Genomic DNA, 57671 nt, shown 5'->3' on the forward strand with positions numbered 1-57671 from the left:
CGAAGTCCGGGCCGGCGGTTCTCGGGCGTGCGGACGCGGTCAGGGGGCGGTGGTGATGACGGTGACGCCTTCGAGGCGGGCGGTCGTGCCGCTGCCCCCGCCCCCGTAGCCGACGACCTTGGGGCCGTCGCCGTTGTCGCTGCCCAAGGCATAGGTGACCGAGGCGGTGGCCGACTGGGTGTACAGATCGGCGTCGTTGGCGGGATTGTGGAACGTGACCGAGTGGTGGTTCCCGCTGTCGCCACGAACCCCCACGACGGTGAGCGCATGGCCGCCGACCCGGTCGCCCTCCGCGTCGTAGAACCCGACGGAGGCGTTCATGACGTCCCGTCCGCCCCGGGTGAGTTCGACCATGAGCCGGCTCACGTTGTCCTCGTCGTCGAGCTCGATGTAGTCCGCCTCGAGCTGGTCTTCGTAGCCCTTCGACTCGATCAGGTCATTGATGCCGTCGACCGTGTGCTGGTGGCTGGTCCCACCGGAAGGGTCGGTCTCGGCGAGGTTCCCCATGCGGCTCAGCTTGGCCGTCACCTCGTTGTAGTTCACCGGGTCGTTCGCCGTCGGGTCGAAGTCCCCCGCCAGCAGGTTGGGGTAGCCGTGCTTGTCCAGGTAGAACATCTGATTCAGCGCGGCCGTGGGCGCACAGTAGTTCGCCCCGTTCTCCGGCAGCCCGGCCCGGCGCTGGTCGATGTCCGGCATGCCGCACACGTTGTACGACCAGGAACTTCCGTTGTCGCTGGCACCGGATATGCACAACGGGGTTCCGACGGCCTGGGCCGGAGCCGCCGTGAGCACCGCCCCGGTGGCGGCGATGGCCAGCAACGCCAGATGGGTGGCGGCCTTGCGCGCCGATATGCCACGCATTGTCATGAGTTCCCTCCCTGGTGAGACACCGGCGCTTCCGGAACCGTGCGCTTCGGTGAGGGCTCGATTCTGGCGGGAAAGAGTCTGGCGCACGTGAGTAGGCAGTGCTCCGACTTTCCCTTTCTGTAGGGCAAGTTGTCCGAACTGATAGTTAAAGCGGCATACGCTCGTGTACAAAGATGGGCGCGTGCCTGTCGCGCGGTGCTACCGGGTTCAGCGGCGGGGCGTCTCGGCGGGTCGGATGTCGGCCGCCAACCGAGTGACCATCGCCCGGGGATCCTCACCCACAACAGGGGTGAGCCGTGCGGCGGCCGCCGGGCGCCCCCGCGCGGGCGGCTCCTCGGCGAACAGGGCTACTCCGAGAGCGAGTTCGTCCGCCCAGCTGGTCGACCAGGCCGTGCGGTCACCGGCACCGCCGGTGTGCGTCGCGACGGGGCCGTCGACGGGCGCTTCCCCACCGCCGGACTCCCTCGCCGGGGCCGGACGTGCCTGGTAGAGGGTCTTTCCACCCCGCGTGATCCTGGCGATCGTGTACGGAGTGGTGTACCGGCCGCCGGCGGCCTCAGCGGCGTAGGCGGCGGTCACCTCGACGGGGGTGGCTGTCGGCTTGCGGCGCAGGGCGTCCAGCGGTGGTCGCGACAGGCCGACGGAGAGGGCGTCGAGGACCGTACCGGTCTCAACGGCGCCGCTGAGCGCGTCGTTGAAGGGCTGGCGGGCGTAGTCGGAGCCGCCGTACAGCGCACGGATCGCCCCGTCACCCGGGACGACCCCGACGACCGACGTGTGGAGCCGGGCCTTGACCGGCGCCCGCCGCGCGGGGCCGGAGTCGATGCTCCTGGCCTGGACGGCCTGGGTCGCGCGGTCCTGCAGCGCGAGGTCGAAAGTGGTGTGCACCCGGTAGCCGCCGCGGGCGAGTTCCTCCGGACTGATGTGTAACCGGTCGGCGGCTTCGGCCGCCGCCACGTCCAGCAGGTACTGTCGCTGGCCCTCCGTCTTGCCCGACGGGTAGAAGCGGAACGCCGGGAACACCGCCCCGGCCCGCTCCGCAGCCGTCAGGGTGCCGTTGAGCACCATGCCGTCCAGTACCCAGGCCCATCGTCGCCGGAGCGTGGTGGTGACGTCCCTGTCGCCTCCGGCCCGCTCGTAGTACGAGGGGAGATTGATGATGGCGGCGAGGGCCGCTCCTTCTTCGAGACTGAGCCGGTCGGCGCTCACTCCGAAATAGTTACGGGCGGCGGACTCGATTCCGGCCGCACCGCGGCCGAAGTACACGGTGTTCAGATAGCCCTCGAGGATCTCGTCCTTGGAGCGGGTCCGGTCCATCTTGACGGCGATCATCGCCTCCCGGGCCTTCCGGGAGAAGGACTGCTCGGGGGTGAGCAGGGCGTTCTTGACGTACTGCTGGGTGATGGTGGAGCCCCCCTGCCGAGCGCCGCCGCTCACCCCTGCCCACGCCGCGCGGGCGATGGAGCTGGGTGCGATGCCCGAATCGGTGCGGAACGAGCGGTTCTCCGCGGCGATCACGGCTTCCTGTACATGCCGGGGCACGCGTGACAACGGCACTTCCTGCCGGTCCACCGGGCCCCGGCGTCCCACGTAGTCCCCGCGGTCGTCGAGGAAGACCGTGCTCTGCACCACCGCTTCCGGGTGCGGGGCCGGGATGTCCACCATGGCGTACGCGCCCGAGACCGCCCCGCACACGCCCGTGGTTAGTGTCACCAGGAGCCAGGCCGTCCGACGCAGCCATCGCCGCTTGCGCCTGCCCGGAGGAACCGCTTGCGCGCGCGCACGACGATGACTTCGCCGGCGATGTGGTCGTAGCGGGAACGGGAGGGGGAACTTCGGCATCGGGACTCTCGGTGGAAGGGAGAGCGGGGACCGGGCGCCCCGCCCGGGACGGCGGGCACCGCTACCCGGAGACGGGCGGTGCCGGGGGCTGCCCGTCTCCGGCAGGGCGGGTCCCCGCACCGGGTGTGGTCAGGGGAGGGTGAGGGTGGCGATGGTGTGGCCGGCGGCGTCGAGGACGGTGACGCTCTTGACGAAGTTGTGCTTGCCGTCGTTGTTTTTGGTGCCGGTGGGGAGGGGGCTGGTGGCGTACCAGGCGCCCCAGCCGGGGTGGCCGGCGAGGCTGACGACGTTGCCGTGGACGGTTCTCTTGTCGGTGACGATGCGGACGGTGGTGGCGTCGCCCTTGCCGTGGAAGACGCCGGAGAGGAAGTAGGTGTCGTCGGCGGGCTCGGTCTGGAGGTTGACTCCGGGGCGGCTCATGTCGAGGTTGCCGTCGGTGACGCTGCGGAACTGGTCGGCCTGGGTGGGGGTGGACCAGTGCTTGCCGTCCTTGGTGAGCCAGAGCGACACCTTGGGGGCTGCCTGCACCCGCTCACCCGGCGCCACCACCCGCGCCGAAGCCGCCGGTGAGGCGGGCTGCCCGATCGTCTCCGGTACCGGGGAGGCGAAGCGGACGGCGGTCGCCGCACAGGTGACCAGCAGCAGTCCACAGACGGAGGAGAGCACGGTAGTGCGGCGTCTCCGCCGTCGTCGGCCCGCCTTCTCGATTGCGGCCAGCGGTACGGGAGAGGGTGTGATGTGTCTGGCGGCCTCGGTGAAGATCCGGCGGAGCTGCACGCTGTCGGGCTGGGGACTCATCTGCGGGCTCCGGTGGGGAGGACGTCGGAAGCGAGGGCGGGATGGTCGCGCAGGGCCGCGAGCCCCCGGCGGGCGTGGGTCTTGACCGTGCCCAGCGAGCAGTTCAACGCCGTGGCGATCTCCTGGTCGCTCATGTCCTCGAAGTAGCGCAGCACCATCACGGTGCGCTGGCGGTCCGGCAGCGCACCGAGTGCTGTGGTGAGGGCCGCCCGTTCCTCCATGGCCTCGGCGTGGCCGCCGTGCGTACGGTGCACCATCTCGGGGAGGAAGGGCATGAGCAGGTGGGCCACGCGCTTCCTGCGGACACGGTTGATGTTGTTGTTTATCAGCGCTCTGCGGAAGTAGGCGAACGCCTCGTCGGCGGGGATGCGCGACCAGCGGGCGTACGCCTTGGCCAGGGTGGTCTGCACCAGATCCTCGGCCTCGTGGAAGTCGCCGGTCAGCATGTGCGCCGTGCGCACCAGACGGGGCCAGGCCGCCGCGGCAAACTCGGCGAACGCGACACGGCTGTCGTCCGTCACTGCGGGTCGTTCCCCCGGAAGATGGATGTGGTCGTCGAGGCGGGACGGGGTCCGGACGTGCGGACCCCGTCCCGGGGCGGTGCGGGGTTCAGGGCGGGTCCCCGCACCGGGTGTGGTCAGGGGAGGGTGAGGGTGGCGATGGTGTGGCCGGCGGCGTCGAGGACGGTGACGCTCTTGACGAGGTTGTGCTTGCCGTCGTTGTTTTTGGTGCCGGTGGGGAGGGGGCTGGTGGCGTACCAGGCGCCCCAGCCGGGGTGGCCGGCGAGGCTGACGACGTTGCCGTGGACGGTTCCGTTGTCGGTGACGATGCGGACGGTGGTGGCGTCGCCCTTGCCGTGGAAGACGCCGGAGAGAAGGTACGCGTCGTCGACGGGTTCGGTCTGGAGGCTGACTCCGGGGCGGCTCATGTCGAGGTTGCCGTCGGTGACGCTGCGGAACTGGTCGGCCTGGGTGGGGGTGGACCAGTGCTTGCCGTCCTTGGTGAGCCAGAGCGACACCTTGGGGGCTGCCTGCACCCGCTCACCCGGCGCCACCACCCGCGCCGAAGCCTTGGAAGCCTCCGGCGACACCGACGCCGCCTGGTCGGCGGACACGGTCGCCTGGCCGGCCGAAACGAAAGCGTGCGCCATCGTCGGCACCCCCACCACCGCGGCCGCGAGGGCGATGGCCGCCGTGTACTTCTTGATCCGGGTCATGGACGAAACTCCTTGCGGATGGGATCGATCAGGGTGAAGGGCGCCTCTTCATCCACCTAAACCCGCTTTACCCAGCATCTGGATGACACGGATCCCGATCTTTTCCGCGGCGGCGCGGACGGGCTGTCGGGCGGTGACCCGTGATCGTGGCCCGTCCGTCCGCCCGCCCGCCTCCGGCCGTTCGGCACACTCCTGTCACAGGCGCGCGGGATCGGCGCAGGTCGGCGAGGGGGCCACCGCCGTGCTCTCCGAGTGCCGAGACAGGAGCAGGATGCCCCGTGTGACCACGGCACCGGCGACGAGTGCGCACAGGAGCCCCAGGAGACGGCCGCGGAAGTGCTCTCCCAGCAGCAGCAGACCGACGGCGGCGGCGACCGTGGGGTTGGTGATCGTCTGAACGGCCAGCGGAACCCCCAGCCCGCCGCTGCGATAGGCGGCCTGGATGAGCACGAGGCCCGCCACGGAGAGGAGGGCGGTGGCGGCGATGCTCACCAAGATGTAGAACCCGGGGAGGTTCTGCCGGTCCGTGAGGTCGACGGCCAGCGTCTGACTGAGGACGGACGCCCCCGCGAAGGCGATTCCCGAAGCCGCGGCGTAACGGAAGGCGCCCCCCTTCCGGGAGGGTGCCGCCAGGGTCAGCGCCACGATCGAGAACAGGCAGAGGCCGATGACCAGACGGAGTTCGGGCCGGGTCAGCGTCTCGACGACAGGGGCGGGTTCCGTGGTGAGGAACAGCCCGACGAGGCCGATCGACGTCAGGGCCGCGCCCCGCCGTTCGGCGGGCCGGATCGCTTCGCCGCCCAGCAGGGCACGCAGGGGGAGGACGAGGACCAACGTCAGGGTGCCGATGAGCTGCACCATGGTCAGTGAGCCGAACCGCAGGGCGACGACGTGGAGCACGCCCCCCAGAGAGTTCAGCGCCACACCACGCCACAGCGATCCGGCCCTGACGGCGCGGCGGAGGGCGCTGAGTTGTTCCTCCGTCGCGTCCGTGCGGGCCGCTGCTTTTTCCTGGCTGATCGCCGCGAGGGCGTAGCAGAGGGTCGAGGCCACGGCGGAGGTGACGGAGACGAGAGTGTCGCTCATGGCGGAACTCCGCAGGGGAGAAGTACGGGACGGTGGGGCCGGGGCGTTCGGGAGAAGGAGGAACGGCGGCAGGTGTCATGGTGACGCGAGTTCTTCGCGGGAAGGTAGGCAATTGCTACTTAGCCGTGACTTCCGGAGGGCAGGACGGGGGAGTGACGCCCTTTTCCTGAGCCGTTCGCGGAATCGTCCGGAAGGCCGGAGAACACCATCCGGCGGAAGCCTCGTGAGGAAATGGGATTCCTCACAGAGACACCACGGTGAGCGCCTGTCAGCCCTGTCGCACACTGTCGAGGAACAGCCCGACGTAGCGCTCCGCGTCGACCTTCAGGGCCACGTCCACGAGGGGGTGGCTCTCCGCGTTCCGCGCGGCGCCGTACGAGCGCGGGGCCCTACGGCGGTCGACGATCGTCTGACCACGGGTGCGGCCCGGCGCCAGGGCCACGCTGACGGGGAGCGCACGGGTGACGAGTCCGGCCGGATCGGCGACGGCACAGACCGCTCCGGCGTCGCCCAGTCCGCCGGCGGCCGGACCGTCGGCCTCCGGGCCGTCGAACGGCAGACGCGACAGCAACTCGCCCGCCAGCCACGTCCCGGGCTCCCAGCTCGTCCGCAGACGCCGCACCTCGTCACCCGGAACGAGGACACGCATGAACACGTCCAGGCTGTACATCGTGATGGGCACTCCGGCCGTGAGGAGGACCGCAGCCGCCTCGGGGTCGTGCCACACATTGAACTCGGCAACGGGGGTCGCGTTTCCGGTGGACACCGCACCACCCATGAAGACGATCCGCTCGATGTTCCGGGTCACCTCGGGGTGTGTGCGCAGCAGCAGGGCGATATTGGTCAGGGGTGCGGTGGGGACCAGGGTGACGGGGCGCGGGGAGGAGAGGATCTCGCGGCGCAGGACCGCCACCGCGTTCTCCGCTGCCGCGCGACGCCGGGGTGCGGGCAACCCCAGTTCGCCCATTCCGTCGGCGCCGTGCACGTGCAGGGCCGGACGGGCCGGTTCGATCAGCGGCCGAACGGCGCCCCGCGCGACGGGGATGGCGGGCGCGCCTGCAGCGTCCAGGACCTGCAGGGTATTGCGGACCACGTCGTCGACGTCCGCGTTGCCCGCCACGCACGTGACCGCTCTGAGATCCAGACCCGGATGCCGCACGGCGAACAACAGACCAAGGCGTCGTCGAGACCCGTGTCGCAATCCATGATGATGGGGATGGGGGTCATCCCGCTGGCCACCAGAAGTCTCCTTCGTTTCCGCACGGGATTCGCATATCCCGCACCGACGATAGAGGCCGACGGAGACAGGGACGGCACGTCCTCGGATTCTTGAGTAGCCAATACTCGTGATGCGCCACCCATGCGTGACTTTCAATGTTTCCGGACACACGAGTGAGTGTCCCGGGGCGCGATGGGTTTCTCGTTCTTCCCCCCCAGAGCCGGGAAACCCACCGCCACCGTTGTGTTCGTGCGGCTCGCGTTCAGGGGGTGCACGAGAGCGGCACGGCGCTTCCCCGGTCCGCTCACGGTGAGCCGCCGCCCAGGTCGGTCCCGCCCTGACCCGAGACGTTCTTCCACAGGACGGGCTCAGGAGCGGAATCCGGTACGGGGACCCGTCGGGCGTCGCATCCCCACGGTGCGCCGCACCTTCCCGAGGTCACGTCGTGCGCCGGGCGCGGCTTGACACATCGTTCCCGTAGGACGGGACCCGACGGAAGACATACACGGTGCAGCACAATCCCCCCACCACCCCGGCGAGCCCTGGGACCGCTGACGGCGAGCCCTTCTCCTCCGCTTCCCGACCCCCGGAAGCCGTGACGGATCCCAAACCCGCCCCCCGACGGCGGATGCCGCCGAGGCGCGCCGCAAGGCTGCGGCGCCGGGCGGGCGGGATGACCCTCCTACTCCTCGGCGCGCTCGTCACGGTCCAGGCGGTCCGCCCGCTGCCGCAGAACGAGTTCATCCCCACGTACGACACCGGGCACACCTTCGCCGGCGGTGCACCTGAACTCCCCTGGCCGGGCGAAGGACAAGCGGCCGTCGACGTGGAAGGCATCGGGGTCATGGGAGTCCGGGGCGAGGGACGACCCCGGCCGATCGCCAGCGTGGCGAAGACCATGACCGCCTACGTGATCCTCCGGGAGCACCCCGTCGAGGGCGACGAGGAGGGTGCGCGCATCGAGGTGGACCGACGGGCCGAGGAGCAGTCCCACGCGGCGGACGAGTCGACGGTGCCCCTGACGGCGGGGCAGACCTTCACCGAGAAGCAGCTGTTGCAGCTTCTCATGATCCCGTCGGGCAACAACGTCGCCCGACTGCTGGCGCGTTGGGATGCCGGGTCCGAGGACGCGTTCGTGCGGAAGATGAACGACGCGGCCCGGGAACTGGGCATGACGGAGAGCACGTACACCGATCCCAGCGGACTGGATCCGGCGACCGTCTCCACCTCGCTCGACCAGCTGAAGCTGGCGAAGGCTGCCCTTCGGAGCCCCGTGCTCCAGGAGATCGTCGACACGCCGCAGATCGAAGTCCCAGGTGTGACGGGAACGATCTACAACAACAACCGTGCCCTGCTCGAACCTGGTGTGGACGGTGTCAAGACGGGATCCTCCACCCCGGCGGGGGGCAACCTGCTCTGGTCGGCGCGCACCGTGGTCGACGGAAGAAGCCACCGCATCGTCGGGGCGGTCTTCGGAATCCGCTCGGGAGGCACCCTCCACCAGAAGCTTCAGAAGGCGATCGACGACAGCGCGACGCTCATCCGGGCGGCGCGGAGCGCCATCCGCTCCGAGACCGTGATCGAGGAAGGGGAGGTCGTGGGATACGTGCACGACGGGTTGGGCGGCCGTGCCCCGGTCGTCGCGGTCGACGAGCTGAAGGGATCGGGTTGGGCGGGTCTGCGGACCCGGATCGGACTGACGGGCGCCGTCGCGCTGCCCCGCTCCGCGCCCGACGGAACCCTGGTGGGAAAGGCCGTCGCCGGTGAGGGAACGGGCAGCACCTCTGTGCCCTTGGCGCTGCGCGGGACCATGGAAGAGCCCGGTCTGCTGAAGCGGCTGCTGCGCCTGTGGTGAGCGCGGTCCAGTGACCCGCAGGTGGACCTGTGACAGATGGACCCGGGATCCGGGGGGCGGGCCCCCGGATCCCGGTGCGGCGTCACCGGACGGAGAAGGCCGGCGAGGTGCCGTCGAAAGGCGTGACGGTGCCGGTCACACTCTTGGAATCGCCGTGATAGACGATGCGGTAGAGCCCTGGGGCGATGCCCCGCCAGATGTCCCAGGTGATCGTGACCCGGGAAGCGGCGAGGCCCTCGCGCTCCCAGTGGAAGCGCGTGGCCCAGTCGCCGTCGTCGGCGACGGTCCGCCAGGTGCCGGTAGCCTCCCGACGCTGCACTTCCAGATAGGTGCGGCCCCGACGGAGGTCGTTGCTCGGGTGGGCGCCGGCGAAGACGACCTCGACCCGCTCCCCGGCCCGGTAGCTCTCACGGGGGCGCACCAGGATGTCCCCGAACGACGTGAAGAACTGCGGAACGTCGACCACCACGCCCAGCTGCATCGACAGGACCTCGCCCGAGAGATCCGGTGACGGCGGGCCCATGGGCAGGGGGGTGCCGTCCCGCAGTGACACGGCCAGCTCGTGTGCGGTCTGCTGGAGGGCCGGGAGCTGCCAGCGCCCGAAGAGCGTGCTGCCGCCTTCATAATGCTGGGCGTCGTACTCCTCGGGTGTGGTCAGGTAGTGGAAGTAGGCGTTGGCGTACCCGGCGACCAGGACGTCCTCCACCTCCGCGCCCACGACGGAAGCCACCGTGCGCCGCAACCGCAGCCCTGCGCAGACGGTCACCTCGCCCGGGATGCCGATCAGGTAGAGCCGCCCGATGCGGACCAGCATCACCGGCACCCGTTCCTGGACCCAGGGGTAGAGGCGGTTCGCCTCGCCGATGGGGGCGAGGATGTCCTTCGGGGACTGGGCGGCTTCGAGGTCGGGTGACGCTTCGTAGATCAGGGAATCCGAGACCGTGTCCCAGAAGGAGTTCTCGCCCTCCTCCAGCCCGGGGAAGGCGGGACCGTCCTCGACGCTGCCCGCAGCCATGGAGGCGCCGATGCACGGCTTGGAGGTCCGGTGCACCCGCCCGTCACCGGTGAACTCGGGCCGCACGGTCATCCTGGAGAGATCGATGTAGACCAGACGGCTGTCCACGACTCCCGTCAGCCGGGTGCCCGGCCGGTGCAGCTGAGCCGCAGCCGCCTCGTACTGGCGGAGGCCGGAAGCCTGAGTGTTCGCGAAGTCCTGGGGCGTGGTGGGGGGCTTCAGGTCGAGGTTCGGTGACATGTCACCGCTGTTCGTCTGGGCGAACGCCGCCACGAAGTCAGGAGTGTCGGGGGAGCGGTAGGCGACGTCGTGCACCTCGTGCTCCCAGTGGTACGCCGCGAACCCCTTGTTGTCGCCGCTGATCAGCCGGTTCTCTCCCGACATGCTCGTGCCGTGCACCGGGAACCAGTTGACCGCGCCCACCGGTCGCCCGTGCCGCTCGATCCGCAGCAGGGTGGACTGCGGATCGACGGCGTTCGGAAAGTGCCGGCGGTCGGCCTCGGGGTTGCGGTCGAAGGCGGCCCGCGACCGGTTGATGCTGGCGCCCGTCAGGCGGCCGTGGCTGAGCACCAGGTCGGAGGGAGCGGTGTCGTCATGCGCCTGCCGCACGGCTTCCACGATTCCCTCGACCATGGCGTCGAAGGTCTTCCGATGGAACCCGAGCGTCGTCAGGTTGTAGAGCAGGTGGTGCGCGTACCCACCGGGTCCCGAGTGGCTGTGCGTGGCGGTGATCAGCACGTTGCCGTCGTGGTAGAGCCTCCCGTACTTCTGGACGAGGCGCTTCACGACCTTCTGCCGGACGCTCTCGAAGATCATGGCGCAGTCCACGACGACGAGCAGGACCCTGCGGTCGCTCCTTGGGGCGACCACGACGAAGGCGCGGGCCCGGAGCCTCGTGTGGAGTCCGGCGGCCTGTTGGTCGATCCGGCCGTACCCCATCATGCCGACTTCCGCGACTTCGCCGGTGGCGTCGGCGATGCCCCGGCCCACCAGATAGCCGTCGGCGGCGGCCGTGGCCGGAGAGCCCTCCAACGCCACGGCGCCTGCCAGACCGAGAGCGCCGACGGCTCCCGCCTTCATGACCGTCCGGCGGCTTTGCGTGCTCCTTCGTGCGGACATCCACAGCTCCTTCGGCGCGGTACGGGGGACCGACCGCGGTCGACGTATTCGGGAAATCGTCCTTGCCCAGGTGTCCGGCACACCTCCGGCTCCGGCCGTGCTGCCCGCGTGGACGGAATCCTGGCCCTCGACCACGGACTGCGGTGGGCGGAAACAAATGAAGCTGTGGCACGGGACCGCCTGCATCCTCTTGGAATGTTTCCCCGGGACGTGCTGGCTATTGCTACCGGCGCTTCACGGGCGGCGCAAGGGCCGACTCGCACCCACGGCCCGCGTCACCTGAAGCGATTCCCTGTGAAAGGGCTCCGCGCTGTGTTGATGTCACCTGGTATGTCCGAAGCTATACCTCAATTCGTACCCGGGATGCTGCCGTCCTGTGGTGAAACAGGCAGCTCGTGCGCAGAACGTGAAGAAAATCAGGTCGGTAGGAATTACTCAGTCTTCTTCTATTTCGCAGGGCTAGGGTCGCGGGATCCGTGAACGGTAATTGCCAGATCGAGGAGGCCCGTCTTGCGACTGTGGAGTGACCTGTCCTGCAGGTGCACTGTGCCGCTTCTGCTCACCTCAGTGGCTCTGACCTGCGTCTCCGTGGGCATGGACGTCGACAGACGCGGAGGGGAGCCACGTCGGCCGGACCCGGTGACAGACGGCATGGAGGCATCGTCCGGCCCGGGGGGCGCGGCCGGACCCGGGGGCGGGGTGACCCTTGCGGACGGCACGGCCCCCTGTGGGACCGGCCAGATCCGTTTCGAGATGCGGACGGTGGCCGAGGCGCTCCGGCGCGTGATCCTGGTCGCGGTCAACACCGGCGAGCGCCCCTGCCGTCTTCCCGCGACCCATCCGACCGTGCGGTTCGACGAGGTGGCCGAGGCCGCTATCCCGTCAGGTGTCCAGGGAGAGGCCGTCGTGCTCGCCCCCTCGCAGCGCGCCTTCGCGGGCATCGTCTTCCCTGCGGTCGCCTCGCCCGGGCGGCGTGGACAGAGCACGAGGGTCTCGGTCGCTCTCGCCCCTGACGACCAGCCGACATGGGTGACCGTTCGCCCGGGGCTCACCGTCCGCTCGGCCGAGGTCTCCGGATGGTTCGCCGCTTCGTGGTGAGGATCAGAAAGCGGGCCGCCGGCCCCCGGACCAGGCCGTTCACCGAGCCATCGGCAATCTAGGGGGTGTTTCTTGGGGTTTGTTCACCCATGTCTGGTATGGGCGATTGCTCTTGGGTGGAAGGAGCCAGCCCACCGGGTCGTCACACATGGGAAGGGACCGCGATGTACGTCATCCCCCAGGAGGCCACGACCACGAAATTCGGCTCCGGCCCCGACTCTCCCGGAACGGCGTCCGCGCCGCCAGCCCCTGGCGGTCCGGAAGCTCTGGCCGACGGTGACGGATACTCCCGCCCGGAGCGCGGTGACTGGGCCCGCAAGCCCCTCTCTCACACCCCGGAGGCGCCTGCCGTGGCCCGCCACATCGCTGAGATGGTGCTGAACGAATGGCACGTGGACGCGGCGACGGCCGACGCGGTGCTGCTGGTGACCTCGGAACTTGTCACCAATGCCGTGACACACGCCGAGCCTCCCGTGGTCCTCAGTCTGTGCCTCCAGCACCACGGGTGGTCGGTCTGGGTCGGTGTCACCGACGGAGGCCCCGCTAGGGAAGGCGGCTCCGATTCTCGGACGGAGGCCCGGGCCGAGGACGAGCACGGGCGTGGCCTGTACATCGTCGAAGCGCTGGCCGATGCCCGGGGCACCTTGAGCCATGTCGTCGCCGTCACCCACTGGGCACGTCTCACGGTCGGCCCGGACGCGTGCTAGCAGCGGTCGCGCGGCGGGGCCGAAGGTCTCGCCGGGATCCGACCGGAGGGGCCCTGTGGGAACGGTGGACGACTGCCATGTCCCGCCCCGCCAAGGCGCAGAATCCTTTCCGGAAACGGTTTTCGGCGTTTTGAATATGCCACCCGGGATACGCTCTGTGTCGCGTGAGAAGTGAACCTCCTCCGAGCGTGCCCGTCGCGCCTATTCATGAGCCGAGAGAGTAGGAATCGCTCATGCCTGGAGGTGTCGGGTGATCGAATCTGGACAGAGAAATATCTCACCTCTCTGGAGTCGTGATGGACACCTCTCAATCGGTCTCTTCAGCTGAATCTCAGGCATCCGGCAGGTTTGGCTGGTGCGCATGGCATCAGGGATACATGCACAATGTCCGCCTCATCGACGTCATCGAGCAGGGGAGCGGTGCCTTAGCGGCCGGAAGCTTCTACGCTTGCCATTCCTGTCGCCTGGCCTACGACCTGACGCCGTTGTCCGCCGTCGGGTGAAGGCGGACGACGAGGACCGGTCGGGCTCCCGGATCCGGGAGCCCGACCGGTCCTCCGTGCTGTCCGAGGGGTCGGGCAGGGACGCGTCGGGCCCCCGGCGCGGCCGGTGCCCGGACGACAGCCCTACAGGGGGGAGGCGTAGGCGACCGTGACGGTGTCACGTCCGATGGTCATCTTGCTCTGCGGCAGATTGCTCGCGTAGCAGGCGTACTGGGCGAAGCACAGGTTGACCCCGCGCGCCATGTGCGAGTAGTGCGGCGACAGGTAGCCGTTCGTGTTCATCCCGATGAAGCCTCCCACCGGTGCCGAGACGGCGTCGGTCACCATGCCCTGGGGGTAGACGACGGAGGTCTTGTCGGTGAAGTAGTCGTAGCGGTCGTAGGGCGAGACCGAGATCTGCCGGGTCCACTCGGCCCCGGACTGCGTGTTCGCCGTGCACCACGAGAACTTGTGGTGCCAGGTGTAGATCTTCTCGCCCAGGTAACTGATGTTGGTGAGCGGGTAATCGACCGCCTTGCACACCTGGTTGTACGTCGCCGCGAGGGACGTCTTCTTCGCGGGCTGGGTCGTGAGCGTCGTGACGGTCGGCTTTCCGGCGACGGTCTCGACCGGCACGGACGCCGCCAGATACGCGTTGCCGCCGATGATCTTCAGATCGGCGGCGTCGGCCTTCCCGGCCACCGCGTGCTGGATGGCGAGGCGGGTCCTCGCGTCGCCGGCGTCCTGGGTCTGCGCGGCCGCGAGATCGGCGGAGCCGATGAGGCTCAGTCCGGCCAGCGCGGACATGCACGCGAGAGCGAGCGGGTTCTTCTTCATGGGCCCTCATATCCATAGACGTTCCGCGAGCGCTTGACGTGCGGCAGTGCGGCATCCTCACCCGTCGATCTCTGCTCCGGTGGTTCTCTCTTCGACGAACACCGAGAAAGCCCTCGCGCGTCAGCGAAGGACATTCACAGACGTTGTACGCGTAGGCGGGGACGGCAATGCGCAGGAGGCGGCATCGCGGATGGTGGAGAAGGGAGTCGACATGACTCCGGTCTCCCTGCGGTGTACGGCAACGGCCGGAGACCTGATTCCGAGTGCAATCCTGGGTGCGGTCGAGCGGTGGTCCATCAGTAGCCGCTACTCACTCCGCTCTCTTCAACTCCCTTGATTAAAGGCAAGGTTGATGCATGCGAGAAGAACCGACCAGAATGCGGTCGGCTGCCGAGCGCTGGATTCGACGTCCACGTGCGCGGAGGCGTTCTTGAGCTCCAGCACCAGTTGAGTAGCCCCTACTGAAGCTGGTGCGTTGCCGTTCCGTGAGGATGCGACGCACAGCGGTTGGGAGATCTCCAGTGGATCTGGAGACGGACCCGGTCGGATTCTCAGGGAGGGACCGAGATGAAGAACTTCGCGCGCGGGACGTCCGCCGTGGCCGCGGCACTGATCGGCGGCATTGCGCTGTTTCCCGGGAGTGCGCATGCGGCGCAGCCCACGGAGTTCGTGGTGAAGGTGGTCTACGACACCGTCGAATTCGACAGCGACGAGTGCGGCATCAGCGAGTACAACTGCGTCGAGGTGTACGGCAAGCTGACCGCCGACAACAGCGCGTCGACCACGGTCAGGCCGGGGCTCGAGATCGGTACTGCGGACGCGGACGGCTGCCCCTCGGGCAACGCCATGGTCTGGAACGACGACGCGGTCGCCGGCATGTGTCATCGGTACGTGGACGACGTCAGGCTGTTCGACTTCACCAAGACGGCGACGCGCTCCTGCACGAAGACCGCCTGCGACGGCACCTGGAAGAAGAACAACCGCGAGATCGAGATCCGGGTGAAGCCCGGTCAGTCGATCAACACGGCCGCCAAGTTCTACGACTACGACAGCCTGTCCGACGACGACCTCATGTGCAATGCCGCGTTCCAGCACACCTACGCGGCGGAGGAGATGAAGACGCTCAACGGCGCGTACACCGTGGCGAACTCGGCTGACGCCGGCTGGTGCAAAGTGAACTTCCGCATGTACACCAGCCGGGTGGTGTACTGACCGCCGAGGACGCATGCGCCAGCGCGGAAACTTTCGCCTCAGTGTGCCCTCGCGCCGCCCCGGCGCGAGGGCTCCCTGCCACGAGAAGTCCCGTCAGACCCCAGCCCTCCTACAGCACCGCCGGGCGGAGCGTGGGCCAGACGGTTTCTTCCTCCAAGGCGAAGGCGACTTCCAGAAGGGTACGTTCGTCGCCGTGTGCGGCGGCGAGCTGGACGCCGATCGGCACGCCCTCGTCCGCCATGCCCATGGGGAGCGAGAGGGCCGGTGTCCCCGCGACGTTCTGCAGCGGGGTGAAGGCGGCGTATCGCTGGAGCCGGTGGAGGAGCTCGTCGTACGCGACTTCGGGGCCCAGGTGACCGAGTGGTGGTGGCACGTGTGCCAGGACGGGGGAGAGGAGCAGTTCGTGGTGGTCGAACACCTTGGCATAGGTGTGGGCGGCGCGACGCAACCGCCGTAGCGCCCCCGGGGCCTTGATCCACCCTCCGCGGAGGAACTGCCAGCGGAGCCCGCTGGTCAAACCGTCGAGCAGCGTGGTGTCGAAGGAGCGGTCGAACATGATCTTCCCCATTCCCCCGACCACCCCGGCGAGCATCGTCCAGTAGGTGACGAAGTCCGTGCCGAAGTCGTGGGCCGCCGGCATCGCGATGGGCTCGACGGTGTGGCCCTGAGCCTCCAGGAGGCGCGCGGTCCGCTCCACGGCGGCCCGGGTCTGCGCGTCGACGGGCGCGTCGGCCACCGACTCCATGAGGAGACCTACGCGCAGCCGCCTTCGTGCCGGTCCTTCGACCAGGCCGATGGGAGCGAGTCGAGGATTGCGCCAGTACAGCTCGGCCGCGGCCACGTACGCCGCGGTGTCGCGGACCGTCCGTGTCAGGACACCTTCCGAGACGATGTTGATGGGCATGGTGCGCGCGAGCTCGCCGTCGCGGTGCCGGCCCCGGCTGGGTTTGAGGCCGATCAGTCCGGCCGCGGCGGCGGGGATGCGGATGGAGCCGCCGCCGTCGTTGGCGTGAGCGATCGGCAAGGCGCCCGTGGCCACCAGCGCCGCCGCCCCGCCGGACGAGGCGCCGATGGAACGTGTCGTGTTCCAGGGGTTGCGGATCGGGGGCGCGCTGCGGAACTCGCTCGTGGCGTTGAACCCGAACTCCGGTGTGCGGCTCTTGCCCAGCACGGTCAGGCCGGTGCCCATGAGTTGCTGGGCGTACCGGCCGGTCCGGTGGACGGGTGCGGCGTGGAAGGCGTCGGTGCCGTAGTTGGTCGGCATCCCGTCGACGTCGGTGTTGTCCTTCACCATCGTCGGCACGCCGTGGAGCGGGGCTTCGGAGCGGCCGGAACGGAGAGGCCGTTCGAATGCCGTGTACGCGGTGGTGGCCAGCAGCGGGTCGACACGACGGATGCGTTCGATAGCCGCGGTCTCGACTTCTCGCAGGCCGAGTTCTCCGCTGCGGATCAGGGCGGCGAGAGCGACGGCATCGTGGTCGGCAAGGGCGTCGTCGGTGAAGGCATGAACGCGGGTCGGCTTGCTCATGGCCTCACGCTAGGAGCCGGGTGAGCAGAAGTCTAGAACTTCTTACAGACTTTAGGATGGCTCCATGAAGCGACGCCATGGGGAGAACGCGCAGCGGCGGCGTGCCGCCCTGATGCAGGCCGCCGTCGAGGTGACCGCCGAGAAGGGGATGGCAGGCGTGACGCACCGCGCGGTGACGGAACGGGCCGGGCTGCCCCTGGCGACCGTCGGCTACTTCTTCGACTCCATCGACGAGCTGGCCGTGGAGGCGCTGCGGACGCGGATCGCGGCCGACGCGGAAACCATGGGAGGGCTTGCCGAGCACCTCAAGCAGCAGGACAGCGGCCCCGACGAGGTCGCCGCCGCCTTCGCCGCAGCGGCGGGCTCGCTGCCCCGCGTCGAGGCCATGGCCCTCGTCGAGGCCATGCTGCACGCTGCCCGGGCTCCGGAACTGCGGCATGTCGTCGTCGAGGCCCTCGACATGGGCCGGGGCGTCGTGGCCGCGGCCGCGGCCACGGCAGGTCTCAGCGACGAGGAAGCGGACACCGGGGCCTTCCTGGCCCTGATCCACGGGTACATGCTGCACAGCCTCGCGGCGCCCGACCTGGTGGACTCGGAGGCGCTGCTGCGCGGCGTCCGCGCGCTCTTCCTCGGAGGGCTGCTGGAAGCCGGACATGTCGATCTCGCCCTAGAACTCGCAGGCCGGGACCCCGGTTCCTGATCCGACACCGGCCGTTCGGCTCGTCGGTCCGTCAGCTTCCGGATCCTGATGCCCCGGCGGGCCCGCCGACGCTCCGGCCTCTGGCGGAGCGGGGCTGTCCGGCGAACGCCGCGAGGAAGCGGTCGCGCAGGGCGGTGGAGGACAGGGCCGTGGCGGCGAGCAGCGCCCGGTTCGAGAGCCCGACGGGGTAGCGGGCCTTGGGCCGTCTGGCGACGAGCGCCCGTTCGACGGTGCTCACGACGGCGGAGACGGGTGCGGTGTACCGCTGCATCGTGGTCACGGACCGTCGGATTCCCGCAATGTGGCCCTCGTACAACTCCCGTAGGTGCGGGGCCATGGAGTGAACGGTGTCGTCGACCATCGCCCCGGCACCTCTCCACATGTCGGTGGTCGTCGGCCCCGGCTCGACCAGGACGACGGGGACGCGCCAGGGACGAAGTTCGACGCGCAGCGTGTCCGCGATTCCTTCCAGTGCGAATTTCGAGGCGCCGTAGACCCCTGTCCAAGGAGTGTTCACGCGGCCGCTCACCGAGGAGACGAAGACCACGCGCCCTCCTGACCTGCGCAGTCGGTCGAGCACGACCTGGGTGGTGCGGGTCGCGCCTATCACGTTGACCTCGAACACCTGGCGAATGGCTTCCGGGGTGACGGCTTCCACCGGTCCGTCGGCCACGATTCCGGCGTTGTTGACGAGGGCGTCGAGGCGTTCCGGGAGCACGTCCGTGAGCGCGTCGAGATGGGTGGAACGGGTGACGTCCAGCAGGACCGGGACGATCCTGTCCGGGTACAAGCGGGTCAGATCCTCCAGATCCGCCGGGCGCCGGGCGCCCGCGTAGACCCGCCAGCCTTCCTCGGCCAGGTGGGCCGCGCAGGCCCTACCTATGCCGCGAGCGGCGCCGGTGATCAGAACCGTGCGGGGCCCGGGAGGGGAGGCCGGGGAAGGCGCGGCCTTCCGCCGGCGCGGTGTGCCGGTGCTCATGAACGGCTCCGAAAAGGTAGGGGCGCCGGTGAGGGGGGCGGCGCACGGACTGGCCTGGCGCGGTGCGGTGCGGTGGCAGTCGGATCCCGCCGTGGCCCGCCGACAACCGTACCCAGAAGTGTAGAAAGATTTCCAGACTCTGAGGTTCGCTCTGGCGACTCGGCTGTCCGGCGCCTCCGGAGTCGCCGCCTGGCCGTCGCGCGGGGCTGAGCGCCGAGAGGAGCGGGCTGGAATTCTGGGTAGCGATTACTCATCCCATATGCCCTTTTATCTCGAATCGTCATGGATAGGGAGCCTGAGTCCCTGCCGGCTCTCGGTCACGATGAGAGGGAGAACCATGACGCAGATGCAGCAGAGCACGCCGACACCACCGCTGCGCGCGCTCACGCCCGCCCAGGTCGCCGCCCTTCCCGTCGACGCTCTCGCCCGGAGCGTCGTTCTCGACATGACGAGGTCCGGCAGGGCCACGGTGAGTCTGAAGAGGTGGGCCAGCGGGATCCGCCAGGCGTACCGGGGGCACCCGCAGGCTCTGAGGGCGATCAGCGAATCCGTGGCGTGGCTCCGTCACCACATGGCGCTGGTCGACGACCTCGGCGTCGGACTGCAGGGCGACTGGATCACCCTGAGCCGCCACGGAGCCCAGTGGCTGCAGCACGGCGGCGCGCCCGGAACGCCGTGAACCTGCGCAGGGTCACGGACGGAGCGCCGTGACCCTGCGCGAGATCACGATCCGTGCCTCGGCCCCACGTGAGCAGGAAATGCTCATGCGCCTTCGTGATCGTCGGCGTACACAGCTTTGACGATCAAATTCTCCGGAAGGCTTGGAATGAGAATCAGTGGGAGCCGCGCCGCCGCGATGCTCTGCATCACCGCGGTCATGAGCGTGCCGACCGTCGCGCACGCCGCGCCGGGGGCCGGCGCTGACGCTCCGGTGGTGACGTACGAGCGGGGCCATGTGATGTCGTGCTCCGGGAAGGCGGGGGAGCGGTCGGTCACGGTCGACCTGTACGACAACTCCCTGCACGGGTCCTTCGCCGAGGTGCACGTCGAGGGCCCCGACGGCGAGTTCGGAGGAGGCACGACGCCGGACAGGCTCTTCCGTGGCGGTGCCGTGCGCACCGAGGTACCCGTACGACGGCTCGGGGGCGAGGAGTCACCCGCCGGCGTCGCGAGGGTGGTGGGCATGTACGCCCCGAGCGGCCCGTCCACCCCGGTGCACGACGTGTACGAGGACAACGGATGGACCATCGTCGCCGATGGAACGCACCAGCCGCTCAGGACGCGCATGGTGATCAGCGTGCTCGATCACACCACACGGCTGACGTGCGGCGAGGCATTCGCCTACGACCTCAAGGTCACCAAGACGCCTCTCTGACCCCGGCTGTCCCCCGGACTTGTCGGCGTCGGGCGGACAACCGCCCGACGCCGACGAGCGGCAGCGCGGGCGAAGGCTTCGAAGGACGTCACCTTCCTACGGGCGGCGGAGCAGGACGACCCCGGCCTCCTCCGCCACGACCTCGTACCCCTTCTCCCGGAAGCGCGCCACCTCGGCCACTTCCTGGTCCCTCCCGATGGGCCAGCCCTGCGGCTCGGCGGTGTCGGCGACGACCCACTCCGGTGCGTCCTGGTTCTGGGGCAGCCCGAGGACCATGACCGTGCACCGATGTGTCAGCTGAGGGACGAACCGGTTGGACGCGGAGACTGTTTTCCCGTCAGGAATCAGCTCCAGCACTCGTTCGGCGACGGCGACACGTGCGCCCGGGGTCCACGTGGCGGTGCCCGCGAGCTGGGCGAACGGGTGCAGCGGCAGGGCGAGGACGGTGAAGAGAGCACTCGCCACGAGGCCGGTGCACACCGTATCCGGCCACCTGGCGGCGCGTTTCTGTCCGCGCACCTTCATCAGCGCGTGGACGAAGGCGCCGAAGGCCACGGGCATCAGGACCGCGCTGTAGTGGAACTTGGTCCCCCAGTAAGCCTCGTTGGCGGAGGCGAACCGCCACGCGAGGGTGGGTACGGCGATGAGGACCAGCGGCGAGCGAAGCGCCAGGAAGGCCGTCGGCGCGAGGAGCATCAGCATCGTGAGCTGCTTCACCGCGGGCGTCACCAGTCCCAGCGTGTAGTGGGCGAGGAGACCGGGCGCGCCCGAGGCCGAGCCGTCGGGGACCTTGTCGAAGTAGGCGAACACGCCGTCCGGGTTGAACGCGGGTACGACGACGAGCATGGTGAGCGCGGTGCCGGCGAGGCCGGCGACCGCGGTGACGATGCCCAGCCGTGCACGCCCGCGCAAGGCGATGTAGGTCCCGACCGCGGCCACGGTCAGGCCCAGGTCCTCCTTGACCAGGAGGAGCGGCAGACTCCAGGCGACGGCCGCACGCCATCGCTCGTTGCCAAGTGCTTCGACGGCGAAGGCGAGCAGCGGTACCGCGAAGCACACCTCGTGGAAGTCGAAGCCGACGGTCTGCGCGATTCCCCAGGAGAGGCCGAAGCCCAGCCCGACGACGGCGGCTCCGGCCGTTCCCACCACCCGGCAGGCCCACCGGGTCAGCGGGACGACTGCCAGGGCGAGCAGGAACGCCTGGGTCACGAGCAGGGTGTACGGCGAGGGCCACAGCCGGTAGAAGGGGGCGATGGTCGCGGTGACCGGGGAGAAGTGGTCGCCGAGCAGGGGATAGTCGTGCCCTTTGAGCTCCGACACCGGAAGCCGGCCGTGCGCGTAGGAACGCACAGCCTGCTCGAAGATTCCCAGGTCGTATCCGGTCGTCAGCATGAGCCGGTGACGGGAGACCGATAGCACCGTGTAGAGGACGAAGCAGAAGCCGGCCAGGCCCAGCGCCAGCAGGTTCGCCCGAGAAGCGCCGGCACCGGCTCCTGATCGGGCCCTGGCGAGGAGAGCGGAGAACTTCTGGGCCGCGGACAGTTCCGAGTGAAGATCCTTCATCGGTTCTCCTGCGGGTCGGTGCCGACACCGTTCGGGTTCCACTGACGGACGAGTCCGTTCATGAGCCGGGCCGACTGGCGATCACACGTCGTTCACCAGCCAATGGCACCGCAGGGGAAACCTCATGAGTAGCTCCTGCTCAAGCAGGAGCAGGCAGGTCCCGTCGCGGGATCTCGGTCGCACCGGGACAGACACGGGAGTGAGTAACTCCTACTCAAGTCCTGGGCGACGGAGCCGACTACCTTCGGGACGGTCCCACGCCCCGCTCCGGACGTGGGCGTGACGCTTTGAAGGGCACTCGCTTGACCGGGATCTACTTCCACATGCGGCTCGAGTTCCGCACGGCGGCCGACCGGGACCGCTGGACGGACGCCGGATTGGCCACACAGCGTGATTCCCTCGCGGACGCGCCGGGATTCGCCTCGCTGGACCTGGGCGACGACGACCTCCTGGGCGGTGAGCTGAGCGTGGCCGGGCAGACGCACCTGGACGGGGCGCTCGCCTACCTGGACGAGATCGACTTCTCCCTGGACGAGGAGCTGATCACAGGGTGCTCCGCGTACTTCACCATCGACGGACAACCGGCCGTACGGATCCTGACGGCAGGCGTACTTCCGCGCGGCGCCACGGTCGGCGACCTCCTCGACCACCTGAGCTCCTCGGGCGTCGCCGGTGGCATCGTCGAGTACCTCGCGCAGGACGAGGACACGGCACTGACGGTGCACGGATTCCTGCCGGACTACGACACGTACCGGGACTACCGACTCCCGATGATCTACGCGGGGTCGGCCGCGAGTAGATGGGGAGCCCGGGGCGGCGTCACCTTCGTCGGACCGGCGGACGGAGAGTACGTCGTGACGTTCGCCGACTTCAGCGGTGGATCGGCCGAGATCAGCGAGCCGGATCCGCAGGACGTGACCGAGCGGGACCTCTCCCGGCGGTTCCGGGGGATCGACCGGGAGACCCTCTACAACACGTGGCGGTCGTCCGGCGCGCGATGAGCGCCACCCGTGCCGCTCGGCAGCGTGCCCGACCGCCGGAGACTCCGCTGCACGTCATGACCGTGGTTCCCCGGGCCGCGACCGGGGAACCACGCCTTCCTAGCCCTGCCCGTCGATGATGGTCATCTTCTCCTCCAGTGTGGCCGGGACCTCCAGCACGTCGGCGGTGAGGCCGCTCGCTTCGAGGGCGGACCGGACGACGGCGGGTGAGGTGTCGGCCAGCCGCACGCGGGTGCCGTTCAGGGTGACGGGGAGTTCGGCCGCGTCGAGTGCGGCGAACGCGTCGGCCCATCGCGGTGTGTCCACTTCGCAGGCGGTGGTGGAGCCGATGATCTCGGCTTCGGTGCCGGCGGCGACGACCCGGCCGCGCGCCATGAGGACGAGCCGGTCGCACTGCTGCGCTTCCTGCATGTAGTGCGTGGTGACCAGGACGCCCGTCCCGCCCTCGGCCTGTGCGTGGACGGCATCCCACAGACGGGCGCGGGAGAGGGGGTCGACACCGGAGGTGGGTTCGTCCAGGACCAGGAGTTCGGGCCCGTGCGCCAGGGCGAGGGCGAACGCCAGCTGTCGCTGCAGGCCGAGGCCGATCTCCCCCACGAGGCGGTGCTCCACCGCCGCCAGGGAGGGATCGAGGACGAGCGGCGGAGCGCCAAAGGCAGCGCGGACGAAGGAGATGTTCTCCGCGACCGTGAGGGTCTGCCACAGACCGAGTCCCTGGGGGACGTATCCGAGCCGGCCGCGCGTCGTGCGGTCCGGAGTGCGCCCGAAGGCCGTGACGGCGCCGCCGGTCGGGACCTCCAGGCCCAGCAGCATGCGGATGAGAGTGGTCTTGCCCGCGCCGTTGGCGCCCAGCAGCCCGACGATCTCGCCGGGCCGGACGGCCATGCGCACGGTGTCCACGGCGGTGAACGAACCGAAGCGCTTGGTGACGTCGTCGGCGCTGATGAGGACGTCGGTCATGTCAGTTCTTCTTCCGCGCGGCGAGGGTGAGGGCGATGACGGCGTCCTCCATGTCCGGCGTGACCGGGGTCTCGCCCTGCCGGGCGGGCCCGGGATGCCAGGACCGAGTGGCGCGTCCGCGGCGCCAGGACGATGCGCGGGGGCCGGAGGGGGCGTTCCCGCTGGTGATGGTGCCGGGAGTCAGGGCGAGCACCTCGGACGGCGGTCCGGAGGCGAGAGTCCTGCCGTTGTCGAGGACCAGGCAGGTGGATGCCCGTTCGGCCTCGTCGAGGTAGGTGGTGGCCATGACGACTGCGGTGCCGTCGGCGGCCGCGCGGGAGACGAGGCGCCACAGGTCGACCCGGGAGACCGGGTCGACACCCGTGCTCGGCTCGTCCAGGACGAGCAGCCTCGGGGTGTGCAGGACGGCCAGGCAGAAGGCCAGCTTCTGCCGCATGCCGCCCGAGAGCGCGCCGGCCTGCCGGTTCCAGGCCCGGTCGAGGGCGGCGGCCTTCAGGAGCTGGTCGCGGCGCTGTGCCAGCTTCGGACCGGACATGCGATGGGCGGCGGCGACGAAGGAGATGTTCTCCTCGACGGTGAGGTCCTGCCAGACTCCGGAAGCGCCGGTGGGCATGAATCCGCAGGTGGCGGCGGCGGGCGCGTCGACGTGCCCGGCAGTGAGGGCGACCCTGTGCACCAGCGTGCGCAACAGGGTGGTCTTTCCCGCGCCGTCCCCGCCGACCACGGCTGCGACCTGTCCGGGCACCACGGTCAGGGTGACGTCGTCGAGAGCGGTGGTGCCGTCGAAGACGACGGAGGCGCCGAAGGCTCCCCAGCCGTCGGCCGGCACGTCGGCGGAGGCCCGGGTGGTGGGAGTCATCGTCCGCTCCCCGTGGGTGCGGGGCTGCGTACGGCCTTCGGGGCGGCGGGTGCCAGGTCACGGCGGAAACGCAGGACGGCTGCCGTGAACACGAGGATCGCCATGCCCGCCAGAACACCGAGGGGCATCGCGAGGGAGTCCAGCGGTGCGTCGCGGAGCATCACGCCGTTGGAGATCATGTTGAAGTAGGTCAGCGGGAACAGATAGCCGATCCACTTCACACCTGCGGCCATCGCGTCGAGCGGGAAGATCATGCCCGACAGAAGGATCTGCGGCATGAGGGTCAGCAGCGCCATCTGCATGGCCTGTCCCTGATTCTGTGACACCGAGGAGATCAGCACCCCGATTCCGAGCACGGTGAAGAGGAACAGGCCCGCGCCCAGGGCGAGTACGGCCACATTCCCGGTGAAGGGAACGTCGAAAAGGAAGCTTCCCAGCACCGTCACCAGCACCATGTCGACAGAGGCCAGCACGAAGTAGGGCGCGATCTTGCCACCGATCACGTCGGACGCCTTGAACGGCATCACCGCCAGCTGCTCCAGGGTGCCGGCCTGGCGCTCACGGACCAGACCGATCGCGGTGATGATCGTTCCGATGAACGCCATGATCATGCCGACCAGGCCGGGCACCATCACCCACGAGGTCTGCAGGTCGGGATTGAACAGTACGTCCGGTGTGAGCAGACCGCCCGAGGCCGCAGCGGCGGCAGCTGCGGACTGCGCCGCGAACAGGTCGGAGCCGTCGATCAGGACCGTGGACTCCGTGCCCGTCCCGGTGGCCATCACCACCGCGCCGGCCTCCCGGCCGCGCAGCGCCTCCTCGGCCTGGGCGGCAGTGCCGGCGGGATCGACACCGTCCACGACGAACGGGGCGTGCAGCTGCGCCGCGACCGCGTCCGCATGCGGTCCGTAGACGAAGGTGGACACGTCGTCGACGTGGAAGTTCGCCGCGTATCCGAAGACCACGAGCAGCACGAGGGGCAGGACGACGATCATCGCCATCGTCCGCTTGTCACGCCGCAGTTCCAGGAACTCTTTGAGGATCATCGCCCACACGGGGCACCACCGCCTTCAAGGAGACGCCGTACAAGGAGCGTCATGTCCGGAGAACCCCCGCCGGGACGCCGGACACGGGGGGGGAGAGAGGAGCAGCGTAGAAACGCCGATGACAGAAATGCAACAAGCGTTTAATTAACGCTAGGCTCGGGGCCATGAGCACTCCATCCGGCCGCCGCCCCGGCCGTCCGGCAGGCAGCCGAACCGGTCAGAGCCCGGCCCGTGACCGGATCCTCGAAGCGGCCCGTCGGCTCTTCGCCGAAGGCACCTACGCGTCGACCACCATCCGCGCCGTCGCTGCCGAGGCCGGCGTCAACGTCGCGTTGGTCAACCACTACTTCGGCGGCAAGCGGTACCTCTTCGCCGCCGCTTTGCGCCTTCCCCTGCACGTACGTGAGCGAATCGCCTCGCTCGTCCGCGACGACCCGTCGGATCTGGGTGAACGTCTCACCCGGCTGTACCTCCAGCTATGGACGGATCCCGCGTTCCGGACACCCGCCACGGCCATGATCCGCTCGATCTTCACCGATCAGGACGCCGCCGCCGCCCTGGGCCGATTCCTCACGGACGAGATGGTCGGCCCCGTCGTCGTCGCTCTGAGGCGGGACCAACCCGAACTGCGGATCTCCCTCGCCGTCACTCAGCTCGTCGGCCTCGCGGGTGGCCGGTACATCCTCGGCGCCGCACCTCTCGTGGCCGCCGACACCGAGCACCTGGTCGCCTGCGTCGGACCCACCATCCAGCACTACCTCACCGGAGAGCTTCCCCGACCGCCCGCTCCGTGAACGCCCTGTCCGCCGCACTGTCCGGCACGCATCCGGCCGGCGCCGGCAGGGGATCCCGAGAAGGAGACCGGACGGCGTCAGGCTGCGGACGCGTCCTGGCCGACGTCCACGGCCCTCAGCGGCGACAGCGCGTTCCTGAGCCACAGGTAGTAGACCGGCTGGCGGGTGTTCCACTGGGCTGCGAGCCGGGACTCCACAGGCACGAAACCGGCGCTCAGCCAGCACTTGAGCGCCCGGTCGTTGTCCGGGTGAACCCTGAGGAAGACGCTGTCCGCTCCGTCCCCGACGGCCTGGGCGAGCAGCCGTCGGGCAAGTTCGCGGCCCATCCCCCTGCCCCGGTGTTCCGGCGCCACGATGAGCCGCGCCAGCTCGACCTCGGATTCCTCCTCGTCGAACCACAGCTCGCCGTATGCCAGTGGTTTCTCCTCCTCGACGAGGAGGAAGGCGCTCACGTCACTGTGCCGCTGCCATCCGATGACGGTCAGTTCGGCCACCGGAGATTCGCGTCGCCCGCACCACAGGGCGCTCTCCTCCGCTGAGAGGGGCCAGTCGGCCACCTCGCGGGCGTGCTCCGGAGTGAAGAGGCGAAGCTCCATGACGCAGTCCATCCTGTGCAGTGTTCCGAGCCGGTCGGGTGCAGGCCGTCGGGCCAGGCGCCGCGTCTGTGACGCTAGGGGGAACCCTTGGGGAGGTCTACGGCAACGCATACTCAATCTCCCCGGGCAAACCGCCTGTATTGCTCAGGCGGGAAGTTTCGGACCGCCCTTCTGAGGGAGCGGCCGCTCGGATCCGAAGAAGGCCGCTCCGAGGGAGTCCTGCAGCCGCCAGCTCGCGCCGCTGACGCCGTCTTGGGAAGAACGGGCGAGCGACTGGATCGCCCGCACGGCCTCGGGCGGGTGCCCGGCGATCAGCCGAGCCAGGGACAGCGCCTCCTCCAGGGCCTCGCCATCGGGAACGACCCTGTTGACGAGGCCGTGGCGGCCGGCGAGACCGGCGGCCAGGGGAGCTCCGGTGAGGAGCATCTCCATCGCCAGGTGATACGGCAGGCGGTGGGGCAGCCGCACGGCACCCCCCTCTGCGGGGATGAGTCCGCGCGTCACCTCGGGGAGTGCGAGGACGGCACCGGAGCCGGCGACGATGAGGTCGCACGCCAGCGCCAGTTCGAGCCCGCCACCCACCGCTGCGCCCTCCACGGCGGCGATGAGCGGTTTGGTCGGCTCGGCGCGGGTGAGGCCGCCGAGCCCGCGGTCCGCCACCACGGGAACCCCGTCGACGGGGAACTTCTTGAGATCCATGCCGGCGCAGAAGTGTCCTCCCGCCCCGGTCACCACACCGACGCGCAGCGCGGGGTCCTCGTAGAGTTCCGACAGGGCGCCGTCCAGCGCCCGGGCCGTGTCGATGTCGAGGGCGTTGCGGGCCCGGGGCCGGTTGAGCGTGATGACCAGGACGTTGTCGAGGCGTTCGACCAGGAGCGAAGCCTGGGCGGGGGTGGTCATGCCGAGTACCTCCGAGGAGAGCGGATCAGATCCGGACAAGGGGAAGACGGGCCAGTCCTCGCATCACACGCGACTCCTTCCACTCCAGCTCTCCGGCCGGCACCGCGAGCCGGGCCGAGCCGAGCCTTTCGAGGAGCAGGGGAAAGGCGATCGCGCTCTCCAGCCGTGCCAGCGCAGCACCCACGCAGAAGTGGGGGCCGTGCCCGAAGGCGAGGTGGGGGTTGGGATGGCGTGTGATGTCCAGGCGGTCGGGGTCGGCGAAGGCGGCGCCGTCCCGGTGTGCGGAGCCGAGCAGGAGACAGACGGTGTCGCCGGCCCGGATCAGGTGGCCATGGAGTTCGAAGGTCTCGGCGGCGGTCCGGAACGTCGAGGTGCGGGCCGGACAGTCGTACCGCAGGAACTCCTCGACGGCGGTGGACACCAGCTCGGGCGAGTCCGCCAGGAGCTTCTTCTGGGCGGGGTGTTCGAGAAGGGCGAGCATGCCGTTGCCGATGAGGTTCATAGTCGTGTCGTGACCGACCAGCAGCAGGAGGTACGCGGTGGAGAGCAGCTCCTCCTCGCTCATCGTCCCCGCCTCGTCGCAGGCGGCGACCAGGGCGCCGAGCAGGTCCTGTTCGCCCTCCGCTCCCGCCACACGCTTGTGCGCTATCAGGGAGCGCAGGAACTCGGCGAGGCCGCGTTCGTCCCGCTGCCGTTCCGCAGAGGAGATCCCGGCGGAGGGAAGGAGTACCGTCGCGGCGACGACGGCGCGGGCGGCAGGCGTGGACAGGTGGCCGGGAACGCCCATAATCCGGCAGATCATCCGGAAGGTGAGCGGAGCGGCGAAGTCGGCGATGAGGTCGATCTCCGTGTGCTGCTCCACGGCGTCCAGCAGGGCTTCCGCGTCACGGCGGATGTCGTCGCCCAGGCCGGCGATCCGCCGAGGAGTGAAGGCGGAGTTGATGAGGCCGCGCAGTTTCCGGTGCTCCGCACCGTCTGCGTGGAGGACATGGCTGTTGAGACCCGCAGGTCCCGGCACGTAGCCGGGCACCCGGCCCGGCTCCTTGCTGAGCCGCGCATCGCTCAGCAGCGGCTGGATGTCCTCGTAGCGGGAGATCTGCCAGACGGTGCGCCCGCCTGATCCGACTTCGGCGTGAACCGGGGAATGTTCCCTGAGCCAGGCGTAGTAGGGGTACGGGTCCCTCATGCGATTCCGCGCGAGTTCATCCGGAACACGGAGGTGGGTCAGGGCATGGCTCCGCATGTCGGCCGCCTAAGGGAAGAAGGGCCCCGATCACGGGAACCCGCCGGGAGGGGCCCTTTCAGAGGCCCGCGCGTCTGGAGGCCACGCTAGGTCGCGTACCTGTCGATTTCCGGCTCAATGGTGAGTATTCGCTACTTGAGAGGGACAGCTCATGCGCCGTCGGCGGGGAGCAGCGCCGACGGCCGCCCGAGCGTCACCAAGGGACGTGCCGGTAGTCCTTGAGGAGGACGCCGTGGAGGGGCGTGCCTGCCTGCCCCTGAACGATGGGGTGGTAGATGCGGGCGGCGCCGTCGACGATGTCGAGCGGAGGCCGCCAGCCGGTCGCGGCATGCCGTGCCCGTGCGGCGAGGGGCTTCTTGTCGGTGCCCCATCCCGTGTGCACGCTGCACACGTGTATCCCGCACGTGGCCAGGTCGACGGCGCTCGTACGGGTGAGCATGTTCAGAGCTGCCTTGGCCATGTTGGTGTGCGGGTGGTCACCGGTCTTGTTGCGCACCTCGAACTGGCCTTCTACGGCGCTGACGTTGATCAGGTAGCGGGACGGATGGGGTGAGGCCTGCAGGAGCGGCAGCAGACGGTCGGCCAGCAGGAAGGGCGCGACCGCGTTGACCAGGTGGACCTCCAGGAGTTCCACCGGGTCGATCTGTCCCAGTCGCCGCGTCCAGGAGTTGGTGCTCGCCGTCTCAAACAGGAGCCCGGCCTCGTCGAGGACCGCCCGGGGCGGCGGCGCGGTGGCGGGAACCTCCGTGCCGGGCACGGAGGGCGGGGGACCGGAGGCGAGTTCCGCCGTCCACGAGGGAGGCGCGGTACGCGGCCCGGGCGTGCGGAAGCCCGGTGCAGTCCATATCTGATCCGACGGGAGAGCCGCGGGCGTGGCCTCCGAGGCGGCCAGCGCGCTGTACGCCCGAGGGGAGCGCCGCAGGGTCTGGGCAGCGTTGTTGATGAGGATGTCCAGATGCGTGCCCTCGGCGAGCAGTCGGTCGGTGAAGGCGAGAACCTGCCGGGGATCGCACAGGTCCAGCGCGGCGATGTGCAGCCGGTGCCACCAGTCGGCGGCCCCGGGTGCCGCTGCGAAGCGTCGCACCGCGTCCTGGGGGAACCGGGTCGTCACGGTGAGGTCGGCACCGTCGCGCAGAAGCATCAGGGCGGCCTGGAAACCGATCTTGACCCGTCCGCCCGTGAGGAGCGCCTGCCTGCCAGGTCGGTACGGGCGGTGCGGCGGGCGAACCCCTCGTCGGCACAGCGCGGGCACAGGAGGTGGTAGAAGTGGTGAACCTGTCGGTAGTGGTCCTTGCAGACGTAGCAGCGCTGGGGGCGATGGAGCAGCCGGGGTGTTTCGCCGGTGGATGTGACGTCCGCCGACGGCTGTTGCTTCGCGCCCTTCTCGTGCCGGGCCTCGATGTAGTCGCCGACGCCCAGCCCGGGCCGGGCGGGAACGACCGTGGGCAGCGCCGTGTCCATCACCCGATCCACGGCGCCGGTCGCCGTGGTGGCCTGCAGCTTGGCATCCGCCTTCGCACGGCTGCCGCGGGCCTCCAGGCGACGTTGCCGCCGTCCGTCACGCAGCAGCCGGGCGGCCGCCACCTCCAGCAGACGCCGGTCCGCGTCCTCGGCCGGTCCGAGCCGAGCCTGTTCCAGAACCTCCAGACAGACCCTGACGAGTTCGCTGTCCAAGTAGGGCTCTCTTTGTGTCTTGTCACCGACGATGCGCGGTCGCGGGGCGCTCCGGCGGATTCCGGAGGGCAGCCCCGGCACAGGTGCGCGGACCTGCGTGGAGGGGGACGTCTCGGCAGGAGCTGCGGTTGTGAGTAGGCGCCACTCAACTGTCCCGGCGCGGTGGCTCGGAGAGCACCGACAGATCGAGCACCTGCCGGCGGTGGTCGCCGGATCCGGTCTCACGGTCCCCCAGGCCGGGGCGCGGTGCTAGCGCCGACGATGCGCAGCGCGAGTTCGCCGTACTCCCACACGACCGCGTCCTCGGTGAGTTCGCCGTCGTCACGGAACCAGACGGCGACGCCCATGCCGAGGTCGAGGATGGCGTAGGAGGCCAGGCGGGCCGACGTCACGTCGAAGCGGCGAGCGGTGATGCCCGCGCTGATCAGGTTCCGGAAGCCGGATTCGTATGCGGCACGCTTCTTCAGCACCTCGCTTCTGTGCGGCTGTTCGAGGCTGCGGATCTCGCGGTTGCCGACGAAGGCCTCCGCGTGGTGCCGGGCGTGGTACCGCACGTGGGCTTCGGTGGCCCGGCGCAGGCGTTCCGCGGGGTCGATCGTGGTGGCGATCGCGGCGTGGTGCAGGTCGAGCAGGTTCTCCATGGTGGAGGCCATGATCTGTGCGAGCAGCGCCTGCTTGGAGACGACGTGTTTGTAGAGGCTCGGACCGCGGATGCCGACGGCCGCGCCGATGTCGGCCATGGTCGTCGCCCGGTACCCGCGGTCCGTGAAGAGTTCGAGCGCGGCGGCCCTGATGTCATCGGCTCGTGACACGAGGCGCTCCCTTCTGGCCCGACTGGTGGAACGGGTGGCTACTCAAGGATAGCCAGAACCCTTGAACGGCTCAGTCGAGGCTCTCTACAGTTGGCTAACAATCATTAGCCGACCCTGGTGGGAACCGATGGCCGTTGATCTGACCCCCGATGCCGTGACCGCCGACCTGGCGCAGCGAACCTCGCGCTTCGTCCGCGAGGTCGTCCTCGGGGTCGAGGAGGAACACCGAGGCGTCGTCCGCACCGAAGCGGTGCGGACACGACTGCAGGACGCCGCCAAGGAGGCGGGTGTCTTCGCCCCTCACGCGGCGCGGGAGTTTGGCGGGCACGGGCTGGACATGCGGGGACGCGTACTCGTCTTCGAGGAGGCGGGGTACTCGCTGCTCGGACCGCTGGCGTTGAACATCGCCGCTCCCGACGAAGGCAACATGCACCTGCTTGAGGCCGTCGCGACATCCGCACAGAAGGAGCGATACCTGCGTCCGCTGATCTCGGGATCCCTCCGTTCGTGCTTCGCCATGACCGAGCCGGCACCTGGAGCCGGGTCCGACCCGGACGCCTTGACCACCCGGGCGGAGCGCGTCCCGGGCGGTTGGCGCATCCACGGCCGCAAGTGGTTCATCACAGGGGCCGACGGTGCGGGTTTCGCCATCGTGATGGCGCGCACGTCGGGAGCTCCGGGGGACCGGGGCGGCGCCACGATGTTCCTGGTCGATGCCGATAATCCGGGGATGAAGACGGTCCGGCACATCGAGACGCTGGACGAGAGCCTGTTCGGCGGCCACGCCGAGCTGGCGTTCGACGACTGCCTCGTGTCCGACGAGGCGGTTCTCGGTGAGGTGGACGAGGGTTTCAGGTACGCGCAGGCCCGGCTGGGTCCGGCCCGCATGACGCACTGCATGCGCTGGCTGGGCATCGCCCGTCGGGCGCAGGACATCGCCGTGGCGCGCGCCATCGACCGCCGGCTGTTCGGCTCCCGACTGGCCGATCTCGGCATGGCCCAGCAGATGATCGCGGACAACGAGATCGACATCGCCGCCGCCCGGGGGCTGATCACACAGGCCTGCTGGGAGCTCGACCGCGGCGGTTCCGGAGCGCAGTCCACCTCGATCGCCAAGACCTTCTGCGCCGAGGCGATTTGCCGCGTGGTGGACCGCTCACTACAGATCTGCGGAGCGCTGGGCGTTTCGGGTGACGTACTCCTCGGGCGGTTCCTGCGTGAAGTGCGACCGTTCCGCATCTATGACGGATCGTCCGAGACGCACCGTTGGGCCATCGCCCGCCGAGCGGTCAAGCGACACGAGCAGGCGGTAGGCCGATGAATGTGGTCGACGGGCTCGATCCGGACGCCGTCGCGCGGTTCTTCTTCGAGCACGTGCCCGGCTTCGACGGGAAACTGCGCGCCGAGCTGGTGCAAGGCGGGCGCTCCAACCTGACGTACAAGGTGACGGACGGCCGTACCTGCTGGGTGCTGCGCCGACCGCCGTTGGGCGACCTGACACCGTCGGCGCACGACGTGGGCAGGGAGTTCCGGGTCCTCTCCGCACTCGCCGACAGCGGCGTTCCCGTGGCCCGCGCCGTGGCCCTCGGTGACACATCGGTCATGGGGGTGCCCTTCTCCGTCGTCGAATACGTGGACGGCGTCGTCATGCGCACCGAAGAGGATCTGAACGCGCTCTCCGACCGGACGGCCGTCCGATGCGCCCACGCCTTGGTGGATGTACTGACCCGCCTGCACGACGTCGAGCCCGCAGCGGTCGGACTGTCGGGCCTCGGGCGGCCCGAGGGCTACCTGGCCCGCCAGGTCGGGCGCTGGTACGGCCAGTGGCTGCGCGTTCGGACCCGTGACCTCACTGACATCGAGGTCCTCCACGAGCGGTTGGCGGCGGCCCACCCGACCGAGAGTGGCGCGTCGGTCGTCCACGGCGACTTCCGGATCGACAACGCCATCCTCGCTCGTGACGACCCGTCGCAGGTCCGCGCCCTCGTAGACTGGGAGATGGCCACGATCGGCGATCCGCTCGCCGACCTCGGCCTGCACCTGGTCTACACGGACCCGGCGTTCTCGCCGGTTCTCGCCGGAGGGGCCGCTTCGACCAGCTCACGCCTGCCGTCGCCCGAGGACCTGGCCCAGCGCTATTCCGCGATGAGCGGCCGGAGCCTGGACCACCTCGGCTTCTACCTTGCACTCGGATACTTCAAGATCGCGGTGATCGCGGAAGGTATTCACGCCCGCCATCGGCAGGGCCTGACACTGGGCTCCGGGTTCGAGACTGTGAGGGACGCCCCGGCGCCCCTCGCCGCAGCCGGATTGCACGCTCTGCGGGGAGGGGGCTTCTGAGCGTCGGCCCTCTGGATTCCGCCCGGAGATCTGCTACGTTCACCCGTATGTTCCTTTCCCGTGCCTAGGAGTCGGCGTTCCACATCCCCGGATGTGGCCTTCGCTGCCCATGCACGCGCGAGCGCTGTCACTTCAGCACCTCTTGCAAGGAAAAGAACATGTCTTCGTCCTCAGCGACGTCGTACGCGGCCGTACTGCGGACCCGCCACTCTCGTTGTGCCTTCGGCGCCGCCCTCCTGGGACGACTCTCCTACGGGATGGTCTCCCTGTCGCTGCTCCTTGCGGTCACCGGGGCCACCGGCTCCTACACCGCGGCAGGCGGCGTCATGGCCGTTTTCGGGCTGACCAGCGTCTTGCTTTCTCCCGCCCGCGCCGGTCTGGTCGACCGCTACGGGCCGCGCCGAGCGCCGCCTCCCATGGCGGTCCGCTGGCGGTCCTGCTGGTCGTTCTGGCTGCAGCCGCTGGTTCCACCACGCCGCCTCTGGGCCCGGTCATGCGGACCTTGTGGCGCGTCCTGATCCCCGACCGGCCGCTGCTGCAGCGTGCGTACAGCCTGGGCGGCGTGGCCGAGGAACTGCTGTTCGTGACCGGACCGCTGCTGGTGGGAGTGCTGGTGAGGGTGGCCGCACCTTCGACGGGACTCGCCGTGAGCGCCGGTCTCGTGGCTACGGGGTCTCTGTTGCTCGCCGGGTCCGCGGCCGTCCGGCTGCGGGAGGAGCAGGGCAAGGAGACCGCAGCGCCGGCGGGACCACTCGAGGACACCCGTTCAGGCGGGGCGACGGCCGGCCTGCTGGGAGCCGGTGCGCGCATGAGACAGGCGGTCGCCGTCTCCGCCGGCGTCGGCACGGGCCTAGGAGCGCTGGACCTCCTCGTGATCGCCTTCGCCGATGAACAGCGTGCTCCTCACATCGTTCCCCGGGTCCTCGCCGCTTTGTCCGGGGGCAGCGCGGTCGGTGGCCTCGTCTACGGCACGGTCTCGTGGCGCGCCACGAGCAGCGCACGGCTCACGTTCCTCGCGATCGTGCTGGGGCTCGTCGTGGCGACGACCGGCCTCTCCTCCCACTCCTACGTTCTCGTTGCCGGGGCGGCGGTGTGCGGAACGCTCGTGGCGCCCACCCTCACCACGGCCTACCTGATCGCCGACGAATGCGCGGGTCCAGGTGCCCGCACTAGATCGGGCGCGTGGGTCAACACCGCCTTCAACGCCGGCTCGGCGGGCTCCACGGCGACGGCCGGGCTACTGGTGGGGCACCTACCGTTGCCGGCGTGCTTCGTCCTCGCTGCGGCCCTGGTGGTGCTGTCCGCGGTGACAGCCCTGCCCGTCCGCGAATGGAACAGGGACTCGGGAACGGCAGGCTGACCCTTGCCCCGCGCATGACCAAGAGATCGGACACGAACGACGGTGTGACACCCCGACGTACGGCAGTGTGCGCCCCGCTTGCTCTGATCGCCCTGCTCGACCACCATGCGCACTTGTGCACAGCGGACGCCCCCGGCACCGGAGGAACGGGTGCCGGGGACGTCTGCTGCCCTGGGCCCGGGTGTCTCGCCAGGCTGGACAACGGGGGAGTGGGGGAGTGTCGTCCACACCACCTCTCAGGGGTGTCCTGCGGTCGGTCAGGGCGTCCGGTCAGGGCGCGGTCGTGAGGACCATGACGCCTTCGAGGCGGGCGGTGACGCCGGTTCCGCCGTAGCCGTTGACCTTGGGGCCGGCACCGTTGTCGCTGCCCAGGGTGTAGGTCTGGTCGAGCGTCGTGGAATGGATGTTGAGGAAATTGTCGTTCGCCGGGTTGTGGAAAGTTATCTGGTGGTGGCCAGCACTGTCCCCCTGAACGCCCACAACCGTCACGTGATGGCCTCCGACGCGATCCCCCTCCGAGTCGTACCAACCGATCGAGGCATTCAGCAGGTCTCGCCCACAGCGGGTGAGCTCGATCATGCGCTTGCTGATGTTGTCCTCGTGATCAGGACCTGAGCCTGCCGGCGGCCCCCGTGGTGTCTCCTCGCTAGGGAGCGACGGTCGGTCGGCCGACGACCGGAAAGTGGTCCGAGAAGTCCGTGAACGTGTAGCCGTTCATCGTGTAGCTCGGGGAGTGCACGGTCTTGGTGCCGTTCGTCCATCCACCGGCTGGCTTCGCGTGGTCATTACGGAGAAACACGTAGTCCAGGTGGGCCGGAGTGGCGTTCGGCTCCCGGTAGCGGGCTATCGAGTTTGTCCGCGGGTCGAAACTTGACGTGGTCCCGCTGGGCAGGGTGGGCGGCGCCACGTTGAGGCGGGAGAGCGTCGAGCTGTACTCGCTGCTCAGCGCGTTCACGTTGAGATCACCCGCGATCATCACGGGTTCGGAGGCCGGAATCCTCAGTGCCGTGAGATACGTGCTGATCTCGTCGAGCTGCTTGGCCCGCACGGACTTCGCCTCGCCTGGGTCACAACCCGGGTCGTCCGCCTGAAGGTGGGTGCCGACCACATGCACCCGCTTGCCGGCGGCATTGACGACAGCGTAGGCGAATCCCTTGCTGGCCCAGAAGTCGTCGCCGCAGCCGTCCTCAAAGATGTGCTGGGACCGGTAGACGATGGGATACTTGCTCACGATTGCGACCCCCCCGTCCTCGTTGGGGAAGCCCTGGTAGGAGCCGGTGGTCCGGTCCCACCCTTCGTCACCCCGGCCGATCACCGGCGTCTGGTAGGGGTGGTGGACGCGGAGCCGGGGAAAGAGGTTGTCGTCCGTGGCGCTGTCGTCGAACAGCTCGGTGAGGACCAGGATGTCCTCGTTGCGCAGGTGGTCGGAGTTGCCAGCCATCCGGGCGCGCTCGTCGGGGTCCCAGTCGGTGATGCCGCTCGGGAGCAGCATGAGGTTGTGCGTCATGACGCTGGGGAACGCCGCGGTCGTCGTGGCGGTGGGCTCGGCGGCCAGGTCCTTCGCGTGCGAGGGACCCGTGGCGACGGCGGCGATGGCCAGGGCGACGCCCATCCCTATTCCGGCGGTTCGCTTTCCGATCATCAGTGTTCTCCGTTGTGGTGGTGGGGGGAGACGGTCTCGGATGGTGACAGCGGGATCTGCCCGGATGCCGCGCCGCGACAGCGGCCGGCCCCTTGGGGCGAGTCGGCCATGACCGGGGAGGCGGAAGGCGCCCCGGTCATCAGGTCCAGTTCTCGGTCACCGATGCGTAGCCGGAGGTGCTGCTGTTCAGCACCTTGGCCCACCCGCCCACGGACTCGGGGCCTGAGCGGGTGTCGGAGACGTAGGGCGTGGTGATGGTCTGGTAGTGACCGGCGCCGATGGTGTACCAGACGTAGTAGTCCTGGTGCGTCAGCTCGTACCAGTTCATGTCGTAGAGCTTCGACATCATGCCAACGGTGAGCGTGTAGGGGTAGGGGTTGTAGACCTCGGTCCAGCCGTAGTCACCGGCTCCGGAGTTGATGCATGCGCGCATGAGCGCGCTCGACCCGGAGAAGTTGGCCCACGAGCTGCACTTCGTGCCCGAGGCCGCCTGCGCCGTGCCGGTCCCTCCGAGGGTGACCGTGCACGCCAGTGCAAGGGCACCCACGAGGGACAGACCGGCTCTCCTGATGCTCTTCATGCCGTCCGCCTCGATTCACTAGGGTCTCCGGCCTCCACAGCCGGAGCGTTAGTGCTTCACGGTAGGAGCGACGAGCAGGCGGGGCAGGTGTGTTATCTACTCAACATCCGACCGCTGATAACAGCCCCTATTAGGACAACCGCTGGCCGGTGCGACTGTGCAGTGCAAGGGGTGCCAACGCGCCACATGGCGCGTTTCGGTGGGCAAATCTCCCTTTCCTCGGAGCATGCCAGGACTGGATGGGATTCGTTCCGGTGGGAGCCTTCGAGGAAGGGGGGCCTGTGACGTGGACAAGGGGCTCTTCCTGCGGCGAGGTCCGCCGCTGGAGAGAGCCCCTGGCGCCTCCCGGCCGGGGCGTCATGCGCATCGGCCGGGAGGGAACTGCTAGTGCTGCGACCGGGAAGGTTCACCGGGATGGGAAGAGAGGGGTGTGCCCGTCCCGTTCAGGCCGTGGTGCCGCCGTCAGTTCATCGTTGAGTGCCGGCGATGAGAGCGTCGACCTCTTCGGCGAGGGTGGTGATGTCGACGGTCTGGGCGGTGTCGACGATCAGAGCATGCCCGCCCAGTCCGAGCGGTCCTGGGTGGGCGGCCCAGACAGCGACGCGATCGCTGATCTCCTCGCGGGTGAGGCCCTGGTCGAGGTGGCCGGGGTGGCGTTTGCGTGTCCGGAACCGTTCAGCGACAAGACCGGGATCACAGTCGCAGAACACCTCGACCAGCTGGGCGTCGAGTTGGCGGATTCGGACGGGGGCGGTGTCGCGGTGCCACCAGTTGACGAGGATGGCTCGCCCGGCGTCGGTAGCGAGCGCGAACAGGATGTCGTCGCTTGCCCGGCTCAGTCGGTAGCGCCATGCCTGATCGCCGATGCCGAGGGAGTCGTAGAGCGATTCCAGGATCACGTCCTTGTCGATGACCGGCAGGCCGAGTTCCGCGGCAAGTCCGCGGGCCAGGGTGCTCTTGCCGCTGGCCGGCAGACCGGAGACGATCACGAAGGCGTTGTCGATCACCACGTCAGTGTGTCGCAGCCCGATTTCCGGGCTGCCCGCAGGGTGAGGCCGACGCTGCTTCCGTCCTGCTCAGGCCACTGTTGGCAGTGGTCTGCCGCCCCAGCGGACGACTTTCTCGCTGCGGATGCGGGCGCGTTCGCGTCGTAAGGCGGCCAGGACTTCAGGGTGCCGGGCGTTCATGTTGCGCCAGCGTAGGTAGGCATGCAGGGCTCGGGTCTGGACGGTGTGGTTGGGGTGGTGGGAGTTGGCCAGAGTGAACTGCCGCAGCGGTCCGAAGTGAGCCTCGATGGGGTTGGCCCAGGAGGCGTAGGTCGGGGTGAAGCACAGCTCGACCTTGTTCTTGGCCGCCCACCGTTTCATCCGCCAGTTCGTGCGGGCGGAGAGGTTGTCGAGGATCACGTAGATCGGGGCGCCGTCCGGACGGGCTGCCCGGATCGTTTGCATGGCCGCCCAGGTGTGGTCGATGCCCTTGCGCCGGCGGTTGATTCCCCACATCTGGTCGTCGCCAACGGAGTAGCAGCCGTGGAAGTAGGTGATCCCGTGTGTTCGGCGGAACGTGGCGAGCAGCCGGTCGGGGCGGCCAGCGCTCGGCCCAGCAGGAGCCGGCGGTGGGGCGGATCCCGAGCGGTCCGAACTCGTCGAAGGCGAACGTGCGGTCGGGTCGCTCGTTGATTGCGTACTCGATGCGGGCGAGTTTGGCGTCAAAGTCCGCATCCGGGGATTCCTTCCAGGTCTTCGTGCGCTGGAAGGAGATCCCGCGGCGGGCCAGTAAGCAGCGCAGGGCCTCACGGCCGATCCGGACGGACCGGGCGATGTTGCGTCGCAGGTGATCGGCGCGCTTGCGGATCGACCAGCGGGTGAAGGGCTTGCCCAGTGAGGTGGGGCGGGTGGTGGCCGTCGCCACGACGAAGTCTTCGTCGTCACGGCTGAGCAGGCGGGGACGGCCTCCCGCCCAGCGAGGGTCCAGGCATGGGAGCCCGATCTCGTTGAACTTGTGGATCACGTCGCGGACGGTGTCCTCGTCCGCTTGACCAGGCGTGCGATGACCGGGACCGTGCTGCCGCCGGCCGAGGCCAGCAGCATCATCGCCCGACGGAACCGCACCGAGCTGGTACTGCCCCGCCGCACGACCTGCTGCAGTTTCTGCCCCTCCTGCTCGGTCAGCCCACGAACCCGGACCGGATGCACCACCCTGCCTCCCCACGATGGTTGGAAGCGTCGTCACTTCCGACCAGCACAACGAGCGACCCGGTGAACGTTCGCAGTCACAGCACTAGATGCTGGCGGGGTTAGGAACGTTGATGTGCTTCATGTACACGTCGTCCGTACCCAGGTCGACCTTGACGCACCCCACGTGGAGACGAACCGGTCCCGTGGCCGGGTAGTTCCGTGGAGGCCCCAGCGTGATGCCCTCCACCTCGAGGTCGGGACAGTTGAGGTTGTACCTTCCCCAGTACCACATCTTGTTCTCGGTGGGGTGGACGTTGTAGGCCACGACCTCCTTGGAGTGGTCGGACGTCAGGTACAGGTTGCCGTTCTCGGAGAAGACGCCGCCCTGGACGCGGCGTATCTTGTAAGGGAACGGGATCGTCCGTGTGAGGACGAAATTGCGCGCGGGATCGTACGCGTAGAGGTAGTTGACCCCTGACCCCTCGTCGAACTTGCAGCTGTAGACCAACCTGTCGCGGGGGTTGAAGGCCAGGAAGGGAATCTGCCACTCACCCTGAGGGCTGCCGCTCGGGCTTCCTCCCAGGTACTTCGTGCCCGCGTTCGTGGCGAGCGTTCCCGGCGTGGTCTCGGTGAGCGTCCAGATCTGCCCGTCCCCCTCGAGCGGGACGTGGATCTGCTTGAGGAACCGGTCGTAGGTGGGAGCGCCGGGGTGCTTGGCGGGCCAAGAGCTCCTGACGACCTCGACGGGGCTCGTGAAGTCGTGATTCCAGCGCCAAATGCCCTCGAAAAGAGCGTGGCCGGCGTCGGCGTCGTTGTGCGTCATGTAGTAGTGCGACTGGGTGGCGACGATTCCCTGCCAGCGGTTCGTCCAGCCCTCGTGCTCGCTGCGGGTCTCCCACGCCAGGTTCCACTGGTCGATACGTGGGTTGCACGTAGGCGGCCACGCGACCGCCGCGCCGGCCGTGGGCGCGTTGACCCCTGTCACTGCGACTCCGGCAGCCGCTCCTGCTGCCAGCTTGAGTACATCTCTCCTGCGCATGCTTCCTCCGAATAGTGATTGCTGCGTTGTGGTCCTGCCGACTCGTCGGCGCGCAGAGACGAGCGGCCGCTCCTATGTGGCGGCGTGGTCCGCGCCCGCACGGCCGTATCGGGGCGAAACCGGGTTCGCCGTTCCGGCGGGGATCTGGGTAGCGGTCTTCAGGACATGTCGACGAGGCGCTCGATGAAGTACGCGCCCGACAGGCGATAGTTGCCGTCTCGATATCCGATGACCTTGTACCCGTCGTCGTTGCGGCTGCCCCGCGTGAAGCTCTGCTCCGCGAACGGGGAGTGGGTGGTGAGGTCGCCGCTGCCGCCGTTCGGCGCCGCGGCGGGGACGTTGAAGGTGATGGTGCTCGACCCGGACGAGGTGCCGACCGAGTTGGTCAGTGTGACCGCGTGGCCGCCGATGTCGTTGCCGTCCTCGGCGTAGTGGCGCATCCGTTGGACGAGCAGGTTCTTGCCGTGGCCGCGCGAGCCGAGCTGTGCCAGCGTCCGGCCGGGGAGGGCTTCGTCCGTCAGGCCGACCTCTGAGGCTTCGAGGGCGTCCTCGTAGCCCTTCTCCTCGAACTGATCGTTCATGCTGTTGTCGGCGCCGGATGGAGTGCCGTCCTCCCCGTCCGTGTCCATGAGTTCGCCCAGCTTTGCGATCTTGCTGGAGACGGCGCTGTAGTCCGGATCGGTGCTGCTCTGGGGGTCGTAGTCTCCGACGAGCAGGTTGGAGTAGCCGTGCTTGTCAAGCCAGAACATGGCGTTGAGCGTCGATGTCGGCACAGTACTGCGATCCGTTGCCGGGAAGGCCCACCCCGGGGGGCCGATGTCGGCGATGCCGCACATTCGGTAGTTCCAGGAGGTCGAGCCCGCGGTCTGGCTGGGGATGCAGAGGCTGGGAAGGGGCGCGGCCGATGCCGCCGTGACGGGAACCATGGAGCCGACCGTTGCCCCGATGCCGAAGGCGGCCATGACAGCGCGACGGGCCAGGGTGCGTCGAGGGGGCATAGGGGCTCCTGGTGTTGTGTCCTACAGGCGTGGCCGACCGGGCTGGTGGAAGGCGGACGCGAGCTGCGGCACCATCGGACACGGCGCTCGGGTCCGTGCGGCTCCCGCAGCTCATTGCAGCCTGTGATTCGCTGAAAGACTTGAGTAGTTGCTGCTTGTACGTGCTCCGCACTCTCCGGACAGGTGGCAGAACCTGTTCTGTGCGGGTGGGCCGGGCCGGCCTAAACGCGGAGCCGTTGGACTGACTCTGACGGCACGTTCGTGCCGCGCGCTTGGCCGATCGGCCAGATGCCCTTCCATGTCGCCAAGACGCCGTGCCAGGAAACGGACCAGATCATCCGCAGACAGGGGAATCGCCCCTTGACGGGGTTGGCGGCGAGCCGATGTGCCGACGGCCGTCTCCGCAGTGGCTCGTTCGCACGTCGCTGTGCACAGACCTCGGCGATCACCGCCGAAGGCGTCGGTCCACACCGGGGCCGTGCGACGCCCGAGGTTGAGTAGCGACTGCCGTTCCGTCGGTCTGTTCGTTTGTGAAGACTTGAAGGTGCTCGCCTGTGATGAGCACCACAGGCATGAGGGGTCGTGCGGGGCAGCGTTTCGCGGCCCACGTGCTGTCTGGGGTGTGTACAGGGCGAATGGCCCGTCCGCTCCGGTCCCGCGACCGATATCCGCGCTGTTCGATCTTGAGGAGTCTCGATGCCTTCCGCTGCCTCGCGTCCCGTGATGCACTCCTGGTCGTCCCTGGCCGAAGGTGCCCGCGCGCAGGCGACGGGGGCGGCCGAGTCCACTGATCCGTGGGAGGAGCACATCCCGTTGACCGGAGCGGTCGTGCGTCCGGGTACACCGGCACGGGGTGTCGTCTCCGTGTTCGGCCGGAAGACCGACGCCTTCGCTGTGCTCTCTGGCCTCGTCCGGAACCGGGCCTCGCCCGGCCCCGTTCCGTGCCGTCGTCGCCTCCTGGGGAGCGGCGGACGGTGCCTCCCCCGTCCACTTCACGCCGCCTGTCTCCACGCGTCCCAGTCCCACTCCCGGGGCATTCGGACACGCGAGGACGGGTTGGCGCCGTACCCCGGTCGAGGTTCGCGTGAGCAATGCCGCCGATGACGAATTCCATGCCTTCATGTCGAGCCGTTGGCCGAGTCTGGTGCGCACCGCCTATCTCCTGACAGGCAGCCATCACGACGCCGAGGACCTGGCCCAGAGCGCTCTCGCCCGTGCCTACGCCAAGTGGGACAAGGTGCGGTGCAGCGACGACATGGGGGCCTATGTCCGGAAGATCCTGATCCATGTCCACGCGGACCGTTTCCGCAAACGGACCGTACGCGAGTGGTTCACCCCCCGGCTGCCAGACATCGCCGTGGCGGACGGCACTGACCAGCTGGAACACCGCAGCGCGCTCATGGAGGCGCTGGAAGCACTGCCACAGCGGCAGCGCTTCACGGTGGTGCTCCGGTACTTCGAGGACATGCCCCCCGCTCAGATCGCCGCCGTCCTGGGGGTCAGGGAAAGCACCGTGCGCAGTCAGATCACCCGCGCCCTGGCCAAGCTCCGTGAAGGCGGAGTGCGGGCGGCCCTGGCAGAGCAGCCCCACGAAGCCCCGGCCCCTTCCCACCGGAACGTCGCGCCCGCGTTGAGAGGAACCCCCTGATGAACGAGGATCTCGCCCTCGCGGACATGTTCAAGGCGGCCGCGGCGGCAGTGCCCGTGAGCGCCGTGCCCATGGACGCAGTGATGCGTCGCGGCCGACGCATCCGCCGACGCCGTCAGGCGCTGCGGTCCGCCGCCGTGGCCGCCGCCCTCATCGTCCCTTTCGCCGGTGCCGGCCTGTCCTCGACGGTGTTCGGCCGGTCCACCACCTCGGCCCTTCCCGCAGTTCCGGCAGGCACCTCGGTGACGCCCAGGGTGATGGCCGCAGGAGAGAGGCTCCTGTTCGGTCGTGACCACTCGATGTGGCTGACGGCCAGGAGCGTGTCGGTGGCGGCGCCGGATTCGGTGCACGACGTGCACATGTCGGCGGACGAGGTGCCTTGGGGCGGGATCTCGGCCGCTATGACCGCAGACCCCGACGGCACTCTGTGGGCGGGCATCTACCGTGGTCCGGGCCGTCCGGCCCGCGTCACCGTAGTCGCCGACGGCCGCACCACGACCGTCCTCGCCGCCACGCTGCCCGGCGGCCCGGACTGGATCGCCTTCGCCGCCCACGAACGGCACGTCGGCCATTCTGCCTCGGCCCTCACCATCACCGTTCAGGCCGGCGACGGAACGACCCTGGCGACCCTCACCAAGCCGCCCCGCACCTGACTTCTCCTCCCCGCCGCACGAGTGCGGCACACCGACGCACCTCCCACTCATCCCTCTTCCCGCCCCTCACGGAGCCCACCGGAGTGTCACCATGCAGAGCACCGCCCACCGGATCAGCGACGGGCCGGCCTCCGGCCGCGTCGGTGACAGCAACGCCCGCTCCCGCCTCCTGCCCCGTCTGCGTTCCACCACCGCCGGTTTCGTGGTCAGGATCGCGGTGTGGGCCGACGACACCGGCAACCACCAGGAACCCCTCTCGCTGCTCCCGCCCCGGCGCCGTCGTGTGAACGGCCGGTTGCCTGATGTCCCGTAGCCTCGCCGACGACCGGCCCGGCGCCCCGCGGCAGTCCGGACCGGGATCGCTCCCCCATCGCCGACGGGCCGCGGTCCCGCCCGTCGGCGGACAGGCTTTGGAACCGGACCACCGGCACGCCCCCCGGCGGGACACCATCCGCCTGCGGCTGGTGGCTGCGCCGTCCACTCGAGCGCGCGCCCGTCATCGCCGGAGCGCGAACCGGCATGGGTCGATGATGCTCGGCGCTCTGACCTCACGCATCACCGGCTTCGCCCGCAGCTCTGTGGTCGTCGCGGCGCTGGGCGCGGGACTCACCGGCGACGTCTACGCCGTGGCCAACACCTTGCCGAACATCGTGTTCATGCTGTTGATCGGCGGGACGCTGAACTCGGTCCTGGTGCCCGAGCTGGTGCGCGCCGCCGAGGAACCTGTCCGTGGAGCGGCGTTCACCGACCGTGTGGTCACCGCCTGCCTGGTCCTGCTGCTCGCTCTGACGGCCGCCGCGGTCGTGGCCGCACCATGGCTGGCCGGCCTGTACGCCCCGGACTTCACCGGCGCCCAGCGGGACGCGACGGCTGCGCTGGCACGCCTCTGCCTCCCGCAGATCTTCTTCTACGGGGTCTTCGGACTCCTGGGCCAGGTGCTTGCCGCACGCGAACGGCCCGGCGCCATGATGTGGGCACCGGTGGTCAACAACCTGATCGTGATCGGGGTCTTCGGCCTGTTCCTGGCCACGGCCGGGGAGGCCCGCGGTGTCGAGAACATAACGGACAGCCAGTGGACCTGGCTCGGCGTGGGAAGCACCGTGGGCATCGTGGCGCAGGCCGCCGTCCTCGTGCCGTTCCTCAACAGGTCCGGGTACCGGTGGCGACCACGATTCGACTGGCGCCACGCCGGGCTGACCGCCCCGCTCAAGGCGGCCGGGTGGGCCCTGCTGCTGATCGCCGTCTCCCAGGCGGCGTTCTGGGCCGTCACCGTACTCGCCACGGGCGTCAGCGAACGGGCCGCCACCGAGGGGGTGACCACGGGCGTCGGCCTGACCGCGTACAACAACGCCTACCAGCTGTGGATCGTCCCGCAGGGCGTCATCGCCGTCTCCCTCGTCACCGCCGCTCTCCCCGCTCTGACGCGCGCCGCCCACTCGGCCGACTACACCGCCTTGGCGGCCGGACTCGTGCGCACGGTACGCGGGCCCCTGGGAGTGATCACCCTCGCCTCCCTCGCCTTTCTCCTCATGGGCGAGGAGATCGCGGCCCTCGCGTACGGTTACGGCACCGTCGGTGAGGCGGACGTACGGGTGCTCGGCCACGTCCTCGCCGCCTTCGCGCTCGGACTCCCCGCCTTCTGCGTCCAGTACGCCCTCACCCGCGGCTTCTACGCCCTGGGGGACGCGCGTACCCCCGTGCTCCTGACGCTGCTGACGGCCGGAGCCAACGCCGCACTGGCCGCGGCTGCGGCCCGGCTGCTCCCGGTCCACTGGGCGGTGACCGGGATGGCCGCGGCCCATACGCTCGCCTGTCTGCTCGGCGCCGCGGCCACGGATGCGCTGCTGCGCCGCCGCCTGCGCCGTCCCGGACCGGGGGCGTTTCCGGGTGAGACGTTCCCAGGGTCGGAGCCCCCGGCCCTGGGCCAGCTCGGCACACATCTGAGGGTCGTCGTGGCTTGCCTGCCCGGCGTCGCCGCCGCACTCGCCTACGCCTCGCTGGCGCACGCCTATGTGGGGGAGGGGTGGCCCGGTGACCTCGTCCTGGTGCTGGGTGGATGCCTCTTGCTGGGCACTTCTTTGCTGGTCTTGAGCCGCCCCTTGGGCGTCACCGGCAGCGTCGGGGCCGTGACTCAGGTGCTCGGTCGGCTCCTGAGGCGTTCTAGACCGCGGGGCCTGCCGCCCGGACGCCACTAGCCCTCCGTAGGAAGCCCCCACGAGTCCGGCCGGCCGTTCCCACCGCCCACCTGGATTCCGGGTCGGCTCTCGTCCCTCTTTCGACCCGTGACCAGAGAGATGCAAACCTCCGTGAACGTTCTCCGACGCGTACTGCCGTCCGTCCTGGCCGCGGTGCTGCTGACCGGCTGCTCCGCTGCCGCCGATGCCGAGCCGGAGTCGGTCGCGCCCGCGGCCACCCGAGCGGCCGCGCCCCTGATCACCGTGTCCGTACCGGACGGCTCCACGGCGGTGGAGCCGGACTCGGCCCTGCGCGTGGCCACCACGTCCGGGACGTTGACCTCGGTCCGTGTCGATCCCGCCGATGGCGGCGACGAACGGGCCCACGTCGCCGTTCGGGGGAGCATGGACCACGACCGGCGCGCATGGACCGCCGAGCGGACGCTCAGCCCGGCCACGAAGTACGAGGTGGAGGCCGTCGCCGCCGGTCCGGGAGGCCGGCGCACCACCACGCGCACCAGCTTCACCACCCTCTCGCCGGGTCTGACGAACCGCGCCCTGCTGGGACCGGGAGACGACCAGGTGGTCGGCATCGGAATGCCCGTCACCTTGCAGTTCGATCACCCCGTGACCGACCGGGCCGCGGTGGAGAGGAAGCTGAAGGTCACCACCCGCCCCGAGACGGCGGGCTCCTGGGGTTGGGTCCGCGATCCCCACACGAGCAAGGAACGTGTCGACTGGCGCCCTGACGCGTACTGGCGTCCGGGGACGGAGGTCACCGTCCGGGCTGAGCTCAGCGGCGTCGACACGGGCGGGGGACGGTACCTCTCCCGTGACATCTCGACCAGATTCACCATCGGCACCGCTCGCGTCAGCCGCGTCGACCTCGCCGCCCACCGTATGACGGTGTCCGAGAACGGACGGGTCCAGCGCGTCATCCCGGTCTCCGGAGGGGGCCCGGCCACCCCCACATACAACGGGACCACGGTCGTGATGGACAAGGACGCCGAGATACGCATGAACTCCGAAACCGTCGGTCTCGGCAGCGCGTACGACATGGACGTCGAATGGGCCGTCCACCTCACGACGTCCGGCACCTATCTCCACGCCGCCCCCTGGAACGCCTCCCTCATCGGCAACAGCAACGCCAGCCACGGCTGCATCGGCATGAACACCGATGACGCCCAGTGGTTCTACGACCAGGCCCGCCCCGGGGACATCGTCGTCACGACCGGATCCGAGGGCGCCACGGTGGATGTCGGTAATGGCCTGGGGGACTGGAACCTCACCCATGAGCAGTGGAGGAAGCGCAGTGCCCTGTGACAGGACCGGTGCCCTCGTACCGGCCGGTGCCGGCAACGCGATGGTGTGGACTTGCTGCCCCGGACCGCGGGCAGAAGCACGAGCCGGACCTAAGGCGCACCGATGCATTTCCGTATCGCATACATCTATGCATCCGATAAAGTCTGGGCCGCGCCGGTCAACCCGGCGGCGAGGAACGGGCGGACGCCTTTGCGCGGCAAGGACGCACCTGCGGCGGAGCCGCGTCTGACCGCTTCGCGTGTCGCCCGCAAGGGCCGGCCAGGCGTACGACGGGGCGACCGGACGCCCACGCCGACGCGGCACCGGCCCCAAGGAGGGAGTGCTGTCGTGGAAGCTGACGTCATCGTCGTCGGAGCAGGGCTGGCCGGACTCGTCGCGGCGCGGGAACTCACCTCCCGCGGCCGGAAGGTCGCCCTGGTGGACCAGGAGAACGCCGCCAATCTCGGAGGCCAGGCCTACTGGTCCTTCGGCGGGCTGTTCCTGGTCGACACCCCGGAGCAGCGGCGCCTCGGCATACGGGACTCCGCCGAGCTCGCCTGGAACGACTGGTGGGGCAGCGCCCGGTTTGACCGCCTTGAGGACGAGGATTCCTGGGCCGTGCGCTGGGCCCGCGCCTACCTGGACTTCGCTGCAGAGGAGAAGCGTTCCTGGATCGCACGGCGCGGAATCGAGCTGACACCGATCGTGGGTTGGGCGGAGCGGGGTGATCTCCGCGCGGACGGCCACGGCAACTCCGTACCCCGGTTCCACGTCGCCTGGGGGACCGGCACCGGCGTGGTGGGTCCTTTCGTACGCGAGGCGCAGCGGGCCGCCGAGGCCGGGCTGCTCACCTTTCACCACCGCCATCGCGTCGACGAACTCGTCGTCCGCGACGGTGTCGTCACCGGTGTCCGGGGCACGCTCCTGGCACCGGACACCGCTCCGCGGGGAGCACCCTCCAACCGGGAACACGCTGGCGAGTTCGAGCTCACCGCCCAGGCCGTGATCGTCACCTCCGGAGGCATCGGCGGCGACCACGCCATCGTGCGCCGCCACTGGCCGGCACGCATGGGAACACCCCCGAAGAACATGATCACTGGTGTCCCTGCCTACGTGGACGGGCGCATGCTCGACATCAGCGCCGCAGCGGGTGCGCGCCTCGTCAACCGGGACCGCATGTGGCACTACACCGAAGGCATCCGGAACTGGGACCCGATCTGGCCCGGACACGCGATCCGCATCCTGCCCGGCCCGTCCCCCCTGTGGTTCGACGCCCTGGGCCGACGCCTTCCGGACCCCTGCCTGCCCGGCTACGACACCCTGGGCACGCTCAAGCACCTGAGGACCACCGACGACATCGCGGCGTACGACCACTCATGGTTCGTCCTCACTCAGAAGATGATCGAGAAGGAGTTCGCGCTCTCGGGATCCGAGCAGAACTCCGACATCACCAGCGGCGACCGCAAGGCGGTCCTGCGCGAGCGTCTTCTCGGCCGCGGGGCCCCTGCGCCGGTGGAGGCGTTCAAGCGCCACGGCGCCGACTTCGTCGTCGCGGCCACCTTGGAGGAACTGGTGGACAAGATGAACGGGCTCACCGCCGAGCCGCTGCTCGACGCGGCGGTTATCCGAGCACAGATCGAGGCACGTGACCTGCAGATCGCCCACCCGTACAGCAAGGACGCCCAGGTCCAGGGCATCCGCAACTCCCGCCGCTACCTGGGCGACCGGCTCAGCCGCACCGCCGCCCCGCACCGCGTCCTGGACCCCGGGGCAGGCCCGCTGATCGGCGTGCGGCTCCACGTCCTGACCCGGAAGACCCTCGGCGGAATCCAGACAGATCTCGACTCCCGCGTGCTCGGAGCCGACGGCCGACCTGTCAGCGCCCTCTACGCGGCGGGGGAAGCCGCCGGGTTCGGCGGAGGTGGCGTCCACGGCTACAACGCCCTGGAAGGCACCTTCCTCGGAGGCTGTCTCTTCTCCGGCCGTGCCGCGGGCCGGGCGGCGGCGGAGGCGGTCGCGTGAGCACGCACGACGGGGTCCGGAAGCGGTCGGTCGTGAACGCCCGCACGCCGCGCGTCGCGGTGTTCGGAGCGGGGAGCATCGGCTGCTACCTGGGCGGCCGGCTCGCCCCCGTCGCTGACGTCACGCTGGTGGGCCGCCCCGCGGCGATGGCCGCGGTCCGTCGGAACGGACTGACGCTGACACACGGCGACCACATCGCCCGCCACGTGCCGGGCACGGGGCTGCGGGCCGGCACCGACCCCCGGAGCGCCGCCGGGGCGGACTTCGTGCTGATCACGGTGAAGTCCGCCGACACCGTCACCGCGGCCCGCGACCTGGCTCCCCATCTCGGCCCCCGCACCATCGTGTGCAGTCTCCAGAACGGAGTCCACAACGCCCGCGTCCTCCAGGACGCACTGCCGGGACACACCGTGCTGGCCGGAATGGTCCCCTACAACGTGGCGGAGACCGCTCCGGGGCACTTCCACCAGGGGAGTGGCGGCGCCCTGATGCTCGACGACACGGATGGCGGCCGCCGCCTGGCCGGCCTTCTGAGCCGCGCCGGCCTGGAAGTGCGACCCCAGGCGGACATGCGGGGCGTGCAGTACGCGAAGCTGCTGATGAACCTGAACAACGCGCTCAACGGCCTGTCCGGGCTCCCCCTTCGCGACCAGCTCGAACAGCGCGCCTACCGGTCCTGCCTTGCCCTCTGCCAGCACGAAGCCCTCGCCGCCTACCGGGCCGCGGGGATCGTCCCCGCCCGGCTCACCCCGGTACCACCGAGTCTCACCCCGGCCCTTCTGCGACTTCCCGACCGAGTCTTCCGGACCGTGGCCCGCCGCAGCCTCCTCATCGACGCCAAGGCCCGTTCATCTCTCTGGGACGATCTGGAACGGGGCCGGCGCACCGAGATCGATCAGCTGCAGGGCGAGGTCGTGGCCCTGGCACGGCGTCACGGGCTGTCCGCTCCCGCGTGCGCCCGCGTCGTCACCCTTGTCCGCGAGGCGGAAGTGGCCGAGCCCGGTCGACGGCGAAGGTGGAGCGGGCCCGACCTACTGGCGGTGCTCACCGCCGCACGCTGTCAGGGAGCCTGACACCACTCGGGCACCCGCCGGCGCGGGGCGGTTCCAGTCGCGTACCGCGCCGACGCCCGCATCCGGTGGTGCGCAGGTCGGAGGGGAACCGCGCGGCCCGGACTCAGCCCGTGCCGTGGAGGTTCTTGGCGGTGGGGGAGGTCGGGACGGACGCGGGGTCCGGGTAGGTGCCGAACAGCCGGTCCGCCGTTGCCGTGGTCGTGACGGTGAACCAGTAGTGCTCGTTCTTGTAGTGATGGAACCGGTGGTTGCGCCAGACCGCCTTGTAGGACGCGCTCCGCGGCTTGTACTCGCTGTGGATGAGGTAGTGCGTCCACTCGTACACGAGGCCCACCGCCGCCACGGTCGCCATGAAGGTCAGCGCCTGTCCGAGAGTGGGGAAGGCGAGGAACGCCACGGCGTTGTAGCCGATGATCACCCAGATCAGCGCCTGCCAGGGTATGAACACCAAGGGCACGTCCCGAGGGTCCGCATGGTGTTCGCGGTGCTTCCGCGCCAGCAGGGTGTCGAGCATGACCCCCGCTACCTTGCGCGGACGCCAGTGCAGCACGAAGACGTGGATCACCCACTCCAGTGCGGGAAAGAGCGCGAGAAGGATCACCGGAGCGAGGGCGTCGCCCGCGTGCCAGTTCCCGAGGGCGAACCGGGCGGAGAGCAGCACGACGAGCAGCCCAAGGATCATCCAGGGGGAAGGGTGCCGCCAGAAGGCATGGAACGCGTCGCGTAGGGTCACCTCCCGGCGCCCGGGGGCCGACAGGGCCGCCTCGTCGGCACGCACCCGTGCCCGGGGATCCAGCGCCGACGGCACGTCCCCGTCCGAACGCCGCCGGGCCATCGCCTTACGCAGGTTCATCGCTCTCCTCCAGCAGGTTGATGACGTCGATCAGTGCCTCGGTGGCGGGACCCAGCAGTTCCTTGCCGCAGAGGCGGGCGCGCGGCGCGTCGCCGTCGGCGACGGCCGTCGCCAAGGCGTCGTAGGCCTCGGTTCTGTCGACCTCGACGGCCATGACGTACGCGAGCGCGTCGAGAGCCGGCTCGTAGGCCGCGCGAAGGCTGTTGAACATGAGGCGGAAGGTCACCGAGCCGGCGGCGTCGGTGACGTGTTCCCAGAAGGTCAGGGCATGCCGCTGCCGGTCGACCGGGTCCGTGGACTCCCCCAGTGCGGCGATGGCGTCGCGCAGTTTCCGTTCCGTCTCCGGTCCGCGGCGCTCGGCGGCGAGTTCGGCGATCTTGGGGCCCACGTGGAGCCGCGCCTCCAGGATGCTGCGGGCGACACCGAGGTCGATCTCGCCCCCGGCGAAGAGAAGCCGGGGCAGCAGGTCCAGGCCGCCGGCTCTGCGGATGTCGCGCACCGTGGTGGTGTCACCCTGGCGGACCTCCACCAGGCCGGCGTGAGCGAGGCGTTGCAGCGCCTCGCGGATCGCGGGACGCGAGACGCCGAGGACTTCGGCGAGGCGTCGCTCGCTGGGCAGGCTGTCGCCCGGTGCGACGTTGCCGCTGACGAGTTCCTGGAACAACTGGTCGAACACTGCGTCAGGGACCGAGCGACGGCTGATCGGCTGCAAGGGCATGCCGAGATGGTAGGGCTCTGCAGCCAACTGGTCTAGTGGTCAGACCAGTTGGCTTTGCCGGGGCCCAGAAGGGAACGAATCGCCAGATTCCTACGCAGCGGGCTGGGACGGCGGCGTCAGCTTCGGCATGGCCGAAGACGGGCTGTCGGCCCGGCGGAACCGAGTCCTGTGCTCGGCCGTCTCCTCGTCGAGCGCCGTGGCGGCGGAGATGAGGGAGAGATGGGTGAACGCCTGAGGAAAGTTCCCCAGCTGCTCGCCCGAGGGCCCGATCTCTTCGGCGAAGAGGCCGACGTGATTGGCGTACGTCAGCATCTTGTCGAAGGCGTACCTTGCCTGCCCGATGCGTCCGCTCCGCGCCAGTGCTTCGACGTGGAGGAAGCTGCACAGGTTGAAGGTGCCTTCCGAGCCGCGCAGCCCGTCGGGTGAGGCCTGCGGGTTGTACCGGTAGACCAGACTGTCGCTGACCAGCTCGTCGTTCATCGCGTCGAGGGTGCTCAGCCAGTCGGGGTCGTGCGGTGAGATGAAGCCGACGCGGGGCATGAGCAGGAGGGAGGCGTCCAGGACGTCCGTGTCGAAATGCTGGACGAAGGCCTTCCGGTCTTCGTGCCACCCGCGTTCGAGGATCTGCTGGAACACCGCGTCGCGTGCGTGGGTCCAGCGGCTGACATCGGCTGGGCGGGAAGAGGCAGCCGCGGCCCGTAGGCCGCGCTCGAACGCGACCCAGGTCATCAGCCGGCTGTAGGTGAAGTTCTGGCGGCCGCCCCTGGTCTCCCAGATTCCCTCATCCGGCTGGTCCCAGTTCTCGGTCAACCAGTCCAGTACGCCTGTCAGCGCCTTCCAGCCGCGGATGGCACCGATGTCGCCGTCCGCCACCAGGGCGTCCGCCGCCTCGCCGTAGATGTCGAGCTGGAGTTGGTCGGCTGCTGCGTTTCCGGCGCGAACCGGTCGTGAGCCCTTGTACCCCTCCAGGTGGTCCAGGGTCTCCTCGGTCAGGTGGGGGTCACCGTCCACCCGGTACATGATCTGCAAGGGGTGCCCGGAAGGCGTGCGACCCGCCTCGATCCTGTCACGCAGCCACCGACGGAAGGCCAGCGCCTCCTCGTAGAAGCCCAGATCGGTCAGTGCCCGCACGGAGAGCGCCGCATCACGAACCCAGGTGTATCGGTAGTCCCAGTTGCGTTCACCGCCGACCTGCTCGGGCAGTCCCATCGTCGCAGCGGCGATCGGCGCACCGCTCGGAGCGTAGGTGAGGAGTTTCAGGGCGATGGCCGACCGGTTGACCGCGTCCTGCCACCGACCGGTGTACGTGCACGAACCCAGCCAGGACAACCAGTAGGCTCGACAGGCGTCGAGTTCGGCGGCGACCTGGCCCAGGGACAGCTCCGGTGGCATCGCGACCCCACTGTCCGTCCCAGTGAGCGCGAACGCGGCACCCTCGCCGGCGGACAGGGCAAAGCGCGCCTCGACGTCGCCGTCCAGCTCGCGCAGGGCCACGCCGGGCGTTGCCTGGAGGTACAGGTCCGTGCCGGGTCCGTGGAACGCTGCCGAGCGCTCGTCCGTGACGTTCACGCGATGGGTGGCGCGGCCGTAGTCGAAGCGCGGACGGCACACCAGCGTGAAGGAGAGCGTCCCTCGGACCACGCGGACGGCACGCACGATGCGGTGCGTGCCCTGAGGTCCCGCAGAGTCGAGGGGCACCATGAAGTCCGCGACCTCGCCGACTCCGTCCGCCGACATGAACCGGGTGATCAGGATGGCGGTGTCCGACAGGTACAGCTGCCGTACGGTGAGCCCGGACCCCGCGGACGGGTCGGCGGCCAGGCGGCAGTAGCCGCCGCGGTCGGCGTCCAGCAGCGATCCGAAGACACTCGGCGAGTCGAACCGGGGGGTGCACCACCAGTCGACGGTTCCGCCGGCAGAGACCAGGGCGGCGGTCTGAAGGTCGCCGATCATCCCATGGTCGGCGATGGGAGCGTATCGGTCCACGGGGGCTCCTTAGGCCGTTCCCCGATCGACCCCCTCATCCAAGCTAACCCCTCACCGCAGACCGCGGCACCCCAGGAGTTCTTCCCCTGTGTCGGCGGGACACCACCCACTGTGCGGAGATCGCAACCGCAGAACAGGCAGAAGGGGCCGGCCGCAGTGCGACCGGCCCCTCGCCTTCCCTCCGACAGGGGTCTGTGGCCGACGGAGAGAGTCTGAACCAACATGGGGGGCACCGGTTGGCTTTGTCGATGCACGCATCGACGAACGGTCGGCTCAGCCGCTCGGTTCAGCATCTCCTGCCGACGACCGATCGGAATGAGTAGAACTCACTCAACATCGTTCCTGGTCGTGGTCGGTTCAGACGCTTTCCGGGTCGCGCGCGGCGCGCAGCGGGTCCGGGCGGCCGGGTGCGGGGAAGGGGTCCTTCCAGAACCGGGGGGCCACCCGGCGCCACACGAGCATCAGCACGATGCCGCACAGCGTGAGGAAGAGCGCGATGACCAGCGGCGGCCCCAACCCGAACCAGGAGACCCCGCTGTAGGAGTTGGCGGGATCGGCCATGTCCCGTACGGACTCCACCAACAGCCAGCAGAGCATCCCGGCACCGACGAGGGGACCCACGCCAAGCAGGAGGAGGTTGCGCAGGCCGGTGGTCAGAAGGTGCCGGTGGTGGACCGCGCAGGCCAGGCCGGTGAGGGCGTAGTAGAAGGCGATGAGCAGGGACAGGGCGGTCAGGGAGTCGGCGAGGGCGTTGTCGCTGAGCCAGTGCATCACCAGGTACCAGACCACGGCGATGGCGGACACCCACCAGGTGGCGATGTCCGGAGTGTGGTGCCGCGGGTGGATGCGCCCCATGGCGTCCGGCAGTGCGCGGCGCCGCGCCATGGACAGTGCGGTGCGGGAGGCCGGGATGATGGTGGTCTGGGTCGAGGCGAGCGCCGACGTGGCGACGGCCAGCAGGACCACCCAGTCCCAGCCGCCGAGCACCTCCGTGGACAGGGCCGCGAACACCGCTTCCTCGTCATCCGCGCGGTCGCTGAGGAAGGCGGGACCGCAGTAGGCGATCACGGCGAACGCCACAGAGACGTAGGTGACCAGAAGGATGACAGTGGCCCAGATGCCGGCGAGACCGGGCGCCGTGCTGGCGCCCTCCGTCTCCTCGGTGAGGTTGACCGCCGACTCCCAGCCCCAGAACACGAACACACCGAGCAGCAGCCCGGCGGTGAGGGGCGCGCCGCCCGCACCGAAGGGATTGAGCCAGTCGACGGAGGGGCGGACGGCGTCGAGGCTGCTGGTTCCCGCGTACACGCGGTAGAGGGCGACGGCCACGAACACCAGGAGTCCGGCGATCTGCAGGAGAGTGAGCACGTTCTGGATGCGGGCGGAGGTCTGGGTGCTCCGTACGCACAGGAGGGACATCAGGAGGATGACGAGGACGGTGAGGGAGCGCAGTATCCACGCGTCGGACGCCCAGCCGTCCAGGCCGACTGCCAGGAGGGTGAAGCGTACCCCCACCTCCGCGAGGGAGCCGATGACGAGGACACCCGTCATGGCGATGGCCCAGCCGCCCATCCAGCCCGTGGTGGGGCCGAGGGCGCGGGAGACCCAGGAGAACGTGGTCCCGCAGTCCGGGTCGGCGCGGTTGAGGTAGTAGAACGCGGAGGCGATCAGCAGCATGGGCACGAACGAGGCCAGCATCACGCCCGGCACGTTGACCCCGACGAACGCGGCGATCGGGCCGATGACGGCCGCGAGCGAATAGGCGGGAGAGGTCGCGTTGAGACCGATCGCGACGGAGTCGACGAACCCGATGGCGTTCGGGTCGAGGGCGGCAGGCGGTGCGGACGCATCGGGAACATCGTGACTTCCGGCCATGCAGCCCTCCTTGTGCGTGGTGTTGGTGTGGAGACGGTCGCGGCGTGCCGCACGTACCGCCGGGAGGCCTCCGGGCCGGTCGCGGGCCCGACGCGCGGAAGGCGGGCCGGCCCGCGCCACGGTTCGGCCGGGATGGCCGGCGACTGCTGAGATCCCGCGGTACAGGAGAGGAAATGCGGCGGAGGGCACCTGGGTCAATAGCGTTGGCGTAAGGACGGTGTCGGGTCGAGTGCGGTGGCTCCGCCGCCACTCACCCGCCTGTCCGTTCTTATGCCAACGGCATTGACGCTAGCTGGACGGGTCGCGTTGCATCGGCCCAGCGGAGGCACTCCGCTTCCCGGACGAAAGGTGTCTGACATGCGAGTCCTTCTCGTGGGTGCGGGCGGCGTGGGGACCGCCGTCACTCGCATCGCGGCCCGTCGCGACTTCCTGACCCACATGGTCGTCTCCGACTACGACCTGTCGAGGGCGGAGGCCACGGTCGCCGCACTTCCCGAGGCGGGTGACCGGTTCAGCGCACGCCGCCTGGACGCCTCGGACGAGGAGGCCGTCCGACGGGTGCTCGTCGAGGAACGCTGTGACGTGCTGCTGAACGCGACCGATCCGCGCTTCGTGATGTACCTGTTCCGGGCGGCGCTGGCGGCCGGGGCGCACTACATAGACATGGCGATGTCGCTGTCGGCACCACACGCCGAGCAGCCGTACCGGGAATGCGGTGTCAAGCTCGGCGACGGCCAGTTCGAGCTGGCCGACCTGTGGGCGGACTCCGGGCGCCTGGCCCTGGTCGGGATGGGCGTGGAACCCGGCCTGTCCGATGTCTTCGCACGTTACGCGGCGGACGAGCTCTTCGACGAGATCGAGGAGATCGGCGTACGTGACGGTGCGAACCTGACCGTGGAGGGCTACGAGTTCGCGCCCTCCTTCAACATCTGGACGACCATTGAGGAATGCCTCAACCCGCCGGTGGTCTACGAGCAGGACCGGGGCTGGTTCACCACCGCTCCCTTCAGCGAGCCGGAGGTGTTCGACTTCCCCGAGGGGATCGGCCCGGTGGAGTGCGTCAACGTGGAACACGAGGAGGTCCTCCTCATCCCCCGCTGGGTGGACGCGCGCCGGGTCACCTTCAAGTACGGCCTGGGTGACGACTTCATCGCCAAGCTGAAGACCCTGCACGCCCTGGGACTGGACTCCACGGCGAAAGTGACCGTGCAGGGCGAGGACGGTCCCGTACGGGTCTCCCCGAGGGACGTGGTCGCCGCCTGCCTGCCGGACCCCGCGACGCTCGGTGAGCGGATGACCGGCAAGACCTGTGCCGGCACCTGGGTCAAGGGCGTCAAGAACGGCGCACCGCGCGAGGTGTACCTCTACCACGTGGTGGACAACCAGTGGTCCATGCGCGAGTACGGTTCCCAGGCCGTCGTCTGGCAGACCGCCGTCAACCCGGTCGTCGCTCTCGAGCTCCTCGCCAACGGCGCCTGGTCGGGCAAGGGGCTGCTGGGCCCGGAAGCCCTGCCGCCGCGCCCCTTCCTCGACCTGCTCACGGCCTACGGCTCGCCGTGGGGCCAGCGCGAGCAGGAGTGACGGAGGCGGGTGCAGTTCCTCCGGCGTACGGCGGAGGAGCCGGGCGATGTGGCCTTTCCAGCTGTATTCCGCTTATCGCTGCATCAGCGAGGCCCCATTCTCGGATCCGACGCAACGCCCGACAGAATGAGTAATTCAAGGGCTGGTCGCGGGGCTCGGAGCCACGTACCGTCGTCCCTGAGGCTGTGCGGGGGCTCTATCAGATCATCACCTGAACGGTTGACGTGTATGTACCTTGATCCCTTCGCCGCTGTCGTCGCCTACGCT

At 69.3% G+C, this 57671-nt stretch carries 49 protein-coding genes and 3 pseudogenes; 20 read left to right on the forward strand and 32 right to left on the reverse strand.

Annotated elements, in window-relative coordinates; all coding sequences use genetic code 11:
• Positions 1–39: 39 nt before the first annotated feature.
• The 7 genes and pseudogenes from AMK27_RS36635 to AMK27_RS36665 all read right to left on the reverse strand — a co-directional run bounded on the left by AMK27_RS36635 (position 40) and on the right by AMK27_RS36665 (position 7036).
• On the reverse strand, positions 40–867 hold the full coding sequence (locus AMK27_RS36635) for a hypothetical protein (RefSeq protein ID WP_143204908.1): 828 nt from the start codon (positions 865–867) through the stop codon (positions 40–42).
• A 207-nt stretch (positions 868–1074) separates the two neighbouring features.
• On the reverse strand, positions 1075–2580 hold the full coding sequence (locus AMK27_RS36640) for a transglycosylase domain-containing protein (protein WP_241847715.1): 1506 nt from the start codon (positions 2578–2580) through the stop codon (positions 1075–1077).
• Positions 2581–2838: 258 nt separating this feature from the next.
• Entirely contained in the window at positions 2839–3507 is a 669-nt protein-coding gene (locus AMK27_RS36645; protein ID WP_073918064.1) for a hypothetical protein, read from the reverse strand.
• Positions 3504–4028, reverse strand: coding sequence for a SigE family RNA polymerase sigma factor (locus AMK27_RS36650; RefSeq protein WP_073918066.1), 525 nt, complete (start codon positions 4026–4028; stop codon positions 3504–3506). Before AMK27_RS36650 ends, AMK27_RS36645 begins: the two co-directional genes overlap by 4 nt.
• Positions 4029–4144: 116 nt before the next feature.
• Entirely contained in the window at positions 4145–4723 is a 579-nt protein-coding gene (locus AMK27_RS36655; protein WP_073918068.1) for a hypothetical protein, read from the reverse strand.
• A gap of 195 nt (positions 4724–4918) precedes the next feature.
• Positions 4919–5809: a DMT family transporter gene (locus tag AMK27_RS36660; protein ID WP_073918070.1), complete on the reverse strand. Its 891-nt coding sequence runs from the start codon at positions 5807–5809 to the stop codon at positions 4919–4921.
• A 268-nt stretch (positions 5810–6077) separates the two neighbouring features.
• Positions 6078–7036, reverse strand: a pseudogene (locus AMK27_RS36665) (nucleoside hydrolase).
• Positions 7037–7701: 665 nt separating this feature from the next.
• Between AMK27_RS36665 and AMK27_RS36670 the strand changes: the two are divergent.
• Positions 7702–8883, forward strand: a complete 1182-nt coding sequence (locus AMK27_RS36670; RefSeq protein ID WP_073918072.1) for a D-alanyl-D-alanine carboxypeptidase family protein — start codon at positions 7702–7704, stop codon at positions 8881–8883.
• An 82-nt stretch (positions 8884–8965) separates the two neighbouring features.
• Here AMK27_RS36670 and AMK27_RS36675 read toward each other — a convergent pair whose 3' ends face one another.
• Positions 8966–11017, reverse strand: coding sequence for a neutral/alkaline ceramidase (locus tag AMK27_RS36675; RefSeq protein WP_073918074.1), 2052 nt, complete (start codon positions 11015–11017; stop codon positions 8966–8968).
• Positions 11018–11716: 699 nt separating this feature from the next.
• Here AMK27_RS36675 and AMK27_RS36680 point away from each other — a divergent pair.
• Together AMK27_RS36680 and AMK27_RS36685 are read left to right on the forward strand one after the other, a co-directional pair.
• Entirely contained in the window at positions 11717–12115 is a 399-nt protein-coding gene (locus AMK27_RS36680; RefSeq protein ID WP_158076947.1) for a DUF4232 domain-containing protein, read from the forward strand.
• 266 nt (positions 12116–12381) lie between these two features.
• Complete coding sequence (locus tag AMK27_RS36685) at positions 12382–12822, forward strand: ATP-binding protein (protein ID WP_073918281.1); 441 nt, start codon at positions 12382–12384, stop codon at positions 12820–12822.
• A 626-nt stretch (positions 12823–13448) separates the two neighbouring features.
• Here AMK27_RS36685 and AMK27_RS36695 read toward each other — a convergent pair.
• Positions 13449–14141, reverse strand: a complete 693-nt coding sequence (locus AMK27_RS36695) for a hypothetical protein (RefSeq protein WP_073918080.1) — start codon at positions 14139–14141, stop codon at positions 13449–13451.
• 567 nt (positions 14142–14708) lie between these two features.
• On the opposite strand from AMK27_RS36695, the gene AMK27_RS36700 reads away from it, so the two are divergent.
• A complete protein-coding gene (locus tag AMK27_RS36700) occupies positions 14709–15353 on the forward strand; it encodes a hypothetical protein (RefSeq protein WP_073918082.1) in 645 nt (214 codons plus the stop codon).
• Positions 15354–15462: 109 nt separating this feature from the next.
• Here the strand turns inward: AMK27_RS36700 and AMK27_RS36705 are convergent, their stop codons facing one another.
• The gene (locus AMK27_RS36705; protein WP_073918084.1) at positions 15463–16881 is read right to left on the reverse strand and encodes an amidase; all 1419 of its coding nucleotides are present in this window, start codon (positions 16879–16881) and stop codon (positions 15463–15465) included.
• Between the two features lie 64 nt (positions 16882–16945).
• Between AMK27_RS36705 and AMK27_RS36710 the strand changes: the two genes are divergently transcribed.
• Positions 16946–17581, forward strand: a complete 636-nt coding sequence (locus AMK27_RS36710; protein ID WP_079188727.1) for a TetR/AcrR family transcriptional regulator — start codon at positions 16946–16948, stop codon at positions 17579–17581.
• Positions 17582–17612: 31 nt separating this feature from the next.
• On the opposite strand, the gene AMK27_RS36715 is transcribed toward AMK27_RS36710, so the two are convergent.
• The gene (locus tag AMK27_RS36715) at positions 17613–18560 is read right to left on the reverse strand and encodes an SDR family oxidoreductase (RefSeq protein WP_079188728.1); all 948 of its coding nucleotides are present in this window, start codon (positions 18558–18560) and stop codon (positions 17613–17615) included.
• A 337-nt stretch (positions 18561–18897) separates the two neighbouring features.
• On the opposite strand from AMK27_RS36715, the gene AMK27_RS36720 reads away from it, so the two are divergent.
• Positions 18898–19239, forward strand: coding sequence for a hypothetical protein (locus AMK27_RS36720; RefSeq protein ID WP_073918088.1), 342 nt, complete (start codon positions 18898–18900; stop codon positions 19237–19239).
• A gap of 147 nt (positions 19240–19386) precedes the next feature.
• Positions 19387–19935, forward strand: a complete 549-nt coding sequence (locus tag AMK27_RS36725; protein ID WP_143204911.1) for a hypothetical protein — start codon at positions 19387–19389, stop codon at positions 19933–19935.
• A 96-nt stretch (positions 19936–20031) separates the two neighbouring features.
• Here AMK27_RS36725 and AMK27_RS36730 read toward each other — a convergent pair whose 3' ends face one another.
• Positions 20032–21498 (reverse strand): DUF2079 domain-containing protein, encoded by a 1467-nt coding sequence (locus AMK27_RS36730; RefSeq protein WP_079188729.1) that lies wholly within the window; start codon positions 21496–21498, stop codon positions 20032–20034.
• Between the two features lie 302 nt (positions 21499–21800).
• Here AMK27_RS36730 and AMK27_RS36735 point away from each other — a divergent pair, with 302 nt between their 5' ends.
• On the forward strand, positions 21801–22499 hold the full coding sequence (locus AMK27_RS36735) for a hypothetical protein (protein WP_073918092.1): 699 nt from the start codon (positions 21801–21803) through the stop codon (positions 22497–22499).
• Positions 22500–22598: 99 nt separating this feature from the next.
• Here AMK27_RS36735 and AMK27_RS36740 read toward each other — a convergent pair whose 3' ends face one another.
• The 3 genes from AMK27_RS36740 to AMK27_RS36750 are packed head-to-tail and all read right to left on the reverse strand — an operon-like array spanning position 22599 to position 25364.
• Complete coding sequence (locus tag AMK27_RS36740; RefSeq protein ID WP_073918095.1) at positions 22599–23459, reverse strand: ABC transporter ATP-binding protein; 861 nt, start codon at positions 23457–23459, stop codon at positions 22599–22601.
• A gap of 1 nt (position 23460) precedes the next feature.
• On the reverse strand, positions 23461–24318 hold the full coding sequence (locus AMK27_RS36745; protein WP_079188730.1) for an ABC transporter ATP-binding protein: 858 nt from the start codon (positions 24316–24318) through the stop codon (positions 23461–23463).
• Positions 24315–25364, reverse strand: coding sequence for an ABC transporter permease (locus tag AMK27_RS36750; RefSeq protein ID WP_079188731.1), 1050 nt, complete (start codon positions 25362–25364; stop codon positions 24315–24317). Before AMK27_RS36750 ends, AMK27_RS36745 begins: the two co-directional genes overlap by 4 nt.
• A 164-nt stretch (positions 25365–25528) precedes the next feature.
• On the opposite strand from AMK27_RS36750, the gene AMK27_RS36755 reads away from it, so the two are divergent.
• Positions 25529–26158: a TetR/AcrR family transcriptional regulator gene (locus AMK27_RS36755; protein WP_073918099.1), complete on the forward strand. Its 630-nt coding sequence runs from the start codon at positions 25529–25531 to the stop codon at positions 26156–26158.
• Between the two features lie 77 nt (positions 26159–26235).
• Here the strand turns inward: AMK27_RS36755 and AMK27_RS36760 are convergent, their stop codons facing one another.
• The 6 genes from AMK27_RS36760 to AMK27_RS36780 form a co-directional block, all read right to left on the reverse strand.
• Positions 26236–26754, reverse strand: coding sequence for a GNAT family N-acetyltransferase (locus AMK27_RS36760; protein ID WP_073918101.1), 519 nt, complete (start codon positions 26752–26754; stop codon positions 26236–26238).
• Positions 26755–26898: 144 nt separating this feature from the next.
• Entirely contained in the window at positions 26899–27654 is a 756-nt protein-coding gene (locus AMK27_RS36765) for an enoyl-CoA hydratase-related protein (RefSeq protein ID WP_073918103.1), read from the reverse strand.
• A 25-nt stretch (positions 27655–27679) separates the two neighbouring features.
• Positions 27680–28840 (reverse strand): cytochrome P450 family protein, encoded by a 1161-nt coding sequence (locus AMK27_RS36770; protein WP_073918105.1) that lies wholly within the window; start codon positions 28838–28840, stop codon positions 27680–27682.
• Between the two features lie 250 nt (positions 28841–29090).
• Positions 29091–30038: an SDR family oxidoreductase gene (locus AMK27_RS44395; protein WP_338014363.1), complete on the reverse strand. Its 948-nt coding sequence runs from the start codon at positions 30036–30038 to the stop codon at positions 29091–29093.
• Complete coding sequence (locus AMK27_RS44400) at positions 30038–30571, reverse strand: hypothetical protein (RefSeq protein WP_338014364.1); 534 nt, start codon at positions 30569–30571, stop codon at positions 30038–30040. Before AMK27_RS44400 ends, AMK27_RS44395 begins: the two co-directional genes overlap by 1 nt.
• A 221-nt stretch (positions 30572–30792) precedes the next feature.
• Positions 30793–31383, reverse strand: coding sequence for a TetR/AcrR family transcriptional regulator (locus tag AMK27_RS36780; protein WP_073918107.1), 591 nt, complete (start codon positions 31381–31383; stop codon positions 30793–30795).
• A 127-nt stretch (positions 31384–31510) separates the two neighbouring features.
• On the opposite strand from AMK27_RS36780, the gene AMK27_RS36785 reads away from it, so the two are divergent.
• The 3 genes and pseudogenes from AMK27_RS36785 (at position 31511) to AMK27_RS36795 (ending at position 35083) form a co-directional block, all read left to right on the forward strand.
• Positions 31511–32704, forward strand: coding sequence for an acyl-CoA dehydrogenase family protein (locus AMK27_RS36785; RefSeq protein WP_073918109.1), 1194 nt, complete (start codon positions 31511–31513; stop codon positions 32702–32704).
• On the forward strand, positions 32701–33723 hold the full coding sequence (locus AMK27_RS36790; RefSeq protein WP_073918112.1) for a phosphotransferase family protein: 1023 nt from the start codon (positions 32701–32703) through the stop codon (positions 33721–33723). Before AMK27_RS36785 ends, AMK27_RS36790 begins: the two co-directional genes overlap by 4 nt.
• Positions 33724–33881: 158 nt before the next feature.
• Positions 33882–35083, forward strand: a pseudogene (locus AMK27_RS36795) (MFS transporter).
• A gap of 270 nt (positions 35084–35353) precedes the next feature.
• On the opposite strand, the gene AMK27_RS36800 reads toward AMK27_RS36795, so the two are convergent.
• The 7 genes and pseudogenes from AMK27_RS36800 to AMK27_RS36835 form a co-directional block, all read right to left on the reverse strand.
• A complete protein-coding gene (locus AMK27_RS36800) occupies positions 35354–35662 on the reverse strand; it encodes a hypothetical protein (protein WP_073918114.1) in 309 nt (102 codons plus the stop codon).
• Between the two features lie 67 nt (positions 35663–35729).
• Positions 35730–36725 (reverse strand): sphingomyelin phosphodiesterase, encoded by a 996-nt coding sequence (gene sph / locus AMK27_RS36805; protein WP_073918116.1) that lies wholly within the window; start codon positions 36723–36725, stop codon positions 35730–35732.
• Between the two features lie 139 nt (positions 36726–36864).
• Positions 36865–37305, reverse strand: a complete 441-nt coding sequence (locus AMK27_RS36810) for a hypothetical protein (protein ID WP_143204912.1) — start codon at positions 37303–37305, stop codon at positions 36865–36867.
• 467 nt (positions 37306–37772) lie between these two features.
• Positions 37773–38312 carry an AAA family ATPase gene (locus tag AMK27_RS36815; RefSeq protein WP_158076948.1) on the reverse strand — a complete coding sequence of 180 codons (540 nt, stop codon included), beginning with the start codon at positions 38310–38312 and terminating at the stop codon, positions 37773–37775.
• A gap of 69 nt (positions 38313–38381) precedes the next feature.
• Positions 38382–39503 (reverse strand): annotated as a pseudogene (locus AMK27_RS36820) (IS630 family transposase).
• A gap of 82 nt (positions 39504–39585) precedes the next feature.
• Positions 39586–40521 (reverse strand): hypothetical protein, encoded by a 936-nt coding sequence (locus AMK27_RS36830; protein WP_158076949.1) that lies wholly within the window; start codon positions 40519–40521, stop codon positions 39586–39588.
• Positions 40522–40679: 158 nt separating this feature from the next.
• A complete protein-coding gene (locus AMK27_RS36835) occupies positions 40680–41270 on the reverse strand; it encodes a hypothetical protein (RefSeq protein ID WP_073918126.1) in 591 nt (196 codons plus the stop codon).
• A 1333-nt stretch (positions 41271–42603) separates the two neighbouring features.
• On the opposite strand from AMK27_RS36835, the gene AMK27_RS36840 reads away from it, so the two are divergent.
• The 7 genes from AMK27_RS36840 to AMK27_RS36870 all read left to right on the forward strand — a co-directional run bounded on the left by AMK27_RS36840 (position 42604) and on the right by AMK27_RS36870 (position 50391).
• Positions 42604–43167 (forward strand): SigE family RNA polymerase sigma factor, encoded by a 564-nt coding sequence (locus tag AMK27_RS36840; protein ID WP_073918128.1) that lies wholly within the window; start codon positions 42604–42606, stop codon positions 43165–43167.
• Positions 43167–43820, forward strand: coding sequence for a hypothetical protein (locus AMK27_RS36845; protein ID WP_073918130.1), 654 nt, complete (start codon positions 43167–43169; stop codon positions 43818–43820). Before AMK27_RS36840 ends, AMK27_RS36845 begins: the two co-directional genes overlap by 1 nt.
• 91 nt (positions 43821–43911) lie before the next feature.
• Positions 43912–44133 (forward strand): hypothetical protein, encoded by a 222-nt coding sequence (locus AMK27_RS36850; protein WP_073918132.1) that lies wholly within the window; start codon positions 43912–43914, stop codon positions 44131–44133.
• A gap of 214 nt (positions 44134–44347) precedes the next feature.
• Positions 44348–46015 carry a murein biosynthesis integral membrane protein MurJ gene (gene murJ, locus AMK27_RS36855; protein WP_079188734.1) on the forward strand — a complete coding sequence of 556 codons (1668 nt, stop codon included), beginning with the start codon at positions 44348–44350 and terminating at the stop codon, positions 46013–46015.
• Between the two features lie 111 nt (positions 46016–46126).
• Positions 46127–47317, forward strand: a complete 1191-nt coding sequence (locus tag AMK27_RS36860) for a L,D-transpeptidase (RefSeq protein WP_158076950.1) — start codon at positions 46127–46129, stop codon at positions 47315–47317.
• 327 nt (positions 47318–47644) lie between these two features.
• Complete coding sequence (locus tag AMK27_RS36865; RefSeq protein ID WP_073918136.1) at positions 47645–49318, forward strand: FAD-binding dehydrogenase; 1674 nt, start codon at positions 47645–47647, stop codon at positions 49316–49318.
• Positions 49315–50391: a 2-dehydropantoate 2-reductase gene (locus AMK27_RS36870; RefSeq protein ID WP_241847717.1), complete on the forward strand. Its 1077-nt coding sequence runs from the start codon at positions 49315–49317 to the stop codon at positions 50389–50391. Before AMK27_RS36865 ends, AMK27_RS36870 begins: the two co-directional genes overlap by 4 nt.
• Positions 50392–50494: 103 nt before the next feature.
• Here the strand turns inward: AMK27_RS36870 and AMK27_RS36875 are convergent, their stop codons facing one another.
• The 4 genes from AMK27_RS36875 to AMK27_RS36890 all read right to left on the reverse strand — a co-directional run bounded on the left by AMK27_RS36875 (position 50495) and on the right by AMK27_RS36890 (position 55823).
• Positions 50495–51244 (reverse strand): sterol desaturase family protein, encoded by a 750-nt coding sequence (locus AMK27_RS36875; protein ID WP_241847718.1) that lies wholly within the window; start codon positions 51242–51244, stop codon positions 50495–50497.
• Positions 51231–51962 carry a FadR/GntR family transcriptional regulator gene (locus AMK27_RS36880; RefSeq protein ID WP_073918138.1) on the reverse strand — a complete coding sequence of 244 codons (732 nt, stop codon included), beginning with the start codon at positions 51960–51962 and terminating at the stop codon, positions 51231–51233. Before AMK27_RS36880 ends, AMK27_RS36875 begins: the two co-directional genes overlap by 14 nt.
• Before the next feature lie 90 nt (positions 51963–52052).
• A complete protein-coding gene (locus AMK27_RS36885; RefSeq protein ID WP_079188736.1) occupies positions 52053–53948 on the reverse strand; it encodes a glycoside hydrolase family 15 protein in 1896 nt (631 codons plus the stop codon).
• A gap of 357 nt (positions 53949–54305) precedes the next feature.
• A complete protein-coding gene (locus AMK27_RS36890) occupies positions 54306–55823 on the reverse strand; it encodes an APC family permease (RefSeq protein ID WP_073918140.1) in 1518 nt (505 codons plus the stop codon).
• Positions 55824–56180: 357 nt separating this feature from the next.
• Between AMK27_RS36890 and AMK27_RS36895 the strand changes: the two genes are divergently transcribed.
• Positions 56181–57404: a saccharopine dehydrogenase family protein gene (locus tag AMK27_RS36895; RefSeq protein ID WP_073918142.1), complete on the forward strand. Its 1224-nt coding sequence runs from the start codon at positions 56181–56183 to the stop codon at positions 57402–57404.
• Positions 57405–57671 lie beyond the last annotated feature (267 nt).

Source organism: Streptomyces sp. CB02009 (genome assembly GCF_001905825.1).
Taxonomy (GTDB): Bacteria; Actinomycetota; Actinomycetes; order Streptomycetales; family Streptomycetaceae; genus Streptomyces.

Excerpts from the sequence above, each read along its gene's own strand:
- AMK27_RS36710 (WP_079188727.1), top strand. The coding sequence starts at position 16,946 with ATGAAGCGACGCCATGGGGAGAACGCGCAGCGGCGGCGTGCCGCCCTG.
- AMK27_RS36760 (WP_073918101.1), bottom strand. The coding sequence starts at position 26,754 with ATGGAGCTTCGCCTCTTCACTCCGGAGCACGCCCGCGAGGTGGCCGAC.
- AMK27_RS36725 (WP_143204911.1), top strand. The coding sequence starts at position 19,387 with ATGAGAATCAGTGGGAGCCGCGCCGCCGCGATGCTCTGCATCACCGCG.
- AMK27_RS36770 (WP_073918105.1), bottom strand. The coding sequence starts at position 28,840 with ATGAGGGACCCGTACCCCTACTACGCCTGGCTCAGGGAACATTCCCCG.
- AMK27_RS36800 (WP_073918114.1), bottom strand. The coding sequence starts at position 35,662 with ATGATCGAGCTCACCCGCTGTGGGCGAGACCTGCTGAATGCCTCGATC.
- AMK27_RS36700 (WP_073918082.1), top strand. The coding sequence starts at position 14,709 with ATGAAGAACTTCGCGCGCGGGACGTCCGCCGTGGCCGCGGCACTGATC.
- AMK27_RS36875 (WP_241847718.1), bottom strand. The coding sequence starts at position 51,244 with ATGAACCTGCGTAAGGCGATGGCCCGGCGGCGTTCGGACGGGGACGTG.
- AMK27_RS44395 (WP_338014363.1), bottom strand. The coding sequence starts at position 30,038 with ATGCTTCTGCGCGACGGTGCCGACCTCACCGTGACGACCCGGTTCCCC.
- AMK27_RS36635 (WP_143204908.1), bottom strand. The coding sequence starts at position 867 with ATGACAATGCGTGGCATATCGGCGCGCAAGGCCGCCACCCATCTGGCG.
- AMK27_RS36835 (WP_073918126.1), bottom strand. The coding sequence starts at position 41,270 with ATGTTCTGGCTTGACAAGCACGGCTACTCCAACCTGCTCGTCGGAGAC.
- AMK27_RS36845 (WP_073918130.1), top strand. The coding sequence starts at position 43,167 with ATGAACGAGGATCTCGCCCTCGCGGACATGTTCAAGGCGGCCGCGGCG.
- AMK27_RS36655 (WP_073918068.1), bottom strand. The coding sequence starts at position 4,723 with ATGACCCGGATCAAGAAGTACACGGCGGCCATCGCCCTCGCGGCCGCG.
- AMK27_RS36740 (WP_073918095.1), bottom strand. The coding sequence starts at position 23,459 with ATGACCGACGTCCTCATCAGCGCCGACGACGTCACCAAGCGCTTCGGT.
- AMK27_RS36745 (WP_079188730.1), bottom strand. The coding sequence starts at position 24,318 with ATGACTCCCACCACCCGGGCCTCCGCCGACGTGCCGGCCGACGGCTGG.
- AMK27_RS36880 (WP_073918138.1), bottom strand. The coding sequence starts at position 51,962 with ATGCCCTTGCAGCCGATCAGCCGTCGCTCGGTCCCTGACGCAGTGTTC.
- AMK27_RS36660 (WP_073918070.1), bottom strand. The coding sequence starts at position 5,809 with ATGAGCGACACTCTCGTCTCCGTCACCTCCGCCGTGGCCTCGACCCTC.
- murJ (WP_079188734.1), top strand. The coding sequence starts at position 44,348 with ATGATGCTCGGCGCTCTGACCTCACGCATCACCGGCTTCGCCCGCAGC.
- AMK27_RS36830 (WP_158076949.1), bottom strand. The coding sequence starts at position 40,521 with ATGCGCAGGAGAGATGTACTCAAGCTGGCAGCAGGAGCGGCTGCCGGA.
- AMK27_RS36730 (WP_079188729.1), bottom strand. The coding sequence starts at position 21,498 with ATGAAGGATCTTCACTCGGAACTGTCCGCGGCCCAGAAGTTCTCCGCT.
- AMK27_RS36695 (WP_073918080.1), bottom strand. The coding sequence starts at position 14,141 with ATGAAGAAGAACCCGCTCGCTCTCGCGTGCATGTCCGCGCTGGCCGGA.
- AMK27_RS36715 (WP_079188728.1), bottom strand. The coding sequence starts at position 18,560 with ATGAGCACCGGCACACCGCGCCGGCGGAAGGCCGCGCCTTCCCCGGCC.
- AMK27_RS36720 (WP_073918088.1), top strand. The coding sequence starts at position 18,898 with ATGACGCAGATGCAGCAGAGCACGCCGACACCACCGCTGCGCGCGCTC.
- AMK27_RS36755 (WP_073918099.1), top strand. The coding sequence starts at position 25,529 with ATGAGCACTCCATCCGGCCGCCGCCCCGGCCGTCCGGCAGGCAGCCGA.
- AMK27_RS36790 (WP_073918112.1), top strand. The coding sequence starts at position 32,701 with ATGAATGTGGTCGACGGGCTCGATCCGGACGCCGTCGCGCGGTTCTTC.
- AMK27_RS36645 (WP_073918064.1), bottom strand. The coding sequence starts at position 3,507 with ATGAGTCCCCAGCCCGACAGCGTGCAGCTCCGCCGGATCTTCACCGAG.
- AMK27_RS36675 (WP_073918074.1), bottom strand. The coding sequence starts at position 11,017 with ATGTCCGCACGAAGGAGCACGCAAAGCCGCCGGACGGTCATGAAGGCG.
- AMK27_RS36705 (WP_073918084.1), bottom strand. The coding sequence starts at position 16,881 with ATGAGCAAGCCGACCCGCGTTCATGCCTTCACCGACGACGCCCTTGCC.
- AMK27_RS36765 (WP_073918103.1), bottom strand. The coding sequence starts at position 27,654 with ATGACCACCCCCGCCCAGGCTTCGCTCCTGGTCGAACGCCTCGACAAC.
- AMK27_RS36850 (WP_073918132.1), top strand. The coding sequence starts at position 43,912 with ATGCAGAGCACCGCCCACCGGATCAGCGACGGGCCGGCCTCCGGCCGC.
- sph (WP_073918116.1), bottom strand. The coding sequence starts at position 36,725 with ATGATCGGAAAGCGAACCGCCGGAATAGGGATGGGCGTCGCCCTGGCC.
- AMK27_RS36895 (WP_073918142.1), top strand. The coding sequence starts at position 56,181 with ATGCGAGTCCTTCTCGTGGGTGCGGGCGGCGTGGGGACCGCCGTCACT.
- AMK27_RS36670 (WP_073918072.1), top strand. The coding sequence starts at position 7,702 with ATGACCCTCCTACTCCTCGGCGCGCTCGTCACGGTCCAGGCGGTCCGC.
- AMK27_RS36750 (WP_079188731.1), bottom strand. The coding sequence starts at position 25,364 with ATGATCCTCAAAGAGTTCCTGGAACTGCGGCGTGACAAGCGGACGATG.
- AMK27_RS36890 (WP_073918140.1), bottom strand. The coding sequence starts at position 55,823 with ATGGCCGGAAGTCACGATGTTCCCGATGCGTCCGCACCGCCTGCCGCC.
- AMK27_RS36810 (WP_143204912.1), bottom strand. The coding sequence starts at position 37,305 with ATGAAGAGCATCAGGAGAGCCGGTCTGTCCCTCGTGGGTGCCCTTGCA.
- AMK27_RS36785 (WP_073918109.1), top strand. The coding sequence starts at position 31,511 with ATGGCCGTTGATCTGACCCCCGATGCCGTGACCGCCGACCTGGCGCAG.